Source organism: Alphaproteobacteria bacterium (genome assembly GCA_017308135.1).
Lineage (GTDB): Bacteria > Pseudomonadota > Alphaproteobacteria > CACIAM-22H2 > CACIAM-22H2 > Tagaea.
Genome location: JAFKFM010000012.1, coordinates 57,672 through 113,378, shown reverse-complemented (window position 1 = coordinate 113,378; position 55,707 = coordinate 57,672). Strand labels below are relative to the sequence as shown.

Here is a 55,707-nt window from a genome sequence, read left to right as displayed (position 1 = left end):
GCGACACAACGCGACCAGATGCAGCGCTTCCTCGGGCAGCGCGTTGCCGATCCCGGTGATCGAACCGACGGCGCCGCAATTGACGAAGCCGTGGAACACTTGCGTATCCACGCCGACCAGCAGCATCAGATTTTTGTCGCGGCCGGTGATGTGTTCGGCGGCGTAGGTGAGCGACGCGGCCCCGCCGAATTCCTTGAAGCCGATCAGATGCGGATGCTTGGCGTTGAGTTCAAAGAACAGATCGGCCTTGGTCTCGTAGCCGTAATAGGGGCTGTTATAGATGACCGAGGGCAGGCCCTTGCCGGCTTCCAGCACGTCCATGAAATGCGCGCGTTGCGCGGCGACCGAAGGCCCGCGCGACAACACGCGCGGAATGATCATCAAGCCATGCGCGCCGACCTTCTTGGCATGGGCGGCGAGGGCGGCGGCGCGCGCGGGGTTTTGCGCACCCGTACCCACGACCGTCGGCACGCCGGCGGCGACCAGGCGTTCCACGCCGATCATTCGCGCTTCGTCGGTCAGCAGCGGCCAATCGCCCATCGAGCCGCAATAGACCACCGCACTCATGCCGGCCTTGATCAAGGACTGGCCGGTGCGCACCAGGGCGTCGAAATCGGGTTCGCGCGATTTGGTGCAGGGCGTCATCAACGCCGGAATCGTACCGAGGAACGGATTGGCGGCCATGGAGCTTCCCTTCGTGCTTGTTTCGGCGAATGTAGATTGTATAAAATCTCCGAGTCAATAGCCTTCTTCACGCGACGGGGATAGATTCGCGAATCATGGCCAACGCGTTGACTCACCGGACCTTGTCGTCGGCGATCGCCGACCAGCTGCGCCGGTCGATCCTGGGCGGCGAATACGCGGCCGGCGCGCAATTGCGCCAGGACGCGCTGGCGGCGTCCTTCGGCGTCAGCCGGATTCCGGTGCGCGAGGCGCTGTTCCAGCTCGAGGCCGAAGGCTTGGTGCAGATCGAGCCGCATAAGGGCGCCGTCGTCACCGGCATTTCGATGGCGGAGGTCGACGACGTGTTCGATCTTCGCGTCGCGTTGGAGGCACGGCTGCTCGCCGATTCGATTCCGAATCTAACCGACGCCGATTTCGCGCGGATCGATGCGGCGCGCGAAGCCTTCGATCGGATGGTCGCGTCGGGCGATATCTCGATTTCAGGCGGGTTGAACGCGGAGCTGCATCTCGCGTTCTACGCTGGCGCCAAACTGCCCAAGACCGCCGCGATCGTCGCGGGTTTGCTGCAAACCAGCGATCGCTATACGCGTTTGCAATTGTCGTCGACCAAGGGCCTCGCGAAAGCGGGACGCGAACATCGCGAACTCGCCGCGTTGTGCCGCAAGCGCGACGCGGCCGGCGCCTTGGCGCTGTTGAAGGCGCATATCGAAGCGGTGCGCACCGATCTCGCCGCCGTCCTCAAAAGAACGCCCGGCCTCGTCGCCGAGGGCCGGGCGTCCAATGTCGGCCGTAAACCGCGCGCTTAGGCGAGGTCGTAGCGGTCGGCGTTCATCACCTTCGTCCAGGCTTTGACGAAATCGGCGACAAATTTCTTCTTCGCATCCGCCGCGCCGTAGACTTCGGCAACGGCCCGCAAGCGCGAGTCCGAACCGAAGACCAGATCGGCGCGCGTCCCCGTCCACTTGACCTTGCCGGTCTTGCGTTCGCGCGCTTCGTAAACACCGTCGCCCGCGGGCTTCCACTCGTAAGCCATGTCGAGCAGGTTGACGAAGAAGTCGTTCGTCAGCTTGCCGACCGCGTCGGTGAACACGCCGTGCTTGCTGCCGCCGGCATTGGCGCCGAGCACGCGCAAGCCGCCGACCAGCACCGTCATTTCGGGCGCGGTCAGTTTCAGCAATTGCGCGCGATCGATCAGCGCCACTTCGGCGGGCACGCGCGTTTTGCCCTTCACGAAGTTGCGGAAGCCGTCGATGACGGGTTCCAGCGGTGCGAAGGACGGCACATCGGTCTGTTCTTGCGATGCGTCGGCGCGGCCCGGCGTAAAGGGAACGGTCGTTTCCACGCCCGCATCCTTCGCCGCCTTTTCGACGGCCGCAGTGCCGGCGAGCACGATCAGGTCGGCGATCGAGATTTTCTTGCCGTTCTTGGCGCTTGCGTCGAACTCGGCCTTCACCTTCTCCAACGCCGCCAAAACTTTGGCGAGCTGGGCGGGGTCGTTGACCGGCCAATCCTTCTGCGGCGCCAAGCGCACGCGGGCACCGTTCGCACCGCCGCGCTTGTCCGAGCCGCGGAACGTGGAGGCCGAGGCCCAGGCGGCGGAAACGAGTTCCGACACCGTCAAGCCGCTCGCCAGGATCTTCGCCTTCAGGCCCGCGATATCGGCCGCATCGACCAGTTTATGATTGACCGCCGGGATCGGATCCTGCCAGGGCAGGACTTCCTTCGGCACCAGCTTGCCGAGATAACGCGCGCGCGGGCCCATGTCGCGATGGGTCAGCTTGTACCAAGCGCGGGCGAAAGCATCGGCGAACGCAGCGGGATCGGCCAGGAAACGGCGCGAGATCTTCTCGTAAGCCGGATCGAAGCGCAGCGCCAAATCCGAGGTCAGCATCGCGGGCGCGTGACGCTTGGTCGCGTCATGCGCGTCCGGGATCGTACCCGCACCCGCGTTGTTCTTCGGGCGCCATTGATGCGCACCGGCCGGACTCTTGGTCAGTTCCCAATCGTATTTGAACAGATTGGTGAAGAAGTCGTGGCTCCACTTCACCGGCGTCGAGGTCCAGGTGACTTCCAGACCGCTGGTGATCGCGTCGCCGCCTTTGCCCGTGCCATGCGAACTGGCCCAGCCGAAGCCTTGCGCTTCGATCGTCGCGGCCTCGGGATCGGCGCCGACCTTCGCGGCGTCGCCGGCCCCGTGCGTCTTGCCGAAGGTGTGACCGCCGGCGATCAGCGCGACGGTTTCCTCGTCGTCCATCGCCATGCGCGCGAATGTCTCGCGGATGTCGCGCGCCGAGGCGACCGGATCGGGGTTGCCGTTCGGACCTTCGGGGTTGACGTAGATCAGACCCATCTGCACGGCGGCGAGCGGGTTCTCGAGATCGCGGTCGCCGCTATAGCGCTGGTCGTCGAGCCACTTGGTCTCCGGGCCCCAATAGACCGACTGATCGGGCTCCCACGTATCCGCGCGCCCGCCGGCGAAGCCGAAGGTCTTGAAGCCCATCGATTCCAGCGCGACGTTGCCGGCTAGGATCATCAGATCGGCCCACGAGATCTTGCGGCCGTATTTCTGCTTCACCGGCCACAACAGGCGGCGCGCCTTGTCGAGATTGACGTTGTCGGGCCAGCTATTCAGGGGTGCAAAACGCTGCTGCCCGTCGCCCGCACCGCCGCGCCCGTCGGCGATGCGATAGGTGCCGGCACTGTGCCAAGCCATGCGCACGAACAGGCCGCCATAATGGCCGAAATCCGCTGGCCACCAATCCTTGGAATCGGTCATCACCGCGTGCAGATCCTTGACCACGGCGTCGAGATCGAGGCTTTGGAATTCCTTCGCGTAGTCGAAATCCGGCCCCATCGGATCGGACAATTCCGAGTGCTGATGCAGCATCTGAAGATTCAGCTGCTCGGGCCACCAGGCTTGATTGGTTTTGCCGGTATGTCCGAAGGGGCATTTCCCGGCGGCCGGTTTTTCGGTTTGCGAGCCCATCTGTTTCTCCACTGAATGATTTGTAAAATCGCCGGTCCGATGCCGGACCGTGGCCGAAGCATCGAACGGCATGGCCCTATGCGTCCAACGGGCTTTATCGGTCGTATCAATCGAATTTGGCGATGATATGGCGACGTAAAAATGAAATAAGCGATTACGAACAAACGAAAACGGCCCCCCGCCGCGAAGCGAGGGGCCGTTTGGCCGCAACGATATGCCGGAAGGCTTACTTCACCGACGCGTAGCGCGCGCCCAGATAGTAATTCTTCGGGTCGACGACCTCCGGCACGCGGCCGAAGGTCTTGAACATCTCGTTCATGCCCTTGAGCCAGCTATCGACCGTGCCGTCTTCCGACAATTTAGAAAGTTCGGCGCTCGTATAGTACTGCGCGAACTCCGCCTCGGCCTGGAGATTGGCCTTCGGCGCGCCCAGCATCGCGGCCGTCCAATCGACCGCGCGGCCGACGTTCTGGTGGCGCTGGTCGTTGGCGTCCTTCAGCAGGCGGATCATCGCGTCGACAAGCCCGTTGCTCGCCGGTGCGTCGAGCTCGTTGCGCATGATGAAGCTGCTGGGGAAGCTGTTCTTGGGCAGCGCGTCCTTGTTGGTGAACAGCTCGTTCAACGCGGGCACGCGCGTCTTGATCGTGGCGACGTGGGGATACCAGATGCCGGCCCCTTCGACTTGGCCGGACGCGAACGCCGTTACGATCGTCGCCGGGTCCATGCTGACGCGCTTCACGTCGTCGACCGTCATGCCGGCCGATTGCAACGCGAGGCGCAGCAGCATGTCGCCCGACGTGCCTTCCGGCACGGCCACGGTCTTGCCGCGCAGATCTTGGATGCGCTTGATCGCGGGCTGGGCGATGACGCGGTCGGAGAAGCCCACGACATTCATCGCGACCAGCTTGGCCCGGCCGGTGATCGGCAGCCACAACGCGCCCGGCCCGATATAGCCGAAATCGAGATCGCCGGTGCCCAGCGCCTGGATTTGGATCGGGCCGTTGGTGAAGCCCTTGATGTCGGGCGTCAGGCCGTACTTCTTCCACAGGTCGAGATTGTTGGCGACGGCGGTCAGCGACGCGCCGTGGAAATCGCCGATATAGCCGATGCGCACGCGGATCGCCTGGGCGACGGCGGGGGCGGCAAGGGCGCCGATCGCGACACCGGCCGCGGCCGATTTCAGCAGCGTGCGGCGGCCGATATGGTTCGTCTTGGTCATGGGGTTCCTCCGGTTATGGTTCGGTTTTTCAGTGCTGGTGATAGACCGCGTGCCACACGCGATTGCGCAAATCCTGGAAGCGCGGCGACAGGCGGATGTCTTCGGTGCGCGGATAGGGCAGATCGACATCGACGATCTCGTGGATGCGGCCCGGTCGCGCGGCCATCACCACCACGCGATGGGCGAGGAACACGGCCTCGTCCACATCGTGGGTGATGAACAGAATGGTGCGTTTGTCGCGCGCCCAGGTGGCGAGCAATTGTTCCTGCATGTTGACGCGCGTCAGCGCGTCCAGCGCGCCGAAGGGCTCGTCCATCAGCAGCACGGCGGGATCGACCGCATAGGCGCGCGCGATGGCGCAGCGCTGCTTCATGCCGCCCGACAAGGTTTTGGGCAGCGCATCGGCGAAGGCCGACAAGCCGACGAGGTCGAGGCAGCGCGCCACGATGCGCGCGCGTTCTTGCGCGGGCACGCCCTTGATCTCCAACCCGAAGCCGACGTTCTGCGCGACCGTCAGCCAGGGGAACAGCGCGTATTGCTGGAAGATCACGCCGCGCTCGGGCCCGGGGCCCGCGACGGGCTTGCCGTCGACGCGCACTTCGCCGCCGGTGGGTTCCTGCAAACCCGCCGCCATATTCATCAGCGTGGATTTGCCGCAACCTGACGGGCCGACCAGTGTGACGATCTCGCCGTCCGCGATGTCGAGATCGAGATCGTTGACCGCGCGGAATTCCTGGCCTTGCAGCACGAAGGCGCAGGACACGCGCGCGAATTGGATTTTCGGCGTTGTCATCGGCGCTCCTGCCACACGGTCAAACGCTGGTCGAGCCACAGCAGCACGCGGTCCATCAACAGGCCGGTGATGCCGATCGTGATCAGCGCCACGAAGATCGTTTCGAGATCGTAATAGATTTGCGCCTGCTGCATCCGGTGGCCGAGGCCTTGCTGGGCGGCGATCAGTTCGGCGGCGACCAGCGTGGACCAAGCGGCACCCAGCCCCGTGCGCATGCCCACCAGGATGAAGGGCGTCGAGGCGGGGACGATCACGCGCCGGAACACGGCCGCATCGCCCGCCCCCAGCACGCGCGCGGCGTTGATCAGCACGCGATCGACGTTCACCACGCCCTGATAGGTGGAGATGACGCTGACCAGAAACGCCGCCAGCGTGATGACGAAGACCTTCGGCACTTCGCCGATGCCCAGGAACACGATGGCGAGCGGGATCATCGCCAGCGGCGGAATGGTGCGGAAGAATTGGACGTAAGGCTCCATAAGCCCGCGCGCCCAAGTGTACCAGCCCATCAGGAAGCCGATGGGAATGGCGAGGGCCGTGCCGATCGCGAAGCCCAGCAGCACGCGCTGGACCGAGGCGGCGAGATCGACGAACAACTGGCCGTTGGCGATCAACTGGACCGCGCGCGCCGCGACCGACAGCGGGCCGGGCAGGCCCGCGAGATCGATGAAGCTGAGCAGCGACCACAGCGCCAAGCCCAATACCGCCGCGAGCAGGTTCAGCGCCAGCAGCTTGCGCCGCATCTCGCGTTCGCGCAGCGCATGGCGCCGGGCGAGGCCGTCGTCGGGAATCGCGGTCTCAGTCATGTCGCCTCCACGGCGCGGTAGGTGTCGGGCTGGCGCAGCAAGCGGTCGAAGCCGACGATCGCCGCGCCTTGAATGGCGCCGGCGGGACCCAGCGCGGTGCGCGACAGGCGCACCGGCTGCATCAATTCGTCGGGCACGTTGCGGGCGATCTCGGTCAACAAGCGCTCCAGCGTCGCGTCCGAAAGACCGGCATAGATGCCGCCCAGCACGACGATCGACGGGTTCTGCAGATTGATCGCGACGGCAAGGCACAGCGCCAGATTGGCGATCGTTTGGTCGAACAGCGCGACGGCGACTTTGTCCTTCGCGTTCGCGCGCCGCTCCATCTCCTCGACGATCTGGATTTTCATGTCGCGACAATCGAGCACGTCGCGCAGATACGGCTCGCGCAGCACGCCGACCAGCGTGCCGTCCGTGGCGACGCGATCGGCGAAGCGGTTTTCGCCCATGCGCAGATGGCCAAGCTCGGCGACGCCGTAATGCCCGTGCGGGCTCGGCGTGATGCCGTTCAGCATCGAAGCACCCACGCCGTATTTGGCCTGCACGAACAGCATCGGCTGATCGGCGTCGAGATGCTTGTGGCGGAACTCGGCGAAGGCCATCGCGCGGGTGTTGTTGTGCGCGATGACGGGAATGCCGATCTTGGATTCGATATGGTCGGCAAGCGGCAGATCGCGCCAGCCGAGCTGATAGGAAACGCGGATATGGCGCAGCTTCGTGTCGGTCATGCCGGGCATGACCAGCACCACGGCGGCCGGGCGGCAGCGTTTACGCGCGAGGTCCGCCAGCCGCGTGCGGATCCAATCGGTCAGGCGGCGCAGAATCGCTTGCGGCGCGCCATCCGACAGCGCCAGCGCATCCTCGCGCGCGTCGCGGGCGACAAGGTCGAGCCCGACGACGGCGCTGCGCACGAGGCCGGGTTCCAGCGACAGGCATAAGGTTTCGCACGCGGCGGGGTTGAGGCGCAGCACGGTACGCGGGCGGCCGGGCTCGCGCGGGCGCGCACTGCCCGCCGCTTCGACCCAGCCCAGCGCCTCCAGCTCCGTCACCACCTTGCTCATCGTCGTGGTCGAACGGCCCAGGGCGTCGCACAGCTCGATCTGCGACATGGAACCGCGATCGCGCAGGCACAGCAACGCTTCCATCCGGTGATGGACGCGTAAGCGTTCGACCGGCGTGTCTTTGCGCACGCCGCGCGCGGCCGGCTTGCGGCGCGGCCGGCTTGCGGCGCGGCGGTCGAGTTTGCGGGCAGGGGCGACGGGCATTCCCATTTAATTATTCCTTGGTGGGAATTAAATCGATAAGCTGTGCCCCTGTCAATCGCTAGAGGCGGGCGCCAGGGTCCGGTTTCGAGACCCGGCGCATAGGGAGAGATACGGATGTCGAAAGCGGCGCGGCCGAATATCGTGTTCATCATGGCGGACGATCACGCTTCCAAGGCGATCGGCTGCTACGGCTACGGCATCAACGCGACGCCGAACATGGATCGGCTGGCGCGCGAGGGCTTGCGGGCCAATCACTGCTACGTCACCAATTCGATCTGCACGCCCAGCCGTGCCGCGATTCTGACCGGCACCTATAATCACGTGAACGGCGTGATGACGCTGGCGGATTCGATCGACAACCGCCTGCCCAACGTCGCCAAGCATTTGCGCCAATCGGGCTATCGGACCGCGATTTTCGGCAAATGGCATTTGGGCGAAGGCCGCCCGCACGAGCCGTCGGGCTTCGACGCCTGGGCCGTGGTGCCGGGCCAGGGCGATTATCACGATCCGCTGTTCCACGAGCCGGGCGGCGAGCGGCGCTATCCGGGCTACGTCACCGACATCATCACCGATATGTCGATCGACTGGATGGAAAAGCGCGACGCGTCGCGGCCCTTCTTCCTGATGTGCCATCACAAGGCGCCGCATCGCTCGTGGGAGCCGCATCCCAAGTATCGCGATTCCTACAAGGATCCGATCAAGCTGCCCGACACGTTCGACGACGATTACAAGAATCGCGCGAAGGCGGCCTCGGCGGCGCGCATGCGCATCGCCGACGACATGACCTATCTCGATCTCGGCCTCGTCCAGCCCGATGGCGGGTCGGAGGTCGGCGAATTGCTGCTGGCGTCGATGAATGTGCGCAAGCTGCCCAAGCCCAAGGACGTGCGCGGCCTGCGTCTGATCGACAAGGATACGGGCGAGGTCTTCACGTTCCAGACCCAGCGGGAATACGACGAGTTCAAATTCCAGCGCTATATGCAGCGCTATTTGCGCACGATCGCGTCGGTCGACGAAAGCGTGGGGCGCATCCTCGATTTTCTCGACGCCAACGGCCTTAAGCAGAACACGCTGGTCATCTACACGTCGGACCAAGGCTTCTTCCTGGGCGAGCATGGCTGGTTCGACAAGCGCTTCATGTACGAGGAATCGTTCCAGATGCCGTTCCTCGCGCGCTACCCGGCCGAGATTCCGGCGGGGACCGTGTCGAACGACATTTTCAACAACGTCGATTTCGCGCCGACCTGGCTCGATCTCGCCGGCTTGCCGGTGCCGAGTTACATGCAAGGGCGCAGTATCCGCCCGATCTGGCGCGGCAAGGCGCCAGCGGATTGGCCGCAATACGCGTATCATCGCTATTGGATGCATCGCGATGAGTTCCACAACGCCTACGCCCATTACGGCATCCGCGATCATCGCTACAAACTGATCTACTGGTACAACCAGGGCTACGGTCTCGCCGGCACGCTTCCGGGCGGCGAGACGCCGGAATGGGAATTCTTCGATTGCGAGAAGGATCCGCTGGAGCTGTTCAACGTCCACGCGGACCCGGCCTATAAGGCCGAGATCGCGCGGATGACCAAGCTGCTGGAAGCCAAGATGGCCGAGATCGGCGACGTGCCCGCCCATAAGATGGGCTGACGCGCCGCTCTTTCGCCGCAAAGTCGCCGTGCCAGTGCCGCGGGAAAACATCCGCGAACTTGCGGGAAGGAATGCGGCCGCGCGAAAATTCCATTTCGGGGATTGCGTCTAACGGCCGCAACGATGAGCGCCGCGTCTTTGCGCCGGCCGCCATGCGCGGCTTCCCGGTTGCGCCGTCGGCCGTCGCGTGGTCGGGATGGATCGTCGTCAATCCGAGGCAGAAGGAGAGAGCCATCATGACTCACCCCCAAAGCACGACGAAGATCCCGACGCCCAAGCCGCGCAAGGACGCGGCATTGAAGGAAGCGGAGAAGGAGAAGGCCGCGCGTCACCCCGACGACATCGATCCGGTCGAGGAAGCGCTGGAAGACAGTTTCCCGGCCAGCGATCCGCCGGCCTTCGGCGGCACCACGCGCATCGGCATGCCGCCGAAAAAGAAGCCGGAGAAGAAACCCCAGTAAGGCTTCAATGCGCGAGGGCGGCGATCGCGTCGTCGTTCACGCTCTCGGGGATCTTGCCGTTCGCGACCAATGCGGTCGCGGCGGCGAGATCGGGCGCCATATAGCGGTCCTCGTCCAGCGCGGGGACCGCGTGGCGCAATGTCGCGATCGCGGCTTGCAGCTTCTTGCTGGTCGTCAGCGGCGCGCGCAGCTCGACGCCTTGCGCCGCGCATAACGCCTCGATGCCGAGAATGCCGTAGAGATTCTCGGTCATCGCCAGGAGGCGGCGTGCGCCATGGCACGCCATGGAGACGTGATCCTCCTGATTGGCCGATGTCGGCGTCGAATCGACCGACGCGGGATGCGACATCTGCTTGTTCTCGCTCATCAGTGCCGCCGAGGTCACTTCCGCGATCATCAAGCCGGAATTGAGCCCGGGTTTGCGCGTGAGGAACGCGGGCAAACCGTAGCTCAACGCGGGATCGACCAGCAGGGCGATGCGCCGCTGCGCGATCGCGCCGATTTCGCACACAGCGATGGCGATCTGGTCGGCCGCGAAGGCGACGGGCTCGGCATGGAAATTCCCGCCCGACACAACGCTGTCGTCGGGTAGCACCAGCGGATTGTCGGTCACCGCGTTGGCTTCGATTTCCAGCGTCGCGCCGGCTTGGCGCAGAAGATCGAGACAGGCGCCATCGACCTGCGGCTGACAGCGCAGGCAGTACGGATCCTGCACGCGCTCGTCGCCGTCGAGATGGCTTTGACGGATGATCGAGCCTTCGAGCAGCCCGCGCAACGCCGCCGCCGTGTCGATCTGACCGCGATGGCCGCGCAATGTGTGGATCCCCTCGACGAAGGGCGCGGACGATCCCATCGCGGCGTCGACCGACATGGCGCCCGTTACCAAAGCGGCGGCCAGCGCCCGCTTGGCGCGGAAATACCCGGCCAAGGCGAGCGCGGTCGAGGCTTGCGTGCCGTTGATGAGCGCAAGGCCTTCCTTGGCGACGAGGACAACGGGTTCAAGGCCCGCGCGCTTCAGCGCTTCACCGCCCGGAAGACGCTCGCCCTGATAGAAGGCTTCCGCTTCGCCCATCATGACGGCGGCGAAATGGGCGAGGGGCGCGAGGTCGCCCGAAGCGCCGACCGAGCCTTTTTCGGGAATGAGCGGTGTGACGCCCTTGTCGAGCATCGCTTCGATCAGGCGCACGAGATCGAGCCGCACGCCCGAAGCGCCGCGCCCGAACGAGATCAGCTTCAGCGCCATGATCAAGCGCACGACGTTCTCGGGCATCGGTGCGCCGACGCCACAGCAATGCGACAGGATCAGGTTGCGCTGAAGCGTCGCGGTGTCCGCGACCGCGATCTTGATCGAGGCGAGTTTGCCGAAGCCCGTATTGATCCCATAGACCGGCGCGTTGCCCGACGCGATCGACGCGACGCGCGCGGCGGCCGCTTCGATGCGCGCGTCGCCGCCGCGATCCAGCACGGCGTTTTCGCCCCGCCAATAGATCGAGGCCAGTTGATCGAGCGTGACGTGGCCGGGGCGGAGCGTGACGGTCATGACGGTGTCCTCAGAGTTGCGCTTGCAGCTGGTAGCCGGGCTTGAAAATCTGGCGCACGGCGGTGACGACTTGGCCGGCACGCCGCGTGATGCGATCGATCGCCATCAGCCCATCGCCTTGCGCGCAGCGCAAAATCGCGGCGTCGCGCTTGCCCGCGACGATCGCCGAAAAGGCGATCTCGCCGCCTTCGAAGGGCACGTTGCGCACCAGCCATTCGTTCGCACTGATTTCGGTGAAGTCGATCTTGCGCGCCTTGGGCACGGCGGCGAGATTGATCCAGCGATCCTCGTAGACATAGGGCGCGTCGTCGCCCAGATGCAGCGCAACGAGATGCAGATGTTCCTCGCCTTGCTTCGCCTGAAGCCGCGCGCGGGCGGCGAGCGGGGGTGCTGCGATCTCGCGCGAAACGAGTTCGTGGAAATAGCGCATGCCTTTGCCCTCGATCTCGACGCGCAGCACGGGAATGTCGAGCTTCGCCTTGCGCGACGGATTGAGCGTCACGCGCGTGCCCGCCTTGCGGCGGCGATCGAGCAATCCGTCCTCGGCCAATTGGCGCAAAGCGCGGTTCACCGTGGCGCGCGCACAGCCGAATTCCTCGGCCAGCGCCTCCTCGTGCGGAATCGCGTCGCCGGGACGCCAAATATGCGCGCGGATACGGCGCAGCACTTCCGTTTGCACCGCCTGCCAGGAATTGATTTCGGCCCCTCTCATGCGCACGGGTCCTTGACTCGGATAATATGTATATAGTTATTATCTATAACCGCGCACATGACAAGGGGGTTCGACATGACCGATCCGCGCCATAATTCCCGCGATATTTACCCCCCGACGGGGCCGGAAAAGACCGCCAAATCCTGGCAAACGGAAGCCGCGATGCGGATGCTGATGAACAATCTGCATCCCGACGTGGCGGAAAATCCGCACGAATTGGTCGTCTATGGCGGCATCGGGCGCGCGGCGCGCACCTGGAAGGATTTCGACGCGATCGTCGCCAGCCTTAAAAAGCTGGAAGGCGACGAAACGCTGGTCGTGCAATCGGGCAAGCCCGTCGCGATCGTGCGCACGCATGCCGATGCACCCCGCGTGCTGATTGCCAATTCCAATCTCGTGCCGCGCTGGGCCAATTGGGACCATTTCGGCGAGCTCGATCGCAAGGGCCTGATGATGTACGGCCAGATGACGGCGGGCTCGTGGATCTATATCGGCACGCAAGGCATCGTGCAGGGCACGTATGAAACCTTCGCCGAAGCCGGCCGCCAGCATTACAAGGGCGACCTTAAGGGCAAATGGATTTTGACCGGCGGTCTGGGCGGCATGGGCGGGGCCCAGCCGCTGGCGGCCGTGATGGCGGGGGCTTGCTGCCTCGCCGTCGAATGCGACGAGACCCGCGTCGATGCGCGCATCCGCACGCGCTATTGCGACGAGAAAACGCATAGCCTCGACGAAGCGCTGGCGATGATCGAACGCTGGACGAAAGCGGGGCAGGCGCGCTCGGTCGGCTTGATCGGCAACGCGGCGGAAGTGTTCCCCGAGATTCTGCGCCGGATGAAGGCGGGCGAGAAACTGCCCAACGGCCGGCCCGATATCGTCACCGATCAGACCTCGGCGCATGACCCGCTGCACGGCTATCTGCCGCTCGGCTGGAAGCTCGGCGAATGGCGTGCGCGCCAGGAAACCGATCCGAAGGGTGTCGAGAAAGCCGCGCGCGCCTCGATGAAGGCGCATGTCGCTGCGATGGTCGGGTTCTGGAACGCGGGCGTGCCCACGCTCGATTACGGCAACAACATCCGCCAGGTCGCGCGCGACGAAGGCTTGGAGAACGCCTTCGCGTTCCCCGGCTTTGTGCCCGCTTATATCCGCCCGTTGTTCTGCAAGGGCATCGGGCCGTTCCGCTGGTGTGCGCTGTCAGGCGATCCGGAGGATATCTACAAGACCGACGAAGCGATGAAGCGCTTGTTCCCGGAGAACAAGCATCTGCACAACTGGCTCGACATGGCGCGCGAGCGCATCGCGTTCCAAGGCTTGCCGGCGCGTATCTGCTGGATCGGCTTGGGCGATCGCCATCGCGCCGGTTTGATGTTCAACGAGATGGTCGCGAAGGGCGAACTCAAAGCCCCGATCGTCATCGGCCGCGATCATTTGGATTCGGGCTCGGTCGCGAGCCCGAACCGCGAGACCGAAGCGATGCGCGACGGCTCCGACGCGGTGTCGGATTGGCCGCTGCTGAACGCGCTGGTCAACACCGCGTCGGGCGCCACCTGGGTGAGCCTCCATCACGGCGGCGGAGTCGGCATGGGCTATAGCCAGCATGCCGGCATGGTGATCGTCGCCGACGGCACGCCGGAGGCCGCGAAGCGCTTGGAGCGCGTGTTGTGGAACGATCCGGCGTCGGGCGTGTGGCGCCACGCGGATGCGGGCTACGAGGACGCGATCGCCTGCGCCAAGCAGCACCAGCTGCGCTTGCCGGGCATTCTCGGCAATTAGAACGTGATGACGTAAAGCCCGGCGGTCCCGCGAAGGATCGCCGGGCCATTTTCGACGATCAACGTGTCGCCCGTGCCAAGCGCGTCGGTGGCGCCGGTCGCGCAATGGATCAGCAGAAACCGCGTCGTCTTATCGATCGTGGTTTCGCCGTCGAGATCGAGCCGCGTCATCGACGGCGTGTAGCCCAAGCCCCGCCGCGCCATCGCGTTGAGATCGGTGACCGGACGCCCAAGCAATTCGGCCGAGGCGGGCACGTCGCCGGGAAAGGCAAGGGGCGGCGTGTCTTGCGTCAATTTGATCGGCGCCTGGTCGCCGAGCGTGAGCGCGATGCCGTCGCCCGACAAAATCGCGAGATGGCGGTCGATCGCAGGGAATACGGAAAACGGTCCGCCGGTGGCCACACGCGCCATGCTCAGACGCCATTCGAAAGTCGCGAGGTCGGCGGTGGCGGGATGGATCGCGATCTCGGCGGTTTCGCCAAGGCCGTTCTTCCATTTGACGACGCGATAATCCGAACGCCGGAGAACCCGCATCACTTCGCGGCGATCATATCGACGGGCACGGCGCGGCGGCGCTGGGGCGGTTCCACAAAGGGCGCGGTCGAGCGGCGTTCGACCAAGGTGGGACGCAGCATGACCTTGCAGAACGCTTCGTCCTTGCGTTTGCCTTCCGCCACTTTGCGGAACAGATGGTCGGTGGTGGCCAGCGCCAAATCGCGCACCGGCATCGCGACGGTGGTGATGCCGGGGCCGCACCATTTCAGCATCGGCGCGTCGCTGAAGCCGACGAAGGAAAGATCGCGCGGCACGTCCACGCCGTGGGCGCGCACGCTGTCGTAAGCGCCCACGCAAATCCGCGCCCCCGCCGTGACGACGGCGGTCGGGCGTTGGCGCAAAGACAGCAGCTTGTCCATCGCCGCGGCGCCGAACTCCGCGTCGCAACTGCCCGAGTGCAGCAACTCGTCGATCGGTTCGATCCCGGCATCCTCCAGCGTGCGGCGGAACCCGGCGAGGCGCGCGCGGCCGGTGGAAATGGCGAGCGTCGAGCCGATATAGGCGATGCGCCGATGGCCGAGACCGATCAGATGTTCGGCCGCAAGACGCATGGCTTGCGCATCGTCGATGCCGAACCAATCGGATTCGACCTTGGCGCTTTCGCGCACGAATTGGACGAGCGGCACGCTGCGCATCAAGCGATAGGTTTCGGCCGCGGGCGCGATCGACGGAATCATGATGATGCCGAGCGCGCGCGCCGAGCAAAGATTGCGCAAATGGTGAAGCTCGAGATCCGCGTCGTCGCCGGTAACGGCAAGGACGAGCTGCGCGCCGCGCTCGCGGCAGCAATCGGCGATCGCTTTGGCGGCGGTCGAATAGAAATCGTTCTCGATATCGGGCAGCAGCAATCCGACGATCGACGACGTTCCGCTGCGCATCGTGCGCGCGGCGAGATCGACGACATAGCCGTCGCGCTCCGCGGCTTCGCGCACGCGCGCTTGCGTGGCCTCGCTGATGCGCGACGAACCGGCCAGCGCGCGCGACACCGTCGCCACGGACAGGCCCAGCGCCTGTGCGATGTCTTTCATTTTCGTCGGCCGCGTCATTCGAATCCTCCGTCGTCAGGACAATCGTTTGCACGATTTTTCGCATTCGACAAGCGGGGCGATCATTTCATCGATTATCGACGAATCGGTCTTGCGCTTTGTTGCGTTCGGGCGCCTGATGGCGAACGGGATTCGTGCGTTTGGGCGCTGTTGCACGGATTGCGCAATCGACTGTGCAAATGTTTGCGCAAAATAAATATCTGAAAAATAACAATATTTTTGTCTTATCAAACCCCTTGACCGCAAACGTTTACGCGCGCATCGTCTGCGCGTCACGAAAATGCCGCCCGGTTCGTCCCGTGGACGGCGCTCAAGGGAGGAAATATGCGCACCCACGGTAATACGCGCGGCATTTCGCGCCGTTCGATGCTCGCGACCGGCTCGGCCGCCATTGGCTTGTCGGCGCTGGCCGCCCCCGCCGTCCTGGCGCAGCAGAAATTCGTCTGCCGCATGGGCCATTCCGAAGCGATCGGCTCGCCGCTGACGATGGCTTTCGAAGCCTGGGGCAAGGCGATGAACGAGAAGAGCGGCGGTCGTATCGACGCGCAGCACTTCCCGGCCAGCCAGCTCGGCAGCTACACCCAGATGATCGAGCAGAATCGTCTCGGCACGATCCAGGCCACGACCGGCGGTCCCGATACGGAAGAATCGGTGGCGCCCGAAATCGCCGCGACCGGCGGCGCGCCGGGCTTCATCTATCGCGACGAGGCGCATGTCGACCGCGTGTTGCAGGGCGACATCGGCAAGGAAGTCTCCGCCATCGCGCGCGCCAAGACCGGCGTCGAGTTCCTCGATTACGGCGAGGTCGGCTTCCGTCACGTGCTGTCGAAGCGCCCGGTCGCCACGATGGCCGATCTGCGCGGCCTCAAAATCCGCGTGCCCGAGCTGAAAGTGTGGGTCGATTTCTGGAAGCTGCTGGGTGCGAACCCCACGCCGCTCGCCTATGCCGAGCAGTACAACGCGCTGTCGACCGGTCTGATCGACGCGCTGGAAGCCGACGTGTTCTCGATCAAGGGCTTCAAGTGGGGCGAGCAGGCGAAGAACATGACGCTCACGAACCACTGGTTCCTGCCCAAGGCGACGCGCGTCAACGCGCGCTGGCTCGACTCGCTGCCGGCGGAATTGCAGACGATCGTGCGCGACACCGCGAAGGTCGCCTTCGCCGAGCAGCGCCGCGTCAATCGCGCCAACACGGCCGCGACGCTGGAGGAGCTGAAGGCCTCCGGCATCACCGTGCGCACGGCCGGCGACACGGCCGCGTGGCGCGCGGCGACCGAGCCGCTTTTCGCCGAGTTCGCGTCCAAGAGCCCGGCGACCAAGGCGATGATCGACAAGATCCGCGGCCTCGTCGCTTGAAGTCCGACTGATACACCGGGCGGCGGAAGCGATTCCGCCGCCCGTTCTTTTACTCGGGCGAATTCATCCGCCTTCGGAAGTCCGGTTCCCATGTCCTCCTCCTCCGACAGTCTCGCGACGCCCGCCAACGGCGCGCCCGCGCGTATCAGCCTTGTCGCCGACCGCGTTCTCGAAACGCTCTGCGTCGCGGTGCTCAGCATCACCGTGTTGGTGGCGCTGTTGCAGGTCTTCTTCCGCTATGTGCTCAACGCGTCGCTGAGCTGGCCCGAGGAGTTCGGACGTTTCGCCTTCGCCTGGTTCGTGCTGTTGTCGCTGGGATTGCTGGCGCGGCGCGCCAAGCATATCGCGATCGAAATGGTGCCGCGCGCGCTCTCCGACGACGGGCGGCGTGTCCACGCCGCCTTCGCGCGCGCGATTTCGTCGTGCAGCGCCGTGTTCCTTTTTTTCTGCGGGGCCGATCTGGTCGCCAACGCGAGTTACGTCTCACCCGCGCTTCAATGGTCGTACAAGTATCTCTATCTCGCCGTGCCCGCCGGCGCGGCGGCGACCTTGTTCTTCCTGGTGCTGGAACCGGTCGCGGGTTTCCGCTCCTGGCTCTCGGGTCTCGCGACCACGATCGCCGGTGCCGTGCTCTATTTCCTGCTCGAATCCGCGATCGGCCATACCTTCGTCGGCTCGTTCGGCGTCGTGCTGCCGCTCGTCACCGTGGCGATCGGCTTCATGCTGATCGGCGTGCCGATCTTTGATTCGCTTATTTTCGGTACGTTCGTCGCGTTCATGCCGCAGGGCTCGCTGGCGCTGCTGCCCGTGCCGCAAAGCCTGACGAACTCGATGGACTATCTGCTGCTGTCCATCCCATTCTTCATGCTCGCGGGCGGCATGATGAATGCGAGCGGCATCACCGAACGCCTGGTGGCGCTGGCGGATTCCTTGGTCGGCCATTTCCGCGGCGGCCTTGCCCAGGTCAACGTGCTGACCAACACGCTGATGGGCGGTGTGTCGGGTTCGTCGACCGCCGATGCGGCGGCGTTGGCCAAAACGATGGTGCCCGCGATGGAAAAGCGCGGCTATCCCAAGCCCTTCGGCGTGGCGCTGACGAGTGCGGGCTCGATCCTCGCCAATATGATCCCGCCCAGCCTCGGCCTTATCATTTACGGCGCGATGGCGACGGTGTCGGTGGGGGCCTTGTTCACCGCGACGATCGTGCCGGGCCTGCTGATGGCGCTGACGCTGTCGGTGGTCGTCTATTTCGAATGCCGCCGGCGCGGCATCGGCGATAGCGGCCCGCGTCCGGCCCCGGGTGTGCGCGGCAAGGCGTTCCGCAACGCGCTGCCCGCACTCGTTTTGCCGGTTATCATCGTCGGCGGCATCCGCTACGGCGTGTTCTCGACGACCGAAGCGGGTGCCATCGCGGCGGCCTATTCGATTTTCTGCGGCATGTATATCTATCGCGCGGCCAAGGGCATGACGATCGTTCACGCGATCCGCGAATCCCTGATCGAAACGACGACGATCATGGCGGTGATCGCGGCCTCGGCGCCCTTCGCTTACGCGCTCATCATCGAACAAGTGCCGCAGAAGATGACGGCGATCCTCGGCGGCCTCGCGGGCACGTGGTGGCTGCTGCTGCTGGCGATCAATCTGTTCCTGTTGTTCGTCGGCTTGGCGATGGAAATGATCGCCTCGATGGTGATCCTGATCCCGCTGCTCGTGCCGGTGTTGAAGGCGGCGAATGTCGATCTGATCCATTTTGGCGTCATCATGGTCGCCAATCTGTGCATCGGCGCGCTGACCCCGCCGCTTGCGGTCTTGGTGTTCACGGCCGCACAGGTGACCAACACGCCGATCCATCTTGCCTATCGCGCGTGCTGGCCGTTCATGATCGGTCTGTTGATCTGGCTGACGGTTATCACCTTCGTGCCGTCGCTCAGCCTCGGTCTGGTCGCGCTCGTCGGCAGGTAAGGGCGGCGGCGATGTTCACCCTGGAAAGCGACGCGCTGGCCTTGCCCCCCGGGGCTATCGCGCGCACCGAGCGTTTTTATCTGCGCCATGACGGCAAGCCGGTGCTGGGGCTGACGCAAGGCCGCATGCGGCCTTACGTCTATCCCATGTTCACGCCGTCGGGTTATCTCGCCACGTCGGAAAGCCCGGCCGACCATCCGCATCACAATTCGATCTGGATCGCGTCGGACCACGTGCATGCGTTGGTGCCCACGGCGCCGGGCAAGCACGAGGAATACACCTATAATTTCTACGTCGATGAAACCTTCCAGGGCCGCGCCCCCGGTACGCTGATCGCGGGCGCGCCCAAACTCGTCGACGCCGATGCGACCGGCTGCACCATCGCGATTCCCGTCGAATGGCGCGGGCCGGTGGAGTGGGGGGCCACGCAAGGGCGCATCATCGCGCGCGAGACGCGGCGCATCGCCGTGACGAAAGCGCCCGACGCGTGGGTGCTGGATGTCGATTCCGAACTTGCGGCCGCGAATTGGGATCTCGCTTTAGGCCCCACGCGCCACGCTTACTTCAACGCGCGCGTCGCCGACACGATGGTCGTGGCGCTGGGCGGTAAGGTGCGCGACGACAAGGGCCGTGTCGGCGGCGAAACGATCGGCGTGCTGGGCGCGCGCTGGGTGGCGTTCGAAGGCCCGGTGGGCGGCGGCAAGCAGGCCGGCGTCGCGGTCATTCCCAACCCGGCCGACGAAGCCGACGCGTCGTGGTTCGTCGCCGATTGGGGCGCGGTCAGTGTCGGCACGTTCCGGCAAACGCGCCGCGTTGTCGCGAAGGACAAACCCTTGCGCACGCGCTATCGCACCGTCGTCTATGATGGCGCGATGACCGATACGCAGATCGAAGCCTGGGTTGCCGGGTTCCCGAAACGATGAAAGCCGTGCTGCCCTATGACGCATCGCCGGGCACGAAGCGTCTTCTCGAAAGCCTCGATCCCGCGATCGCGCAAGTGAGCGTATTGGCGGAGAACGACGCTTCCGGCCTTGCGCGCGAACTCGCCGACGCCGATGTGCTGCTGCATGTGCTGGCGCCGGTCACGGCCGCGATCCTCGATGCCGCACCCAAACTGCGCTTGGTGCAGAAGATCGGCATCGGCGTCGATACGATCGACCGCGTTCACGCCGCCAAGCGCGGAATCGCCGTGTGCAACATGCCGGGCACCAATACGGTGGCGGTCGCCGAGTTGACCTTGGCGTTGATGCTCGCGGCGCTGCGTCGGGTGACGGCGCTGGACGAGGATTTGCGCGCCGGTGCCTGGACGCCCGACGCGGCGCATCTCGACGCGGCGGGCGAACTCGACGGCGCTTGCGTGGGTTTGATCGGCTACGGCGCCGTCGCCAAGCGCTTACGCCCGGCGCTCGAAGCGTTGGGGGCCCGCGTCGTCGTCCATGCGCGCCGCGAACCCGACGACGGCGCCAAAACGCTGCCGCTGGACGTTTTATTGAGCGAGGCCGATATGGTCTCGCTGCATGTGCCTGCGACTCCCGAAACGCGCGGCTTTTTGAACGCCGCGCGCATCGCGCGGATGAAAAAGGGTGCGGTGCTGGTCAACACGGCGCGTGGCGCCTTGATCGACGAAGCTGCATTGATTGCTGCGTTGTCGAGCGGCCATCTGGCGGCGGCGGGCTTGGACGTGTTCGCGACCGAACCGATCGCGCGCGACAGCGCTTTGTTGAAGCTGCCGAATGTCGTCGCCACGCCGCATATCGCGTGGATGACGCCGGGCACGTGGCGGCGCAGCCTTGCGGTGGTGGCGGAGAATTGCCGCCGCTTGGCGACGGGCGCGCCGCTGCTCAACCGCGTGGCGCCGCCATGACCGATACCACCGCCATCGAAACGCGTTTGCGCGAAGCGGGCGTGATCCCGGCCGGGGTGCCGGCGGAATTCCGCGCCCTGACCGGCGGTGTCGCGTCCGATATTTGGTGCGTCGAGGCGGGCGACACGAAATTCGCCGTGAAGCGCGCCCTCGCCAAATTGCGCGTCGCCGCCGATTGGCGCGCGCCCGTCAGCCGCAACGCGGCGGAGGCCGATTGGCTGCGCACCGCCGCCGATATCGTGCCGGGCTGCGTGCCGCGCATTCTGTTTCACGATCCCGATGCCGGCCTGTTCGCGATGGATTTCCTCGCACCCGACAAGCATCCGGTGTGGAAAGCCGAATTGCGGGACGGCCGCGTCGACGAAGGTTTCGCGGCGAAAGTGGGCGCGCGTTTGGGCGCCATTCACGCCGCAACTGCCTATGACGACAAGATCGCCGCGCGCTTCGCGCATGACGCGAATTTCCACGCGCTGCGGCTGGAACCCTATCTCGAAGCGATGGCGCCGAAATATCCGGATCTCGCCCCCAAGCTGTTCGCCTTGTCGCGCGACACGCTGGCCCGGCATGTGGCGCTGGTGCATGGCGACGTCAGTCCGAAGAACATCTTGGTGGGGCCGGAGGGGCCGATTTTCCTCGACGCCGAATGCGCCTGGTATGGCGATCCGGCTTTCGATCTCGCCTTCTGCCTCAACCATCTGCTGCTGAAATGCATTTGGAATCCGGCGGCCGCGCCGGGTTACTTGCGCGCCTTCGACGCGCTCTACACGACCTATTTCGGGTCGGTGGGGCCGCGTTTGGCGCGCGGGCTGGAGGCGCGCGTCGCAAGATTGCTGCCGGGGCTGCTGCTGGCGCGGATCGACGGCAAATCGCCGGTCGAGTACATCGTCGCGGCGGCCGACAAGGACCGCGTGCGGTCGATCGCGATCCCGATGATCGAAGCCGCCCCGGCGAGTTTGACGGCGTTGCGCGATCAGTGGCGCAACGGTTTGGGAAGGAATTAGCGCGATGGCGAAGATCGTTTCCGTCAAAGGCCGCCGGGTGTGGGATTCGCGCGCGCGGCCGACGGTCGAAACGGAAATCGCGCTGGCCGACGGTGCGACGGGCCGCGCGATTGCGCCCGCCGGCGCCTCAATGGGCTCGGGCGAAGCGGTCGATCTGCGCGACGGCGGTACGTCGCAAGGCGGGATGGACGTAACGCGCGCGGTCGCGAATGTCGCGGGACCGTTGGCGGAAGCGCTGATCGGCCTCGACGCGACCGATCAAGCGGCGGTCGATCGCGCGATCCGCGCTTGCGACAATTCCCAGCGCTTCGAACGCCTGGGCGGCAACGCGGCGATCGCGACGTCGATGGCGGTGCTGCATGCGGCCGCCGCGTCGGCGCGCGCCCCGCTCGACGAATATCTCGCGGCGGGCGGCCCGGTCAGCATCCCGGTGCCCGAGATTCAGATTTTCGGCGGCGGGGCGCATGCGGGGCGCCGCGTCGATATCCAGGATTTTCTGATCGTCTGCCCGTCGGCGCGGAATTTCGCCGAGGCGCTGGACCGCACGGCGGACGTCTATCACGCCGCGCGCAAGCTGCTGAAGGACGAAGGCCGCTTGCAAGGTGTCGCCGACGAAGGCGGATTTTGGCCGGTCTTCGCGACAAACGACGAAGCGCTCGAAATGCTCGTGCGCGCGATCGAAGCGGCGGGTTATACGCCGGGCGACGAAGTGCATATCGCGCTCGATATCGCCGCGTCGGATTTCGGGCGCAATGGGCGCTACAAGCTTGGCCTCGAAAACCGCGAACTCGACAGCGATGCGATGTGCGACATGCTGCTCGGCTGGCTCGACCGCTATCCCATCCTGTCGATCGAGGATCCGCTGGCCGAGGACGATCACGCCGGCTTCATGCGCTTCATGGCGGCGGCGGGCGATCGCGTGCAGGTCGTGGGCGACGATCTGCTGGTGACCGATCCCGCGCGCGTCGCCACGGCCGCGCGCGACAAGCTCGTGAACTGCGCGCTGATCAAGCCCAACCAGATCGGCACGGTGACCGAGACCAAAGCAGCGCTAGACGCGGCCAAGGCGGGCGGGATTTCGGCGATCGTCTCCGCCCGCTCGGGCGAGACCGAGGATATCAGCATCGCGCCCTTCGCCGTGGGTTGGAACGCGGGCCAGTTCAAAGTCGGTTCGATCGCGCGCGGCGAGCGCACGGCGAAATGGAACGAGATGCTGCGCATCGAAGAACGCCTGGGATCGCGCGCGCCCTATGCGGGGTGGGGCGCGTTTCCGGTGAAGGAAAGGTCCGCACGATGACTCGCAAAATCGTCCGCTATGCCGATCCCGAAACGCGTTACGGCCTGCTGGAGAAGGACGGCACGATTCGTCCGCTCGCAGGCTCGCCGTTCGAAAGCCTGGAGACGGTCGGCAAGCCCACGCATCTCGAGCGCGTGCGCTTGCTGGCACCCGTGAAACCCGCCTGTCTCTACGGCGCCGGTCTCAACTATATCGGCCATGCGCGCGAGATGAAGCTCGATACGCCCGCGTTCCCGATGTTGTTCATGACGCCGCCCTCGGCGATCGTCGGGCCCGACGCGCCCATCGTCTATCCGGTCGAAGCGCAGAATCTGCATTTCGAGGCGGAAGTCGCGGTCGTGATCGGCAAGGCCGGGCGGCGCATCCCGGAAGCCAAGGCGCTCGATCATGTGCTGGGCTATACCTGCGCCAACGACGTCAGCGAGCGCGTGATCCAAGCCAAGGAAATGAAGCAGGGCTGTCTGGTGCTCGGCAAGGCGTTCGACAGCTTCAAACCGATCGGCCCGTCGATCGCGCTGGGGCTCGACGCCGAGAATATCGAGATCATCGGCCGCGTAAATGGCCAGCAGCGCCAGTGCAGCAACACCAACGACCTCGTCTACTCGGTCAAGGCGTTGATCGCGCATTTGAGCAGCGGCATCACGCTGCATCCCGGCGATGTCATCATGACCGGCACGCCCGCCGGCGTTGGGCCGGTCGTGCCCGGCGACGTGGTCGAGATCGAGATTCCGCAGGTCGGCATCCTGCGCAATCCGGTCGTCGCCGAACAAGTTTAAGGAACGCAAGATATGGCCAAAAAAATCCGTTTCGCGCTCGTCGGCCTTGGCATGGCGTCGCGCCCGCATGTGCGCGGCTTGAAGGACCTCGAAGCCGCCGGCGTGCTGGAAGTCGCCGGCGTGTTCGCGCGCGACCAAGCCAAGCGCGAAGCCTTCGCCGCGGCGAATGGCTGGCGCGCCGCACCCACGCTTGAATCGCTTGCGACCGACAAATCGATCGACGCGGTACTGATGCTGACGCCGCCCAACGCGCGCGTCGAACTCGTCGATCTGTTCGCGGCGAACGGCAAGGCGATCCTGATGGAAAAGCCGGTCGAGCGCACGACGGCGGCGGCGGAGAAGATCGTCGCGCGTTGCGAGGCGGCGAAGGTGCCGCTCGGCATCGTGTTCCAGCATCGCTTGAAGCCCGCCGCGCGCGCGATGCGCGAACTGCTCGATTCCGGCCGCTTGGGCAAGATCGGCCTCGTGCGGCTCGACGTGCCATGGTGGCGGCCGCAAAGCTATTACGACGAGCCGGGGCGCGGCACGCTGGCGCGCGACGGCGGCGGCGTGCTGATCTCGCAGGCGATCCACGCGATGGACATGATGCTGGCATTGACGCCGGATGTCGTCGACGTGACGGCGCTCGCGGGCACGACCAGCCTGCACAAGATGGAGACCGAGGATTTCGCCGGGGCGGGATTGCGCTTCGCCGACGGATCGATCGGTACCATCGTCGCGACGACGGCGAATTTCCCCGGCGTCATGGAAAGCTGCGTGTTCAACGGCGACAACGGCTCGGCCACGCTCGATGCCTCGACGTTGACCGTGCAATGGCGCGACGGCAAGACCGAAACCGCCGGCGTGACGGGCGTGGGTACGGGCGGCGGGGCCGATCCGATGGCCTTCGATCACGGGCCGCATCGCGATGTCATCGCCGATTTCACGGCGGCCGTGGCCGAAGGCCGCGAACCGTCGATCAACGGGCGCTCGGCCTTGCGCGTCCATCGTTTGATCGACGCGATCCTCGAATCCTCGCGCAAGGGTGCGCGCGTCGCCGTGGCGAAGGGCTGAGCATGAAGGACGGCAAGATCGCGATCGGCGTTTTGGGCGTCGATCATCGGCATATCTACGGCATGCTGGAGGGGATGCTGGGGGCAGGCTGCGTCGCCGTCGCGTGGTGGACGCAAGGCGAGCCAATGCCGCTGGCTGGCTTCCTGAAGCGCTTCCCCGATTTGCCGCGCGTCGCGGACAAGCGCGCCATTCTGGAAGACAAGTCGATCGACCTGGTGCTGATCGCGTGCGTGCCGTCGGATCGCGCTTCGTTGGCGATCGAAGCGATGCGCCACGGCAAGGACGTGATGCTCGACAAGCCGGGCTGCGTATCGGCGGCCGAACTCGCCGCCTTGCGCGCGGCGCAAGCCGAGACGGGGCGTATCTGGTCGGTCGATTTCTCCGAGCGTTTCGAAGTGCCCGCCGTGACCCTGGCGACCGAATTGGTGGCGCAAGGTGCGATCGGCCGCGTCGTTTCGACGACCGGCCTGGGGCCCCATCGCCATAACCCGCAGACGCGTCCGCCGTGGTTCTATTCGCGCAAAGGGACCGGCGGAATCCTTTGCGACATCGGTTCGCACCAGATCGATCAGTTCCTGTTCTTCACCGGCTCGGACGACGCCGAGATCGTGTCGGCGGTCAGCGCCAATCTCGCCCATCGCGAATTCCCCGATTTCGAGGATTTCGGCGAGATCGTCCTGAAAAGCGCCGATGCGCGCGGCTATATCCGCGTCGATTGGTTCACGCCCGACGCGCTGCCCAATTGGGGCGACGGGCGGCTGTTCTTGACCGGCACCGAAGGCACGATCGAGCTGCGCAAATATGTCGATGTCGGCGGCGCCTCCGGCACCGATCATCTGTTCCTGGTGAACAAGACGCGCTGCGAACGCATCGATGCGTCGGGGGCGGGCACGCCGTATTTCGCCAAGCTCGCGGCGGACGTGCGCAACCGCACGCAAACCGCGATGAAGCAAAGCCACGCCTTCAAGGCGACGGCGCTCGCGATCGAAGCGCAGCGGCTTGCGGAACTGGCCGCCGGCTACAAAAGCTGATCGCGCGTTTTACAGCGCGCTTCGGTAGTTCTCGGCATTTACCGTTGACTTGCCGCGTCGCATCGCCATGTTGTGCCGCAACATGACGATCCCGACGCGGAGTGTTCGACGATGCCTTCCCAACCGCCCGCATCCCTGATCGACGGCTATCTTTCGTTCCGCGAACGCCGTTTGCCCGGCGAGCAGTCGCGCTTCACGCAACTCGCCGAAACGGGCCAGTCGCCCAGCGTGATGATCGTTGGCTGCTGCGATTCGCGCGTGTCGCCCGAAGTGATTTTCGACGCGCGACCCGGCGAGATGTTCGTCGTGCGGAACGTCGCCAATATCGTGCCGCCCTATCAGCCCGACGGCGGATTGCACGGCACCAGTGCCGCGCTCGAATACGGCGTGATCGCGCTGAAGGTCGAACATATCGTCGTGCTGGGCCATGGCGGCTGCGGCGGCATCGCCGCCTATGTCGATGCGGGCCGCAAACCCTTGTCGCCCGGCGATTTCGTCGGCGCGTGGATCGAACAGCTCGACGGGGCGGCCGGGCTCGTGCCCGAATGCGACCGGGAACTGCCTGAGGATTTCGCCCGTTCGCTGGAGGTCGCGAATTTGCGCGCCAGCATCGCGGCGCTGCGCACCCATCCTTGCATCGGCACGCTGGAAAAGCGCGGGCGCCTGCAATTGCATGCCGCGCATTTCGCCATCCGCACCGGCGTTCTGCGCTGGCTGGACCAGGAAACCGGCCAGCTTCAAGCGGTCGCCGGCGACAAGCGGGTCGATGCCGCGCCTTTGCGGTGTACGCCGGGCTGATCGCGGTAGCCGGGTGACATCCAGTCCATGCACGGAATTTTGGTGCATGCTTAACTTTTGCCGCAGAAAATGGGGGTAACGATGGGCGCCGATGAATCCCCCCGAAAGACGCAAATCCGGCCTGTTTGATCGAATCGCCGCACCCGAATGGGCGGCGATCGCCTTCGCGTTGTTCGTCATCGCGGGGATTTGGGTGGTCGCGTATCTGTCGACGCGTCAGGCGCGCGAACAGCTCGCGGAATCGGCGCAAAGCGAAATCCTTGGCGCGCAAAGTCTGATTGCGTCCCAAATTGGCCGGACGATCGACGCGGCCGGCGCGTTGCTGGTCGGCGTCGATCTGTGGCTGGCGGAACAATTCGATTCGACCATCGTCGCCGATCTCGATCTCGTCGCGGATCGGATCCGGCGCAGCCAGAAATCGGCGATCGACATCGATCTCTACGATCTGGCGGGCGAGGAAATCGTCCGGGGTTCCGGATCGCGCCGCGTCCTCGACCCGGCCGAGCGCCGCTCGCTGATGGCGCTGGCCGAGAGTCCCCTCGATCAATTCTCGGTCGGAGTGGAGATCGCCGCGCGCGGGAAAACGCGGCGCATTTCCGTCGTTAAGCGCGCGAATATAAACGTGTTCGGCGCCGCCTATATCGTGGCGTCGATCCCGCCCGAACAGCTCGACCGGCATTTCGACCGGATGCTCGTTACGGCACCCGGCACGGTCGGCGCGATCCGGGGCGACGGGCTGATCGTCTATCGCTATCCCGATCCCGAGAATTTCACCGGCCAGCGTTTCGATCTCGACGTGCTGTTGGGCCCGCGCGACCGGCGTGCTGATTCGGGGCTTTTGAAAAATATCCGCAGTCCCGACGGTACGATCCTAACCGCCGCCTACCAGCGGATCGACGATTTGCCGATCTATTCCTATGCCCGGTTTCGCGAAGCCGATATCGACGAGATGGGGTCCGCGCATGGCCGCCCGGTGCTCGCCTTCGCGGGGCTCGCGACGCTGCTGACGCTGGCGATGGCCGGCGTCGTGATCTGGTTCGAACGCAGCCGCGCGCGCGAAGCCGACCGCCTGCGCCGCGCGCTGATCGACGCGCAGGCGGCGAACGTCGCCAAGCGCGAATTCCTCGCCAATATCAGCCACGAGCTGCGCACGCCGCTCAACGCGATCATCGGCTTCTCGGATTTGATGGCGGCGCAGCCCTTCGGCGCGTTGAACGATCGCTATCGCGGCTATGCCGACGATATTCAAGGGGCGGGGCGGCACCTGCTCAGCATCGTCAATCAACTGCTCGATTTGGCGGCGATCGAAGCGGGACGGCTGCGCCTGCAACCCGAAACGCTCGATCCCGGCGACGTGATCCGCGAAGTGGCCGAGATGATGCGCGCCATCGCGCGCGAGCGGAATGTGCGTGTCGTCGAAGTGCCGCCGGGCGAGGCGTTCACGACGATCGGCGACCGCACGATGCTGCGCCAGATCGTGACCAACCTCGCGGGAAACGCCGTGCGCCATTGCCGTGTCAACGGCGCCGTGCGCCTCGCGTGGTCGCAAGACGGTGCGGGGCAGTACACGATCGCGATCGAAGATGAAGGACTCGGCATTCCCGCCGAGGATATCGCGCATATTTTCGAGCCGTTCTGGCGCAAGGAAAGTTCGAGCCTCACGCGGCGCGGCGGCACGGGACTTGGCTTGATGATCACGCGCCAATTCGTGACGCGCTGGGGCGGGGCGATCGCGGTCGACAGCGAGATCGGCAAAGGCAGCGTGTTCACGGTGACTTTGCCGCTGCGCATTGACGCGTTGGGCGGCAGGTGAGCGCCTGCGGCGCGATGTCGCGTATGTATATTAGTTAGATCGAATATAACGATCGCCATCGCTCCGTTCACCGGGAGGCTCAAATGGCCAATGTCGGATCCGTCGATCGTCTCGTGCGCGCCATCGCTGGCGCCATATTGCTCGTGGCGCCATTCGCGGCCCCGGCGCTGTTCGAATCCTTCGGCGCGTGGCGCTTCGCGGTCGCGGCCGCCGGGGCGGTATTGCTCGCCACGGCGGCGTTGCGTTTCTGCCCGGCTTACGTGCCGCTCGGCATCAACACTTGCGGCGTCGACAAGCGCTGATCGGCGCCCGATAATCGGTTCCTCGAAAGGGAGGACCGATGGCGCGGGCGGCGAAAAATCTACGCGTGGGCATGGTCGCGCACGACAAACGCAAGGCGGAGCTCGCGCGCTGGCTGGCGCGCCATCGCAAGGTGTTCGCGAAGGCCGGCATCGTCGCCACGGGCACGACCGCCAAGCTGCTGCGCAAGCGTTGCCCCGAACTTTCGATCGAAGCCTTGGCGAGCGGCCCGCTGGGCGGCGACCAGCAGATGGGCGCCCTGATCACGGAAGGTGCCCTCGACGCGCTGATCTTTTTCTGGGACCCGTTGACGCCGATGCCCCATGACGTGGACGTGCGCGCGTTGTTGCGGCTCGCGACCCTCTACGATCTGCCGCATGCGTGCAATCTTTCGACCGCGAATCTGATCGCGGCCGGGATCGAACGCGGGACGGTGGGCGCATGAGCGGACGCATCGCGCGCGGCGGCAAGGCGGTCTACGGCGCGCCGCTCGGCATCTTGATGCTCGAAGCCAAGTTCCCGCGTATCCCCGGCGATATGGGCAACGCGACGACCTGGCCGTTCCCCGTTCTCTATCGCGTCGTCACCGGCGCCTCGCCCGAGAAAGTCGTGTTGAAGGGCGCTGAAGGTCTGCTGCCGGATTTCATCGCGGCGGCGCAGGATCTCGTGCGCCTCGGCGCGGAAGCGATCACGACCAATTGCGGTTTCCTGTCGCTGTTCCAGAAGGAACTGAGCGCCGCCGTGAACGTGCCGGTCGCGACGTCCGCCTTGATGCAAGTGCCGTGGGTGCAGGCGACGTTGCCGCCGGGCAAGCGCGTGGGCATCGTCACCGTATCCAAGGCGACGCTGACGCCGCGTCATCTCGAAGCCGCGAACGTGCCGCTCGATACGCCGATCGCGGGCACGGAGAACGGCAAGGAATTCTTCCGCGTTCTGATCAAGGCGGAGAAGACCGATATGGATATCGACGGCGCCGAGCGCGACGTGGTCGAGGCGGGCGTCGAACTTGTCCGCACGCATCCCGAGATCGGCGCGCTGGTGCTCGAATGCACCAATATGCCGCCTTATGCCGCCGCGTTGCAGGCGGCGACCGGTTTGCCGGTCTACGATATCTATACGATGATCGCGTGGTTCCATTCCGGGCTTCGCCCGCGGCGGTTCGAATGAAAACGACGCATCCGGATATCGATCTGTCGGCCGAGGTCGCCGGCGCGCTGGCGGCCGGCAAACCGGTCGTCGCGTTGGAAAGCACGATCGTCGCGCACGGCCTGCCGCGTCCCGACAATCTCGCGGCCGGCCAGGCGCTGGAAGCGGCGGTGCGCGAAGCCGGGGCGGTGCCCGCCACGATCGCCGTGCTGGCGGGCCGCATCTGCGTCGGCCTGACGGCAAAGCAACTCGAAGCCTTGGCGCTGGGCGGGAATATCGCCAAAGCCTCGCGCCGCGATTTGGCCGCCCTGATCGCCAAGAAGGAGAACGGCGCCACGACCGTCGCCGCGACGATGGCGGTGGCCGCGATGGCCGGGATCGCGATTTTCGCGACCGGCGGCATCGGCGGCGTGCATCGCGGGGCGGAGACGAGTTTCGACATTTCCGCCGATCTGCCCGAATTGGCGCGCAGCAAGGTCGCGGTCGTGTCGGCCGGCGCGAAATCGATCCTCGATCTGCCCAAGACGCTGGAGATGCTGGAAATGCTCGGCGTGCCGGTCTGGGGCTATCGCAGCGACGCGTTCCCGGCCTTCTACGCGCCCGATAGCGGCTTGAAGGTCGACGCCAGATTCGACGACGTGGCGGAACTCGCGCGCGCCATCGCGGCGCATCGCCGGGTCGGGGCGGGCGGGATGTTGATCGCCAACCCGATCGCGGCCGATGCGGCGTTGGACGCGGCGGCGATCGAAGCGGGGATCGCGGCGGCGATCCGTGCGGCCGACGCGGCCGGAATCGGCGGCAAGGCGTTGACGCCGTTTTTGCTCGATCACATCAATCGCAACAGCGGGGGCAAAAGCCTCGCCGCCAATCTGGCGCTGGCGGTGGGCAACGCCAAGCTCGGCGGCACGCTGGCCGCTGCGTTGGCTCAGTCGTAGTCAAATTCTTCGCCGCGCGTCGCTTTCTTGGCGCCGTGCTTGGCCTTGGAGGCGAGGCGCCGCTTTTGCGAGCCCTTGGTCGGCTTGGTCGCCTTGCGCGGCCGGGGCCGTTCCATCGCCCGGCGCAGCAGCAGGGCGAGCTTCGCCAAGGCGGTCTTGCGATTGTCGCCCTGATCGCGATGTTCCTGGGATTCGACCAGCAGAATACCCTCGGTCGAGACGCGCCGCCCGGCGATGGCCTTCAGCCGCGCCAGAATTTCCGGCGGCAGGCGGCTGATATTGAGGTCGATCCGCAATTCGACCGCCGACGACACTTTGTTGACGTTCTGCCCGCCGGGGCCCGACGCGCGCACGAAGCGCCAGGTCAGGTCCCGGTCGTCGAGGTCCAGTTCGGGGATCACGCGCGGCATACGCCACACATGCCAATCTTGCGCGTCCGGGGCAAGCGGGTTAACGAGGCGCTATGTCGGGTGTCACCCTCCTCTGCACGGTCTACAACAAGGAACGCTTCCTGCCGGACGTGATCGCCGCCATCTGGCGGCAGGTCCCGGAGATGGAGCGCGAGTTCCTGTTTATCGACGACGGCAGCCGCGACAATTCGGTCGCCATCGTGCGCGAATTGACCCGCGACTGGCCGAACTGCCGGATCGTCGAACGGCGCAACGGCGGCCCCTCGGCCTCGACCAATACCGGCATCGAACTCGCGACCCAGCCTTGGCTGAAACTGGTGGGCTCCGACGACGTGCTCGCCCCCTACGCCACGCGCAAGCTGATCTCGATCGCGGAGAACACGGGCACGGCCGCCGTGTTCGGGCGGATCGGCTTCTATCGCGATCCCGCCGAAATCCTGTTCGACGAAGCGGCGGCGGAAGCCACCCCGGCCACCGTTCCCGCCGACGCGGTGGACGAGGTCATAAGGCGCGGCGTATCGGGCACGTCGCCGACGATTTTCCGCACCGATGTGGTGAAGCGAGCGGGCATGTGCGACCCCGACGTGTTCGTCGAGGATTTCGCGCTGGCCTTGCGCGTGGCGCGTCTGGGCAAGATCGCGCGCTACGAGCATATCGTCACCTGGGGCCCGGCGGCTGACGATACGCGCATCATGGTGGGCCAAGGCCATCAGGCGCATCACGATTACGCGCTCGTCCTTACCCATTTCCTGCGCGCCCATCCCGAAATGGCGCAACGCTACGGCAAGCTCGCCTTCCATCGCGCGGCGGGCCGTGCTTGGCGCTATGCGCGCCGTGCGGCCGGTTTGGGCTGGGCCAGCAAATACACCTGGCTGCATCTCCAATCCTATTTTGGCCCGATGGGCGATCCGGCGGCGGCCATCGAGCGTACGATGGATGTCTACAAGCTCGGCGACGGCCCCAAGGCCAAACCGATCATCCGGGTGGGAGCCTACGCATGAGCCGCCGCCGCCGCGACGATCGGCAAGCCCCGTGGGCGATTTCCGTTTTCGCGGCGCTGCTATTCTTGAATCAGCTCGTCGCGTCCGGCGATTTCGTCGAGGCGGGCATTCAGGTTCTGCCGTCGTCGGTGGCGCTGGAACTCGTCGGGGCGGTCGCCCTTCTCGGCCTGCTGGCGTTGATCGGCGTAAAGCGCGGCGGCTTCCTGTTGTGGATCCTCTCGCTCGCCTTCTTCGCGGCCTTCGTTTTGCGCGGCATCGCGCTGGCGATCCCGTGGTTCTTCGGCCGCGATCTGAACGTGGCGGTCGATATCCGTTTCGTGCCGGTTTTCGCCAAGATCCTGGCGGACTCGACGCCGGGCTGGGAATTCGTGCTGTTGATCGCTGGCGCGGCGTTGCTGTTTGCCCTGGCGTTGACGGTCGTGCGACTCGCTTTCGGCACGGTGTTCCGCGCCCTTGCCGCCGGACGGCCCGGCTTGCTGCTGCCCGGCTTCGCGGCGTTGATCGCGCTATGGGCGACGATGCCGGCCGCACCCTCGGCCCCCGATCCGCGCCCGCTGCTATCGGCCGACGCCGCCTTGGTCGTCCAGCGCAATTTGAACAACGTGCTGCAAGCCGAAGGGATTCGCGGCGAACATCGCGCGCGCATCGAAGCCGCGCAAGGCCAGTTGCCGGCCCATTCGGATTTCGCCGAATTGCGCGGCAAGCATGTCGTGCTGATTTTCGCCGAATCCTATGGGCGCATCACCGCGTCGGACCCCGATTTCGCGCGCGTGGTGGAGCCCGCGCGGAAATCCTTGGCCGCGCGTCTTGAGGCGGCGGGCTATGCCAGCGCGTCGTCGATTTTGATCTCGCCGATCACCGGCGGCGGATCGTGGATGGCGCATGGCACGTTGCTGACCGGCGTGAAGCTCGCGGCGCAGGACGCTTACGAGGTGATGCTGGTTTCGAAGATACGCACGCTCGCGCATCGCTTCGTCGAAGCGGGATGGCGCAGCCTGGTCGTGGCGCCGCGTATCGACCAGCCTTGGCCCGAAGCGCGATTGCTGGGCTTCGAGGCGACGCGGCTGCAGCCGGATCTCGGCTATGCGGGGCCGCGCTACGCTTGGGAATCGCTGCCCGATCAATGGGTGCTCAAGCATTTCGCGCAAAGCGAGCTCGGCGGCACGCCGGTATTCGCCGAGATCATCCTCGCGTCGAGTCATACGCCATTCGAGCGTGTGCCGCCGATCGTCGAGGATTGGGCGTCGCTCGACGACAAGGGCGAAATCTATCGCGGGCTTCCGGTCCGCGAGTTCCCGGTGCGGGCGGGCCGCGTGTTCGACCAGGACGAGGGCTATACGGCCGCGACCGCCTATGTGCTCGAAACGCTCGGCCGCTTCGCCGAGCACGTCGCCGACAAGGATGCGCTGTTCATCGTGCTGGGCGACCATCAGCCGCCGCTGACGACCGCGCGCCGCACCGGCGATTTCGGCGTGCCGATCCATGTGTTCTCGCGCGACGCCGCCGCGATCGAACTCTTCGTGCGGCGTGGCTACGTGCCCGGCATTTCCGTGCCGCTCGACGGCGGCGCGCCGATGGAAAGTTTCCTCGGCGGGTTCCTGACGGATTTTTCGAGCCCGCAATGACCCGCAACGCCGAGCTGCGCGGTTTCGCCGCCGCGAGCGGTTTGCTCGGCCTCGCGGCCGCGCTGGCGATCGCGCCGCCTTCCGGACTCGTTCTCTATGTCGTCGCGGCTTTGTCATTATGGGCCGGCGCGCGCTGGGGTATTGCCGATCATCCGTTTCCGGATTTAGGCGCGGCGAACCGCGTCACCTATGCGCGCGGCGTCGGCGTGGCGCTCGTCGCGAGCCTCATTCCCGCCGCGTTGGACGACACCGGCAGGATCGTCTTGGCCGCCGCCGCCGGATTGCTGATCGCCGCCGACGGGATCGACGGGTGGCTCGCGCGCCGCGACGGCAACGCTTCGGCCTTCGGCGCGCGTTTCGACATGGAAATCGATTCCGCGTTGATGCTCGTCCTGGCGATCATCGCCGCGCGCTTGGATGGCGCGTGGCTGATTCTGCTCGGACTGCCGCGCTATATCTTCGTGCTCGCGTCGTATCTCTGGCCGTTCCTCGCCGCACCCTTGCCCTATAGCGAACGGCGGCGGATCGTCTGCGTGTTGCAGGGTTTCGGTCTCGTCGCCGCGATCTATCCGTGGGACTATGCGACGCAAGCCGCCTTCGCAGCGTTGATCGCGTTGCTGCTGTCCTTCGCCGTCGACGTGATTTGGCTGTGGCGCCAAGCATCGTCGCGGGAAATGGAGAATGGCGTCGCACCGTTGCTGGGTCTCGCGCGTTCCATCGCGATTTATTGGCTCGTCCCCGGGCGTGCCGCGAAGCTCGACGGCTTCTATCGGCGCTGGCTGGAACCGGGGAAGCTCGGCTTCGATATCGGCGCGCATGCGGGCAACCGTGCGGCATCGTGGCGCCGTTTGGGGGCTGCCGTCGTCGCGGTCGAGCCGCAGCCGATCTTCGCCGAATTTCTGCGCCGGCTGTTCGCGGACGACAACGCGGTGAAGCTCGAACGCGTGGCGCTGGGTGCGGCCGACGGCGAACTCATCCTGCGCATCAGCGACCGCCACCCGACCGTCACCAGCGGTGCCGCCGATTTCGTCGCCCAGGCCGCGACGGCGCCGGGCTACGAGAATGTCGCGTGGAACCGCAGCGTCACGGTCCCGATGACGACGCTCGACGCGCTGATCGCGCGCCACGGCCGGCCGGATTTCGTGAAGATCGATGTCGAGGGCGCCGAAGCCCAGGTGCTCGCCGGGCTGTCGCAACCCGTGCCCGCCTTGTCGTTCGAATATGCGTGGGCGACGAAAGGGGCGGCGCTGGCCTGCATCGCGCGCCTGGAGAATTATCGCTTCAACCGGTCGATCGGCGAGAGTTTGGTTTTCGCGGGCGACTGGATCGACGCCGCCGCGATGCGCGCCTTTCTCGACGGGCTCACGCCGAACGATCCGTCCGGCGATATCTACGCGGAATTAACAGAACGTCGCGATGACCGACGATAAGCCGCGTACGCTTCACGCGCGGGGTGGGCAAGGCGGCGGCATCGACGATCCCCTTGAACGTCGCGTCGAGCAGCGCGCCGGGCTTTAAGTCCCAATCGCTGCGCACGCTTTCGACGTGCCAGCCAAGGCGTCGCGCTTCCGTCGCCAACGCTGCGGGTGCGTCGGGCCCCAAGGCTTGGCCTAAACCCTTCCAGCGGCGCTGATGTGCGGCGAAAGCGGCAAAGGTCGCGTTGTCGGCCTCGTGCGCGGGCGTCAATTCATGGCGCCCATCGACGGCGAGGCACATCAATACCGGTTTGCCGCGTGCGGCTTTGAGGAATTTGCGCAGCCAAGCGGTCGAGACGAGGTCGATCAACGCCGTCGAAACATAAGCGTCGGCGCGCGGCAAACGCCCGGCGAGCGAAATGCGCAAGCGCGGCGACTGCGCGCGCGGCAGCAACTGCGCGTCGCCGTCGACCGCAAGGATCGTGCTGCGTTTGGGCAGAAAGGGCCGAAGCCAGCGCCCCATGGCGCCTGTGCCTGCGCCCAGATCGACGATCTTAACGCCGGGCTTCAGCGCGCGGGCGAAAGCGCGCGCGAGTTTCCGCGATCGTGCCGCGTCGTCCGCAGGGCCGCGCAAGTCGAGCCAATCGGCGGAGAAGCCGCTCATGTCAGGGCGGCGCGCAATGCTTGCGCTTGGTTTTGCCAATTCGGGAAACGCAGCTTCGCCGCGTTGGCGGCATAGCGGTTGCGCGACGGGCCGATCAAGTTGGCGAGGGCGCGGGCCAGCGCTTTGGCGTCGCCGCCGCGCACCAAAATGCCCGCCTTGCGCGGGACGACCGACGGGACCGCACCCGCCGCGACACCGGCGACGGGCAGGCGATGGGCCAAAGCCTCGGCGAAGGCCATGCCGTAGCCTTCATGCAGCGAGGGTAGGGCGAAGACATGCGCTTTCGCGTAATAGCCGCCGAGTTCGGCCTCGCCGCATTCGCCCGCGAGCGTCACGCGCTTTCCCAAGCGCAGCGACGCGATCGTGGCTTTGATCTTGCGCGTCTGCGTGGGATCGCGATCCAACCCGCCGACGAAGATCGCGCGCCAATTCCGCGTCGGCAGCCGCGCGAGCGCGCGCAACAGCGTGGGGTGGTCCTTGCGCGGTGTCAGCGTCGCGACGCACAGGATTGTCTTCGTCCCCCGCCGCGCCAAGGGCACGCGGCTCGCTTGCGTTCCCGGCAGCACGATGCGGATTTTGTCGCTATCGACGCCCATGCGGATCAGATCGTCCTTGGTCGCTGGGCTGGTGACGACGATGCGCTTGATCTTTGCCAGCGCCGCCGCTTCGGCATTCAGCATCGCGGCGGCTTGCGTCGGCGCCAAGCCGGTTTCGAGGCCGAGCGGGTGGTGGATCAGCGCCGCGCAATCCGCCATCGGCAGGCGGTCGTAGAACAGCGGCAAGGCGAGGCCGTCGATGAGCAATGTCTCGCCCTTCACGCGCTTGACGCGCGACGGGTCTTCGTCGACCGCGATCGGCGGTTCGCCCCAGGCTTCGACGATGCGCTTGGCGTAGCGATAACCGCCGGTCGCCTGCTCGATCGAGCCGGGAATGACGAGACGGAGCTTCACGCCAGCGCGGCCTCGTAGGCCGCCCAAGCATTGGGAGATTCGCGCAAGGTGATCTTCATCGACGGGAAATCCGTGTTGATGATTTCGCCCTTGGCGATGCGCGCCTTCAGCAATTCGAAGATCAGGCCGCACAGGAATTCGGTCGTCGTGTTGGCGTTCTTCAACGCTTCGACATCGTCGAGATTGCGATAGTCGAGCTCGTCGAGCGCCCCGCGCAGGCATTTCTTCATCAGGCCGATATCGACGATCAGACCGTATTGGTCGAGGCCCGCGCGCCGCAATTCCCATTCGACGACGAAGGTTGCGCCGTGCACGCGCTGGGCGGGCCCGAAAATCTCGCCCTTGAAGGAATGGGCGATCATGATGTGGTCTTGGACGGTCAGGCTGTACATGCGTTTCCTATGGATCGTAAGCGACGAGCGGCAAGGGCGAAGGATGATCGCCCAACGCCGCGGCGTAGCGTGCGGGCAATTCGGCGAACGGAATGGGCGCACCCAAATCCAAGCGGTAGGCGGGATCGGCAAGAAGATGCAATGCCAATTCCAACCGCGCCCGATGGGGCCGCGTGCTACGACGTGCCAGGGCGACATGGCCGACTTGACTGGCCGCCAGCGTCAGGCGCTTGGCGTGGAAGGCCCCACCCAGCGGCGCGGCCACGCTGCCCTCGCCGTACCACGAGAGTTCGACGATCGTCGCTTCGAAACCGGCCGCGTCGATCGCGGCGCGCAAACCGCCGGCGGTGGCGCTGGTGTGGAACACAAGATCGCGATCTTCCGCGCCGTCTTCCACGCGCAGGCCCAGCGCTTTGGCGCGCGCTTGCGCGAGGGGCGCGGGATCGACGCAAACGAGATCGGCGCCGGGGATGCGGCGCACGAGATTGGCAAGGCACAGGCCCACGGCGCCAAGCCCGATCACCGCGACGCGATCGCCGACGCGCACGGGGTGGTCCCACAGCGCGTTGATCGCGGTTTCGAGATGTGCGGCGAGCGGGGCGGCGGTATCGGGCACATCGTCCGGGATCGGCACGGCCATATTTTCGGGCACATCGAATTCGTCTTGATGGGGATGCAGCACGAACACGCGCGTGCCCGAGTTCGGGCCCCAGACGATCCGCCCGACGGCGCAATAGCCGTATTTCACCGGAAAGGGAAACGCGCCATCCTGAAACGGCGCGCGCATGCGTTCGTGTTCGCTTTCGGGTACGCGGCCTTGCCAGACGAGGCGTTCGGTGCCCCGGCTGATGCCGGACACGATCATCCGGACGCGCACGTGACCGGCTGCGAGCGCGCCGAGCGGTGTTTCGCGCAACTCGCCCTTTTCCTGGGCGGCGATCCAGAAGCTACGCGCCAAGGCGGCACTCGAACAGCATGTCCGCCCCCAGCGCCACGCGCCGTGTGGGCGGGCGCAGCGCGTCGGCCAAAGTTTCGATCGGCGGGAGCGCGATCGACGGGCGGCCGGAACCGATGACCATCGGGGCGATGGCAAGCTGCAAACGGTCGACGCATTTCGCTTCGAGGAAACGCGAGACCGTGCGTCCGCCGCCCTCGACCAGCACGCGGCGAAGCCCTCGTGCGGCCAGCAGATCGAGCGCCTTGGCGATGTCGATCGCGCCGTCCTCGCCGCGCGCCACATACGCGATCTGGGCGTCGCCCGCCGGGGTGTTCGCGGTCCCTTCGGCGCGCAACACAAGCGTCGGCGCGCGCCCGTCGCGAAACACGTTGCGCGCTTCGGGTGCCCGCGCATCGGGGTCGAGGATCACGCGCAAGGGCGAGCGGCCTTCGCAACGGCGGACATTGAGTTTCGGGTCGTCCAGCGCGACCGTACCCGCACCGACCAACACGGCGTCGCACAAGGCGCGCATGCGGTGAAGATGGGCGAGGGCCGCATCGCAATTCACGAAATGCGAATGGCCCGACAGCGTGGCGATGCGCCCGTCCAGGCTTTGGCCGAGCAAGGCGACGACCCAAGGCCGCGCGCGGCGCGTATCGGCCGCCAGCAGCGGCATATAAAGATCGAAGACGGCTTGCGCCTCCGGCGACACCACGCCGCCGCATTGCCAGCCGCCATCGTCGGCCAAGGCGAGCGGGCCATGGCGGCCGGGCCCACCATCGCGCGCGGCAAGGACGAGCCGCCACGCGCCATCCGCGTCCAACGGACGCGGCGCGGCACGGATGACGAAATCATGCGGTAGGGGGGTGATACCGGCCATGCTTCGTTATCGAAACCTATCGCGAGGGTTGCCGATAGCCCCAATTGAGTAACGCCACCGCGACCGGGACCCAGGCGAAGCCGGCGACGACGTAGTAAACGAGATCGACCGCCCAATGATCCGGGAGGTAATCGCCAATCGTTACGGCGAAACCGGCATAAAGGATCAGAAAAAAGATCAGCAGGGCGAAAGCGAGACTGGCGCGGGCGGTTGGCATGGCACTATAGACGGTGCCGCACCCCGTCATGTCCAGCAAGAACGACGCGATCGCCCGATACTACGCCCGGCTTGGGGCTTATACGCGCTTGGCGGGGTTTTTCGGCTGGGGCGGTGGGTCCGCGGATTTGGCCGTACGCCGGGCCTTGCGCGGTTCCGACGGCAAAGCCTCGCCGCGCACGACCGAAACATTGGTGGCCGAGGCGACCGGCGAACTCGACGCGCCGCGCATTCTGGATGCCGGTTGCGGCCTTGGCGGGCTTGGCCTCGCCTTGCAGGAAAAATTCGGCGGCAAATTGCACGGCATCACGCTGTCGCCCGACCAAGCCGAACGCGCCACGCTGGCGGCGTGGAAATTGGGGCGCTCGGCGCGCTTCACCGTCGCGAGCTACGACGATCCGTTGCCGGAGGCGCCCTATGATCTGATCGTGGCGGTCGAATCGCTGGCGCATTCGCCCGATCTCAAACGCTCGATCGCCAATCTGGCGCGCGCGCTCGATGGCGGCGGCAGGCTGATCGTCGTCGACGATATCCGGGTTTGCGAACCCGACGATCCCGACGCGCGCGACTTCGTCGACGGCTGGCAAACGCCGAGTTTCCACAGCGAGGCCGAGTGGCGTGCGGCCTTCGATGCGGCGGCGATGCGCGTCGAGCGTTTCGACGATCTATCGCCGCTGATGGTCCATCGCGACCCCGCCGCCCGGCGCATGCTGGAAATCCTGAATTCCACGACGGCGTTCCTGATTCCGCCGCTGCGGCCGTTGCTGGCGTCCCATCGCGGTGGCCTGGCGCTGGAACGGCTGCATGCGCGGGGTGCGGCCCGCTACGTGCTTTTCGCGGCTTCGGTATAGTGCGCCTATGCCGATTCGCGAACGGGGCCCCCAATCGTCCGAAACCGCCGAGACCGTGGCGCTGCAAGCGCTCGGCTTCCTGGCGGCGGACGACGACATTCTGGCGCGATTCATGGCGCTCGCCGGATTGTCCGTGGATGAACTTCGCGCACGCGCGGGCGATTCCGCCTTCCTGGGCGGCGTGCTGGATTTCGTCCTCGAGGATGAAAAACTGCTGCTCGAGTTCTGCGAGAAAGCGCAGTTGAAGCCCGCGACGATCGCGCGTTTGCGCGCCGATCTGCCCGGCGCGCCCGTCTGGGAATGAAGACCGATCTGCCGATCGAAGCGGCGCTGCCCGAATTGCTGGCGGCGTTGTCGGCCAAGCCCAACGCCGTGCTGGAAGCGCCGCCGGGGGCGGGCAAAACCACGCGCGTCCCCCTGGCGCTGCTCGACGCCGATTGGACCAAGGGCGGTAAGATTCTGGTGATGGAGCCGCGAAGGATCGCGGCGCGTGCCGCCGCGCGGCGCATGGCGCAAATGCTGGGCGAGGAGGTCGGCGGCATCGCCGGTTATCGCGTGCGCCTCGACTCGCGCGTCGGGCCCAAGACGCGGATCGAAGTCGTCACCGACGGTTTGTTCGCGCGGCGCATCCAGAACGATCCGTCGCTCGACGGCATATCGGCGCTATTGTTCGACGAGTTCCACGAACGCGGCCTCGAAAGCGATTTGGGCCTCGCCCTTGCGTTGGAGGCGCAGCGCGAACTCCGCCCCGATCTGCGCATTCTGGTGATGTCGGCGACGCTGGACGGTGTGGCGGTCGCCAAATTGCTGGGCGACGCCAACACCGTGCGCTCGCTGGGCCGCGCTTATCCGGTGGCGCTCGAATGGCAGGACCGCCCGGACGACCGCCAGTTGCTTGACACGCTGGCACGCACCGTGCGCCGCGCCTTGTCCGCGCATCCGGGCGACGCGCTGGTGTTCTTGCCGGGCATCGCGGAAATCCGGCGCACGGCCGACCGGCTCGGCGATCTCGGTGGTGAGATCGACGTGCTGCCGCTTTACGGCGATCTGTCGGCCGAGGCGCAGGATCGCGCGATCCGTCCCAGCCCCAAAGGGCGGCGTAAAGTCGTGCTCGCGACCTCGATCGCCGAGACGAGCTTGACCATCGAAGGCACGGCGATCGTCGTCGATAGCGGTTTGAAGCGCGCCCCGCGTTTCGATCCGCGCACGGGCATGTCGCGCTTGGCCACCGTGCGCGTCAGCCAAGCGGCGGCCGAACAGCGCGCCGGGCGCGCGGGCCGCACGGGGCCGGGTGTGTGCTACCGGCTGTGGGGCGAGGCTGAGCATCGCCAGCTCGCGCGCTACGACCGGCCGGAAATCGCCGACGCGGATTTGGCGCCGTTGGCGCTGGAACTCGCGGCGTGGGGCGAAGGCGATCCCTCGCGACTGGCGCTTCTCGATGCGCCGCCTGCCGCGAGCTACGCGCAAGCGCGCGGGCTGCTCGCCGAACTCGGCGCGCTCGACGCGCAAGGCCGCATCACCGCGCATGGGCGCAAGATGGCCGAGCTCGCGGCGCATCCGCGCCTCGCGCATATGATGATCGCGGCCAAGGATCTCGGCATCGCTGCCTTGGCGTCGGAAGTCGCGGCCTTGATCGAGGAGCGCGACGTGATTCGCGGCGTGCGCGAGGCCGATCTGCGCCCGCGCCTGGAACTGCTGCGCCGCGACGCGTCGGGGATCGGCGGGGCGGCGATCGACAAGGGCGCATTGATGCGCGCGCGCGAAGCCGCGAAAGTTTGGCGCAAGCGTTTGGGCGTATCGCCCGACGGCGAAGGCCTGGGCCGGGCGGGCGAAGCGTTGGCCCTGGCCTATCCCGATCGCGTCGCCAAACGGCGGGGCGGGGCGGGGCGCGGCTTCCTGCTCGCGTCGGGCCGGGGGGCCGTGTTCGCCGAGCCCGAGCCTTTGTCGGCCGAAGACTATGTCGCCATCGGCGATCTGGACGCAGGCGAGCGCGAGGCGCGGATTTTCTCCGCGCTGCCGTTGACGCGCAGCGATATCGAAGAACTCTTCGCCGACAGAATTGTCGAAGAACGCATCGTCGAGTGGGATGCGCGCGCCGAAGCGGTCACCGCCGTGCGCCGCCGGCGCTTCGGTGCCGTGCTGCTGGAGGAAAAACCGGCGAGCGATCTGGCGGCCGGCGAAACGCAAAGCGCCATGCTCGCCGGAATTCGCGCGATGGGGCTTGCCTGCTTGCCGTGGACGAAAGGCGCGATCCAATTGCGCGCGCGGATCGGCTTCCTGCATCGCGAACTGGGCGGCGAATGGCCGGACATGTCCGATGCCGGATTGCTCGCCGATCTCGAAACATGGCTGGGGCCCTATCTCGACAAGCGCGTGCGCCGCGCGCATCTGGCCGATCTCGATCTCCACGAAATCCTGATGGCCCGGCTCGATTGGCCTTTGCGCCAAGCGCTGGAACGCGAAGCGCCCACGCATCTCGACGTGCCATCGGGCTCGCGTATCCCGGTCGATTACGAACAGGGCGACATCCCCGTGCTCGCCGTGCGCTTGCAGGAGATGTTCGGCTGCGCCGACACGCCCACGCTCGCCAACGGGCGCGTGAAAGTGCTGCTGCATCTGTTGAGCCCGGCGCGGCGGCCCATGCAGGTGACGCGCGATCTCGCCGGGTTCTGGTCGGGTACGTATAAAGACGTGAAGCGCGATCTGAAGGGCCAATACCCGAAGCATTCCTGGCCCGACGATCCGCTGGCGGCCGCCCCCACGGCGCGCGCCAAACCGCGAGGCACGTGATGCTCGCGGAGATGATCCTCTACCGGCTCACGCGCGTCGAACCCTGGATCGAGAGACTGGGCTATCGCGAGGGCGCGGTGCGGCTCTGGTCGCGGGCGCGTCGCCAGCGCAAAGCCTGGGCATCGCACACGGCGCGCACGCGCGACGAAGTGTTGGCCGGGATCGCTTCGTGCGCGAAGCGCCGCACGGCGCTGATCCTCGGTTCGGGCGTGTTGTCGGACGTGCCCTTGGCCGAGCTGTCGGCCGCGTTCGAGCGGGTGGTGCTCGCCGATATCGTCCATTTGCCGACGACCCGCTGGCGGGCGCGGCGCTTTTCCAACGTGACGCTTGCCACGGTCGATCTGACCGGGGTGGGGCAAGCGCTGGCGGCATCGACCGAACGGCCGTGGCCCGCGCCGGGTAGCGCCTATGGCCATGACGATCCGACGATCGATTACGTCGTGTCGTTGAATCTCGTCTCGCAATTGCCGCTGACCCCGTGCGACCGGGTGGAGGCGGCGTTGGGTCTGGCGGAAGGGGCGGCGGACGATTACGGGCGGGCGGTCGTCGCCGCACATTTCATCCATTTGCGGGGTTTCTGGGGGGCCAGGGTGCTGGCCATCGGCGACCGGCAACGGATCTATCGCGACCGGGAAGGCCGGGTTTTCGAGACGGAAGACGCGCTTTTGGGCGTGCCGATCCCCGTTCCGGATGCCGAATGGGACTGGGACGTGGCCCCGTTGGGCGAGGCGGATCGAAGATATTCGATCCGCAACCGCGTTTTTTGCGTTCGAGAGCTGCGCGATTCCGGGTGATTTGTTAGATTCGACGTGCGCTCGAATCATTTTCCGGGATCTGGCCTATGCGCGTCGCCGTCGTGCAGATGAATTCGCAGGAGAACAAGGACGCCAATCTGCGTCAGGCCGAAAGCCTGATCGAGGCGGCCGTGGCGTCCGAACGCCCCGATCTCGTCGTTCTGCCGGAAGTCTTCACCCTGATGGGCGAAAGCCGCGACGCCAAGCGCTTGGCGTCCGAGGATGAAGGCGTGGGCGATGCGTGGAAGCTGCTCGCGGGCCTCGCCAAGAAGCACGGCATCTATGTGCATGGCGGCTCGATCCTGGAGAAGGCGGCGTCGGATAAGCTGTTCAATACGAGTTTCGTGTTTGACCGCGCGGGCAAGCAGATCGCCAAATATCGCAAGATCCATCTGTTCGACGTGACGACGCCCGACGGCCAGAGCTATCGGGAGTCGGCCACCTTCGACGGCGGGTCGGACGTCGTCACCTACAAGGCCGACGATGTGACCGTCGGCTGCACGATCTGCTACGACATGCGCTTTCCGGAGCTTTATCAAGCGCTGGCGAAAAAGGGCGCCGACGTGATCATGGTGCCCGCCGCCTTCACGCTGCAGACCGGCAAGGACCATTGGGAAGTCCTGCTGCGCGCGCGCGCGATCGAAACCGAAACCTATATCGTCGCCGCGGCGCAAACCGGCACGCATGCCAATGGCACGCGCGCCTGCTGGGGCCATTCGCTGATCGCCGATCCGTGGGGCCTGGTCCTCGCGCGCGCCCAGGAAGGGATCGGCTTCGCGTCGGCAAGGCTCGACATGAATTATCTGCGCACGGTGCGCGGCCGGATTCCGGTCATGCAACACAAGCGTATTTGAGAAGAAGGAAAGCGAAGATGCGTATGATCCGTCTCGCCGCTTTGGTTTTGCCGGTCGCGTTGTTTGCCAGTGCGGTGGCGGCACAGAGCTCGTCGCTGGGCGAAGGCATGCAAGCGCTCGCCCAGGCCCGCTTCGGCGAGGCGGTGCGCGTCTTGGGCCCGCTCGCCCAACAGGGCAACCCGGAAGCGCAATACGCGATCGGCACGATGTACGCCAATGGCGACGGCTTGCCGCAGGATGTGGCGCGCGCCGAACGCTTGTTCCGTGCGGCGGCCGCGCAAGGCCACGACAAGGCGCGCGAGCAGATCGAATTCCTGCGCGCGATGCGCCCGCCGGCCCCGGTGCAGACCGCGTCCGCGGCTTCGTCCGCGTTGATCGTTTCGCCCGCCGCCGCCGCGACGCCGCCCGTCGCGGGCGGGTGGCGCGTGCAACTCGGCACCGTCGCCAACGCGGATCTCGCGCAAAGCGAGTTCAAGCGCCTGTCGCGCCGCTTCGGCGAAGTGTTGGAAGGCGCCCAACTCGTGACCGTGCCGTTCACGATGCCCGACGGGTCGGGCGTCGTGCGCATCCAGGCCGGGCCTTACGCGGAAACGCGCGCGCGCGAATTGTGCACGCGCTTACGCGAACTCAACACGGGTTGTCTGCTGGTCCGTCCGGAAGGCTGATCAGCCTTCGACGGGATTCATCCGCCGGAACATGTCCGGGTCGGTCAGCGCGGCCAGCGAGAAGGTGCGCTGAATCGACGCGTTATCGATGCGCCGCAGTCGCGCATGGGGGATTTTATTGGGGTCGGAAAAGACAAGCTCGACTTCCCAATTGATCGAATCCCGACCCACGGAGATGTAGCGGTCGCCCACTTTGGGCGCATCGGACTTATTGCGGAACATGGACAAGGGGCGGGACTCGTTCGTCGTTGGATTCGCGGAAGTTAACGCGAATCTATGCGGGTGGCGCCTCGCCGTAAAGTCTATTGCGAAGAAAAGGGGGAGGGCTTTCACCCTCCCCCTCGGGCCATCCGGAGCTCCCCCCCGAGAGCCGGATAGCGGCGCTAGCCGAAGCCAGCGCTGTCCCCAACGACAAGGCCTATTCAAGCCCAGTCGCGCGTCGCCCTCATTGATTTGGATCAATCGATTTTCGACGCGGGGGTGGCCGACCAGAACCAGGTCAGCTCGTGCTTGTTGTGAAACAAATGCAGCAGCCGCGAATTGGGGATCGCGGCGAAACGCTGCGCCGTTTCGTGATCGGTCGGGCCCTGGAATTTCAGCGTGCAGATGATGTTCTTCGCCATGCCGGCCGCGCGCCACTTCTCGACCAGATCGAAAAGCCGCGCGGGATAGCAGATGACGTCGGAGAACAGCCAATCGACCGGTCCCACACTCGCGGGGTCGAGCGCGAAGGCGCTGTCCTTTTTGTAGGACACACCTTTCATCTTCGCGATTTCGGGGTCGAGCGGCGCCTTGTCGATCGCCAGCACGTCCGCGCCGAGCTTGGCGAGAACCCAGGTCCAGCCGCCGGGCGAAGCACCCAGATCGATGCAACTTTGGCCCGGACCCGGCATCGCGCCGTTGAGGGTTAGCGACTCCCAAAGTTTGAGATAGGCGCGGTTGGGCGGACCTTCCTTATCCTCGACAAAATGGCATTCGCCGTCGGGGAAGGGCGAGGAACAGCGCTGCGCGGCCAGCATTTTGTCGGGGGCGATCAGCGCGAAGGCACCGAGCGGGGCCGCCGGTTTGGGCGTGCCGAAAACCAGCTTCTTGGCCGAGACTTTGGGAAGATTCTCGACGATCAGCGCCGCGCGACGATGATGCGCGTAATCGTGCAGCGCCCAGTTCCGTTGCAGCGCGCGCAAGGATTTCGCCGCTTGGCCGATCGAGGGTACGGGCAGTTCCCGCACGTCGTACCAGATATTCTGCGCCCAGGCGCTGGGCCTTGCATCGCCTTCGTAGACGAGCAAGCGGCCGTATTCGGCGTCGGGCGTGCCCAACTCCTCGCGCAACGGCGCGTCGTAGCCGTCGGCGGCAAGATACGCGGTGCGGGTCACTTCGCCCCGGTCATTTCAAATGCGCCAATCGGATACCGGGATCGACCGCGAAATACGCGATTTCCTTGATCAGCTTGTTGACGATCGCGAAGGCGAAGCTTTCGAAATCGTCGATCGCGATGACGAAGGCGCCGGGGCCGCCGATCACTTGATCGCGATAGAACTCGTCGAGCGGCGGCTGCGGAAAGGCACGCTGGGCGACGCCGCCCGGGGTTGGTCTGTCGTTCATGATGACGAGGCCGTTGATCACGATGCCCTTGGCCACCGCCTCGTCGCGCGCGACGAAAGCGGGGCGGCCGGAATTGTTGATGCCGTCGCCGGAAACGTCGATCACCCGGCGCCGCCCCTTATAGCGCTGTCCGAACAATTTCGACGAGTGATCGATGGCGCCGGAAATCGACGTCCAGCCCCAATAGCTGCGCGGGGCCGCCAGAATATGATCGGCGAAATCCTCGCCCGATTCCGCGTCGGATACCCGCATCCACGGCACGACCGTGAGCTGGGCCTCCGCGCCCGCCCACTCGACATAGGCGACCGCGATCCGGCGCAAGCCGTTCGACTGGATCGCCTTGATGACGTTGGGATGGGTGAAGGCCTGGGCGTAGCCCCGGCGTTGAAGGTCGAATTCCTGATCGTCGACCGAACGCGACACGTCGACCGCGAGGACGAGTTCGAGATCGACGTCGTCGGAATCCTGCGCGTCCGGCTCGCCCGGAAGAACCGTGAGCGCCGTCAATGCCGCAAGGCCCGAAATCAACGACCGCCGATCGAGACGCATAGCCGCCTCCTTCGCACGACACAAGGCTAACCCTATCGCGATTCCCGGCTCGCATGCCAGACTGCCTCGGTTCACGATGGCATCCTTCGTTCGTTACGCGCCGCTTTTACTGCTCGCCCTGATTTTGGCCGTCCCGATCGCCGGGCCGGGCGCGTTGCGCTGGCCGATTTACGCCACGCTGCTGACCTGGCTGGCGGGCGTGTTGCCGCGCACGGGACGGTCCGAACGCGGATTTCTGACCGCGGTGGCCGCCAGTATCGTTTGCCTTTCGGTCGTGGCGGTGCAGCCTGGGGCGATCTTGATCCAGGCCGCCGATCGCGGCGCGCAATTCGTGGGCATGATGGTGGCGCTGGGCCTGCTGCGCGATGCGGCGCGAAACTCCAGCATCGTCCGGGATTGCGGGATTTGGCTGATCGCCCAGAAACCCGCTTGGCGCTTCCTGGCGATCGCGGCGGGCGGCCACGGTTTCGGCGTCGCGTTGAATATGGGCGCCGTTTTGCTGCTCGGCACGCTGATCAAGCGCTCGAACACGCTGGAAGCCGCCGGCGGCGATGCGCGCGTCGTCGCGATCCGCGAGGAGCGGATGAACGTCGCCCTGATCCAGGGCTTTTTTTCGATGATGCTGTGGTCGCCGATGGCGATCTCGGTCGCGTTCTCGCTCGCCCTCGTGCCCGGCGTCACCTGGTTCGATATCGGGCCGCCGGCTTTAGGGCTGACCGCGTTGTTCTTGGCCCTGGCTTGGCTCATCGACCGGATCAAATTTCCGCCCGGGCGCAGCCTCGCCCCGCCGCGCACGCAGGCCCCGCCGCCGGTGACGATGGCATTGCCGATGGCGGGGCTGATCGTGGGGCTGGTCGGGCTGGTGCTGGGCGTCAAAGCCTATCTGCATTACGGCATGATCGACGCGATCACGACCGTGGCGGCGCTGTTCGGCCTCGGTTGGCTCTATGCGGGCTATCACGGCCGCACGCAGCGCCCGTTCAGGGCGGTAATTCAGCATCTGCGCCGCCACGCGGTGGAAGTCGTGCCCGAAATGCGCCCCGAAACGATCGTCCTTGCCTCGGCCAGTTTCCTCGGCGTCGCATTGGCGTTTCTGACCCGGCAATGGGGATTGTCGGGCCTGCTCGACGCGCTGCACGCCCCTGGCTGGGCGCTGTCGGTCGCGATCGTCCTGTTCATCGTCGCGGGCGGTCAATTCGGAATCGTCGCGATGGTCACGACCGCGATCGCGGGCGGCGCCGTTTTGGGCATGAGCGCTTCGCCGCTCACGCCCGTGGCGCTCGTCCTCACCTTGCAGGTCGGTTGGACGTTGTCGGCCGTGCTGTCGGCCTATTCGGGCGGGACGATGCTGCTCGCGCGTATCGCCGAGGTTTCGCCCGCCGTCACGCGGCGTTGGAATTTGCCGTGGGCGATGCTTTGTTTCGGATTTTATACCGTTCTCGTCTATCTGTTCTATTGAACCGCGCGCGCGGGATACCAATATAAGTAACGTTCCGCATTTGCGCCGAAGACCTTCGGCGAATTATTCTGCGGGTGCATAATTGGATTGGCGGGGTGGTCTGGATTCGACAAGGCGGTCCCGGGAAGGAACACATTTCCGATGTCGCACGATACGCCCCTTGTCGCCACGATCGCCGTCGGTCTCGGCCTCGCCTTTCTCCTCGGTCTTCTCGCCCAAAAACTCCGTTTGCCGCCGATCGTCGGCTATCTGACCGCCGGCATCATGGCCGGCCCGTTTACGCCCGGCTACGTCGCCGATCCGAAAATCGCCACCGAACTCGCCGAAATGGGCGTGATCCTGCTGATGTTCGGCGTCGGCTTGCATTTCTCGTTGAAGGATCTTCTGTCCGTCAAAGGCATCGCGGTGCCCGGCGCCCTCGGCCAAATCGCCTGCGCCGTGCTGCTCGGCATGGGCCTGTCCTGGGCGATGGGCTGGGGCATCGCGGGCGGGCTCGTTTTCGGCCTGGCGCTGTCGGTCGCTTCGACCGTCGTGCTGCTGCGCGCCTTGCAGGAACGCCGATTGGTCGAAACCGAACGCGGGCGCATCGCGGTCGGCTGGTTGATCGTCGAAGATCTCGTGATGATTTTGACGCTCGTCCTGTTGCCGGTCGTCGCGGGCCTCAGCAAGGGCGGCGTGGAAAATCTGACCGCTCCGCTGCCGAGTTGGATCCTGTCGCTGGGCCTGCCGACTTTCGCGGGCGTGGTGCTGTTGACGGCGGTGAAGGTCGGGCTGTTCGTCGCGACGATGCTGATCGTCGGGCGTCGTCTCATTCCCTGGCTGTTGCATTACGTCGCGCATACGGGCTCGCGCGAATTGTTCCGCTTGTCGGTGCTGGCGATCGCCATCGGCGTGGCGTTCGGTGCGGCCAAGCTGTTCGACGTATCCTTCGCGCTGGGCGCCTTCTTCGCGGGCATGATCCTGGCGGAATCGCCGCTGTCGCATCAAGCCGCGCGCGAAACCCTGCCGTTGCGCGACGCCTTCGCGGTGTTGTTCTTCGTTTCGGTCGGCATGTTGTTCGACCCGGGCACGCTGCTGCGCGATCCCTTGCCGTTGCTCGCCACGATCGCGATCATCATTTTGGGCAAGTCGCTTGCGGCCTATTGGATCGTGCGCGCCTTCGGCCATAGTCACGCCAAGGCGCTGACGATTTCGGCAAGCCTCGCGCAGATCGGCGAATTCTCGTTCATCCTGGCCGTGCTGGGCGTGGAACTCGGCGTGCTGCCGGAGGAGGGCCGCGATCTGATCGTCGCGGGCGCCATCCTGTCGATTCTGGCCAACCCGTTCATCTTCCAGGCGCTCGACCGCCATCTCGGCCCCGATCCGGACGGCGAGAAGGCGGCGGCCGCGGCCGTCGCCCCGGTCGAGCCGCCGCCGCAAGCGGTGTCGAAGCCGCCGGTGCTGCTGGTCGGCCATGGCCGCGTCGGCGCCAAGATCAGCCAGGCGCTGCTCGAACATGGCCACGCGTTGACCGTGATCGACGACAACGCCGAAGCGCTCGACATGCTGTCTGAAACCAAGGCGACGCGCCTTGGCGGCGGGTTCGCGAATTTCGCCGAGGAAGCGGGCGAAAAGCTGCAGGAGTTCGGCTGGATCCTGATCGCGATCCCCGATCCGTTCGAAGCGGGCTCGATGGTCGAGACCGCGCGCCGTCTGGCGCCGAATTCGCGCATCGTCGCGCGCGCGCATTCGGAAGAAGCGGTCGCGCATTTGCGCGGTCTTGGCGCCGACGAGGTGTTGATGGCCGAGCACGAAGTGGCGCTGGCCATGATCCGCGTCGTCGACGGCAGCGTGATCGCCTAGGCGAGAAGTTTCAGCATCTCGGTATAGCGCGCGTCGCTCGCGGCGATCAGAAACGGGCCGACATGGCGGCGCGCGTCGTAGGGTGCCCGCTCGGGCGCGAAACCGACGGCGCAGCCCATTTCCGCCGACGCCAGCGCGCCCGCCGCGTGGTCCCACGGCAAGGTGCGCGAGAAACACGCGAAGCCGTAGCGCCCGCGCGCGAGGTTCAGATACGCCGCCCCGCCGCAGCGCTCCTCGATCAGCGTATAGCGGCCGTCTTCGCGCGCCTTGATCCGTGCGTTCTTGGCGTAAATGGCGCCGGTCATCGGGGCGTCGGGCGAGACGCGCACTCGCTTGCCGTTGAACTCGGCGCCCAAGCCTTCACGCGCGGTCAATGTATCGCCGTCCATCGGCGAATGGATCCAACCGGCGACCGGGCGACCGCGCAGGACCAGGGCCACGATCGTACAGAAAGGCGGCTGGCCCTTGGCGAAATTATAGGTGCCGTCGACCGGATCGATGATCCACACCGGATCGTCGCCAGCCAGCGCGTCCAGCACGCCGCGATCCTTGGCGACGGCTTCCTCGCCCACGACCTTGCTGCCGGGCAAAGCGGCGGCCAAAGCGGGGGTCAGCAGCGCCTCGGCCTCGAGGTCGGCGGCGGTGACGTAGTCGTCCGGGCCTTTCAGGTCGATCTCGTGCGCGGCCAGCGCTTGGAAACGCGGCAGAATGGCGCGTTTGCCGATCTCGGCGATCGTTTGGGAAATGCGGGCGACTAACTTAGCGTCGATGACATTGGCTGACATAGATTTTGACATTTTCTTAAATGTATCATGACCTTGCGACACTAATCAAACCAAGAGATAGCAGTTGGCGCATCAAGGTAAGTCTGCATCAGATAACTATCTTTGATTCCTATATAGTTCTCAAATTGAAGATAAATTCTATTGTCTTAATTTTAGATAATAGATTATTCTATTGTAGTAATCTAATCTTTATGGGGGCGAGCATGCGTAGATTGTCGCAGTATTTGGCCCTTTTAACAGTCACCTTGTTTTCCATTCTTAGTAGTGTGTCGGAATCTGCTGCCCAATCGCCAGCGCAGGGGGCCAGAATCATCCGGTTGGATGATGGGCTGGGTACCGGGACATGCATCGGACAACAAGACCAAGTTACTGTCACATTGCGTCGTGTCATCCTTGAAAAGCAGTCGCGCTGGCTTGGGTTAATTGAAGATCGAGAGCTTGGCGTTTCTTTAGTTGCCAAAGTGGAAGGGTCGAGTTCCGACGATAAGCGGGTCGCTTCTTTTGCTAAAGCAATGAAGCAACCGGTCAATCAGTTTGGGTCTGGTCAAATACAGTTAGCGCAAGAGGAAAATCTTCTCAGTCGATTTGCGCTAACGAACGGCACAAACAACTTTTCTACAATAACTCTTCAGGTTGGAATTTTTCGTACGCAAGGGAAAAGTGTTGCTGCGCAAGTTCTCACCGGCGCGATTGACGCAACGAAATCTCTTGCATTACCAGTGAATCCATTTGTATCCGCTTACGCTGTTGCAACAGCTTATGTAAATAGCGTCTTCAGCCCACTGCTTTCTCAAGCAGCTAGCGAAGGTGAAGCTCTGTCCGCTCAGATTGTAATGAATATTTCCGAAGGGACATGTTCATCAGATTTTGAACGAACAGGAACAAAGGCGATTTTATTAGCTGCTCCAAATCCATCGCTCGCGGGGTATGTTGATATAGGAAATATCGATAATTACTGCTTTTCTTCCACATTGCGCCCTTCGTTTGGACTGAAAGCGTCAGTCAAGACTTCAGGTCAAGACTGTCAATCTGGTGCGAACTACTTCGATGTCCAAAACTCTCACTTGGCATTTGTCGTGAATGCGATTCGGCCGGCAAAAAGTGTCCCAGCACTCCGCTCAAGCGTGGTCCCCAAGTCTTTTGACGTTCCGGTTCCATCTCCAATTAGTTCGTCAGCGATTAGAGATACGGCAACTGTTCTAGGAGGCCGCGGCGTCGATTTTCGCGCGGCAACTGAGCTGTCAAAAGCGTTTGCGTCGAAAAGCCCCGACCGAGAGGTTGCCCAAGTGTTTGGGGTCACACCAACTTATGTGGAGAGTTATAGAGAGAGTATTTTGAGGTGTGAAAGTAATGGAATTAATATGTTCAAATGCCTATCGGGAATTTTGGAATAACGGCATGGGCGTCAATTCGGAGTAATCCAAAGTATTTTGATCTCAATGGAGGCTTTGGGTTTCTGCAAAGTATGGCAGCCTGTTGTGATGTTGCTAAGCTTAAGTTATTGGGCCTCGAGGTCGGCGGCGGTGACGTAGTCGTCCGGGCCTTTCAGGTCGATCTCGTGCGCGGCCAGCGCTTGGAAACGCGGCAGAATGGCGCGTTTGCCGATCTCGGCGATCGTTTGGGAAATGCGGGCGACGAAGGCTGTATCGACGGGGGACATGCCCCTTTCTATAGCGCGAAACCCGGTCAGCGCACGAGTTTCAGCAGCGCCGTACCCGTCAGCGTCGAGGCGATCGAGGCGGCGCGCGCCAGATCGAGTTTTTCCTTCATCACCGTCACGGCGATGATCGCGGCGAACACGATCCCGGTCTCCCGCAAGGCCGACACCAGCGCCAGCGGCGCGTTGGCCATCGCCCACATCACGACCCAGGCGGAGACGAAGCTGAGCGCGCCCGCCGCCGAACCCATGCGCAGCGCGCGCAACGGCGGCCAAGGGGTGCGCACCCCGCGCAAGATGGTCGCGCTGATCACGGTCAGCGACGCGGTCAGCAGCATCATCCACGCCATATAGCCGTCGACATTGCCCGCGACGCGCACGCCGATGCCGTCGACCAGCGTGTAGCAGCCGATGATGCAGCCGGCGAACAGCGCCCACAGGATCGGCGCCTTGTTACGCATGATCTCGCCCTTGCGGCGCGCCAGCGCCAGGCTGGCGATGCCCGCCGAAATCAGCAGGATCGCGATCTTGGCGCCCAGCGACAGCGTTTCGCCCAGCGCCGTCACCGATACGGCGGCGACGATCAACGGCGCAGTACCCCGCGCCAGCGGATAGACTTGGCTGAAATCGCCGCTGCGATAGGCGTGCTGCAACACGATCAGATAGGCGGTGCTGAGAATGCCGCTGCCGAGAATGAACGGCCAGGCCTCGACGGCGAGCGGCGGCGCGTTCGCCAGCAGGATCAGCGACAGCACGATCTGCGTCGCCGACATGGCGACGAGCCCCGCCAGCCGATCGCCGTCGGCCTTGATCAAAGCGTTCCACGTCGCGTGGATCAGCGCGGAAGCGAGGACGGCGGCGAAGACCGTGACGCTCATTTCGTCTCGACGATTTCGTTGAGCGCCGCGAGCCCGCCGAATTTCGGCGCCTCGGCCTCCCAAATCGGCTTCATCGCGTCGCGCCACGGGGCTTCGTCCACTTTGTGGACCTTCATGCCCTTTTGCGACATGCGCGTCACGGCGGCGGCTTCCTGTTCCTTGTGCAGGCCGTTGATGAAGGCGGCCATCTCGCCGGCGATTTCGCCCAAAGCCGTGCGCTGTTCGGCCGGCAGGCGATCCCAATAGCGGCGCGAGAACACGATGGCGCCGACCGACCAGATATGGCCGGTCTCGGTCAGATGGGGGGCGACTTCGTAAAGCCGCAGCGTTTCGATCGGGCCCTTGGTCAGATCCATCAGATCGGCAACACCGGTCGCCAGCGCGTTATAGGTTTCTGTGATCGGGATCGGCGTCGGATTGGCGCCGAGATTGCGCCAGATCGCGATATGCAGCGGGCTTTGCAGCACGCGCATTGTTTTACCGTCGACGTCGCCCACGCTCGTCACCGGCTGGCGCGACAGCAAATGCCGCGCGCCGTAGGAGAAGAACGACGCGACCTCGAAACCTTGCGCGCGATAGAGCGCTTTGTAGCGTTCGCCGATCGGGCCTTGCATCACCTTGTCGACATGGTCCCAATCGCGGAACACGAAGGGCATGTCGAAGATCTGGCCTTCGGGCACCCATTGCGACAAGGCGGCGAGGGTCGAATCCGCCGCCTGGATCGAGCCCAGGCGCATGCCTTCGGCATTCTCCCGCTCGCCGCCCAACTGGCCCGACGGGAAGATTTGCAGATCGACCGTGCCGGCGGTGCGTTCCTTCGCAAGCTCCGCGAAGCGGCGCCACATCTGCGTATTGGGCGCCCCTTCGGGCTGGACCACGCCGACGCGAACGGCGTTGGCGCGCGTTTGCGCGATCGCCGGGGCGGCGAGAAGGGTGAGAGCGGCGCCGAAGGCGGCCTGGCGGCGGGTCAGTTTCGTCATCTTCGTCTCCCTACAGGCCCAGCCATAGCAGACCCATCGTGATCGCGGGAATGTAAGTGACGAGGAGCAGGGCTGCCAGCAACGCAATCAAAAACGGTATCAGCGCCATGAAGACCGCCATCACCGGCAGACGCGTGATCGTCGCGACGATGAAGGCGAGGATGCCGAAAGGCGGCTTCAGCCCGCCGATCATCAGATTGCAGATGACGATCAGCGCGAAATGCACGGGCTCGACGCCGAAGCGCGTCGTCAGCGGCAGGAAGAGGGGCGCGAAAATCAGCATCGCCGCGCCGATATCCATCACCATGCCGGCAAGAAGTAAAACCCCGTTTAGAAAAAGTAACATCACCCATTTCTGGACGAGCCACGTCTCGCCGAATTCCACGATCGCCTGCGGGACATGTTCGGTCGTCAGCACGAAGCCGAAGGGCGTCGCCGCACCGATCAGCAAACCGATCATCGCGGAATCGAGCGCGGTCTGGCGCAAACTCCGCCACAATTCGGCGGGCGACAGGCCGCGCTTGAGCCACAGCCCGGCGATGAAGGCGAAAGCCACGGCCATCGCCCCCGTCTCGGTCGGCGTGGCGATGCCCAAACGCAGCGTGGCGACGATGAACACCGCCAGCAAAATGACCGGGATCGCGGCGGCCATCGCGTGGCCGCGTTCGGCCCAGCTGGCGCGCGGCGCGTTGGCTT

56 protein-coding genes (2 of these 56 running past the window's edge) are annotated in these 55,707 nt (G+C 65.3%); 31 read left to right on the top strand and 25 right to left on the bottom strand.

Annotation, left to right across the window (positions count from 1 at the left end; genetic code table 11):
- Nucleotides 1-684, bottom strand: the 5' portion of a protein-coding gene (locus tag J0H39_21950; GenBank protein ID MBN9499428.1) for a dihydrodipicolinate synthase family protein. Its footprint begins 258 nt before the window's first position; 684 of the gene's 942 nt are visible here — the first part of the coding sequence; it begins with the start codon at nt 682-684; the stop codon falls past the left edge of the window.
- A 95-nt stretch (nt 685-779) separates the two neighbouring features.
- Between J0H39_21950 and J0H39_21945 the strand changes: the two genes are divergently transcribed.
- The gene (locus J0H39_21945; GenBank protein ID MBN9499427.1) at nt 780-1,490 is read left to right on the top strand and encodes a GntR family transcriptional regulator; all 711 of its coding nucleotides are present in this window, start codon (nt 780-782) and stop codon (nt 1,488-1,490) included.
- Here the strand turns inward: J0H39_21945 and katG are convergent.
- The 5 genes from katG to J0H39_21920 all read right to left on the bottom strand — a co-directional run bounded on the left by katG (nt 1,487) and on the right by J0H39_21920 (nt 7,759).
- The gene (gene katG / locus J0H39_21940; GenBank protein ID MBN9499426.1) at nt 1,487-3,670 is read right to left on the bottom strand and encodes a catalase/peroxidase HPI; all 2,184 of its coding nucleotides are present in this window, start codon (nt 3,668-3,670) and stop codon (nt 1,487-1,489) included. The two genes, J0H39_21945 and katG, sit on opposite strands and share 4 nt — an antisense overlap.
- A gap of 226 nt (nt 3,671-3,896) precedes the next feature.
- Nucleotides 3,897-4,889: an aliphatic sulfonate ABC transporter substrate-binding protein gene (locus J0H39_21935; GenBank protein MBN9499425.1), complete on the bottom strand. Its 993-nt coding sequence runs from the start codon at nt 4,887-4,889 to the stop codon at nt 3,897-3,899.
- A 28-nt stretch (nt 4,890-4,917) separates the two neighbouring features.
- Entirely contained in the window at nt 4,918-5,682 is a 765-nt protein-coding gene (locus tag J0H39_21930; protein MBN9499424.1) for an ABC transporter ATP-binding protein, read from the bottom strand.
- Nucleotides 5,679-6,488, bottom strand: a complete 810-nt coding sequence (locus J0H39_21925; GenBank protein MBN9499423.1) for an ABC transporter permease — start codon at nt 6,486-6,488, stop codon at nt 5,679-5,681. Before J0H39_21925 ends, J0H39_21930 begins: the two co-directional genes overlap by 4 nt.
- Nucleotides 6,485-7,759, bottom strand: coding sequence for an ROK family transcriptional regulator (locus J0H39_21920; protein MBN9499422.1), 1,275 nt, complete (start codon nt 7,757-7,759; stop codon nt 6,485-6,487). Before J0H39_21920 ends, J0H39_21925 begins: the two co-directional genes overlap by 4 nt.
- Before the next feature lie 108 nt (nt 7,760-7,867).
- Here J0H39_21920 and J0H39_21915 point away from each other — a divergent pair, with 108 nt between their 5' ends.
- Both J0H39_21915 and J0H39_21910 read left to right on the top strand, forming a co-directional pair.
- Nucleotides 7,868-9,394, top strand: a complete 1,527-nt coding sequence (locus tag J0H39_21915; protein MBN9499421.1) for a sulfatase — start codon at nt 7,868-7,870, stop codon at nt 9,392-9,394.
- Nucleotides 9,395-9,465: 71 nt separating this feature from the next.
- Nucleotides 9,466-9,855 (top strand): hypothetical protein, encoded by a 390-nt coding sequence (locus J0H39_21910; GenBank protein MBN9499420.1) that lies wholly within the window; start codon nt 9,466-9,468, stop codon nt 9,853-9,855.
- Between the two features lie 4 nt (nt 9,856-9,859).
- Here the strand turns inward: J0H39_21910 and hutH are convergent, their stop codons facing one another.
- Together hutH and J0H39_21900 are read right to left on the bottom strand one after the other, a co-directional pair.
- Entirely contained in the window at nt 9,860-11,395 is a 1,536-nt protein-coding gene (hutH, locus tag J0H39_21905) for a histidine ammonia-lyase (GenBank protein ID MBN9499419.1), read from the bottom strand.
- Nucleotides 11,396-11,405: 10 nt separating this feature from the next.
- Nucleotides 11,406-12,107 carry a UTRA domain-containing protein gene (locus J0H39_21900; protein MBN9499418.1) on the bottom strand — a complete coding sequence of 234 codons (702 nt, stop codon included), beginning with the start codon at nt 12,105-12,107 and terminating at the stop codon, nt 11,406-11,408.
- Nucleotides 12,108-12,182: 75 nt separating this feature from the next.
- Between J0H39_21900 and J0H39_21895 the strand changes: the two genes are divergently transcribed.
- On the top strand, nt 12,183-13,880 hold the full coding sequence (locus J0H39_21895) for a urocanate hydratase (protein MBN9499417.1): 1,698 nt from the start codon (nt 12,183-12,185) through the stop codon (nt 13,878-13,880).
- Here the strand turns inward: J0H39_21895 and J0H39_21890 are convergent.
- Together J0H39_21890 and J0H39_21885 are read right to left on the bottom strand one after the other, a co-directional pair.
- A complete protein-coding gene (locus tag J0H39_21890) occupies nt 13,877-14,416 on the bottom strand; it encodes a HutD family protein (GenBank protein MBN9499416.1) in 540 nt (179 codons plus the stop codon). The genes J0H39_21895 and J0H39_21890 overlap by 4 nt on opposite strands.
- Complete coding sequence (locus tag J0H39_21885) at nt 14,413-15,480, bottom strand: LacI family DNA-binding transcriptional regulator (GenBank protein ID MBN9499415.1); 1,068 nt, start codon at nt 15,478-15,480, stop codon at nt 14,413-14,415. Before J0H39_21885 ends, J0H39_21890 begins: the two co-directional genes overlap by 4 nt.
- 324 nt (nt 15,481-15,804) lie before the next feature.
- Between J0H39_21885 and J0H39_21880 the strand changes: the two genes are divergently transcribed.
- From J0H39_21880 to J0H39_21810, 15 genes are all read left to right on the top strand, one after another.
- Nucleotides 15,805-16,836, top strand: a complete 1,032-nt coding sequence (locus tag J0H39_21880; GenBank protein ID MBN9499414.1) for a TRAP transporter substrate-binding protein — start codon at nt 15,805-15,807, stop codon at nt 16,834-16,836.
- A gap of 90 nt (nt 16,837-16,926) precedes the next feature.
- Nucleotides 16,927-18,798, top strand: coding sequence for a TRAP transporter large permease subunit (locus J0H39_21875; protein MBN9499413.1), 1,872 nt, complete (start codon nt 16,927-16,929; stop codon nt 18,796-18,798).
- Between the two features lie 11 nt (nt 18,799-18,809).
- Entirely contained in the window at nt 18,810-19,721 is a 912-nt protein-coding gene (locus J0H39_21870) for a PmoA family protein (protein ID MBN9499412.1), read from the top strand.
- A complete protein-coding gene (locus tag J0H39_21865; protein MBN9499411.1) occupies nt 19,718-20,662 on the top strand; it encodes a hydroxyacid dehydrogenase in 945 nt (314 codons plus the stop codon). The genes J0H39_21870 and J0H39_21865 overlap by 4 nt, the downstream gene beginning before the upstream one ends.
- Nucleotides 20,659-21,663, top strand: coding sequence for a phosphotransferase (locus J0H39_21860; protein MBN9499410.1), 1,005 nt, complete (start codon nt 20,659-20,661; stop codon nt 21,661-21,663). The genes J0H39_21865 and J0H39_21860 overlap by 4 nt, the downstream gene beginning before the upstream one ends.
- Nucleotides 21,664-21,667: 4 nt before the next feature.
- Nucleotides 21,668-22,960 (top strand): phosphopyruvate hydratase, encoded by a 1,293-nt coding sequence (eno, locus tag J0H39_21855; GenBank protein MBN9499409.1) that lies wholly within the window; start codon nt 21,668-21,670, stop codon nt 22,958-22,960.
- Nucleotides 22,957-23,736: a fumarylacetoacetate hydrolase family protein gene (locus J0H39_21850; protein MBN9499408.1), complete on the top strand. Its 780-nt coding sequence runs from the start codon at nt 22,957-22,959 to the stop codon at nt 23,734-23,736. Before eno ends, J0H39_21850 begins: the two co-directional genes overlap by 4 nt.
- Before the next feature lie 12 nt (nt 23,737-23,748).
- The gene (locus J0H39_21845) at nt 23,749-24,789 is read left to right on the top strand and encodes a Gfo/Idh/MocA family oxidoreductase (protein MBN9499407.1); all 1,041 of its coding nucleotides are present in this window, start codon (nt 23,749-23,751) and stop codon (nt 24,787-24,789) included.
- A gap of 2 nt (nt 24,790-24,791) precedes the next feature.
- Entirely contained in the window at nt 24,792-25,820 is a 1,029-nt protein-coding gene (locus J0H39_21840; GenBank protein MBN9499406.1) for a Gfo/Idh/MocA family oxidoreductase, read from the top strand.
- A gap of 111 nt (nt 25,821-25,931) precedes the next feature.
- Nucleotides 25,932-26,618, top strand: a complete 687-nt coding sequence (locus tag J0H39_21835; GenBank protein MBN9499405.1) for a carbonic anhydrase — start codon at nt 25,932-25,934, stop codon at nt 26,616-26,618.
- Between the two features lie 91 nt (nt 26,619-26,709).
- Nucleotides 26,710-28,431 carry a hypothetical protein gene (locus J0H39_21830; GenBank protein MBN9499404.1) on the top strand — a complete coding sequence of 574 codons (1,722 nt, stop codon included), beginning with the start codon at nt 26,710-26,712 and terminating at the stop codon, nt 28,429-28,431.
- A gap of 83 nt (nt 28,432-28,514) precedes the next feature.
- Complete coding sequence (locus J0H39_21825) at nt 28,515-28,733, top strand: DUF2892 domain-containing protein (protein MBN9499403.1); 219 nt, start codon at nt 28,515-28,517, stop codon at nt 28,731-28,733.
- 38 nt (nt 28,734-28,771) lie between these two features.
- Nucleotides 28,772-29,176, top strand: coding sequence for a methylglyoxal synthase (locus J0H39_21820; GenBank protein ID MBN9499402.1), 405 nt, complete (start codon nt 28,772-28,774; stop codon nt 29,174-29,176).
- Nucleotides 29,173-29,898, top strand: coding sequence for an aspartate/glutamate racemase family protein (locus tag J0H39_21815; protein MBN9499401.1), 726 nt, complete (start codon nt 29,173-29,175; stop codon nt 29,896-29,898). The genes J0H39_21820 and J0H39_21815 overlap by 4 nt, the downstream gene beginning before the upstream one ends.
- On the top strand, nt 29,895-30,812 hold the full coding sequence (locus J0H39_21810) for a pseudouridine-5'-phosphate glycosidase (GenBank protein ID MBN9499400.1): 918 nt from the start codon (nt 29,895-29,897) through the stop codon (nt 30,810-30,812). The genes J0H39_21815 and J0H39_21810 overlap by 4 nt, the downstream gene beginning before the upstream one ends.
- Here the strand turns inward: J0H39_21810 and arfB are convergent.
- On the bottom strand, nt 30,803-31,222 hold the full coding sequence (gene arfB, locus J0H39_21805; GenBank protein MBN9499399.1) for an aminoacyl-tRNA hydrolase: 420 nt from the start codon (nt 31,220-31,222) through the stop codon (nt 30,803-30,805). The two genes, J0H39_21810 and arfB, sit on opposite strands and share 10 nt — an antisense overlap.
- Nucleotides 31,223-31,275: 53 nt before the next feature.
- Here arfB and J0H39_21800 point away from each other — a divergent pair, with 53 nt between their 5' ends.
- The 3 genes from J0H39_21800 to J0H39_21790 are packed head-to-tail and all read left to right on the top strand — an operon-like array spanning nt 31,276 to nt 35,278.
- Nucleotides 31,276-32,223, top strand: a complete 948-nt coding sequence (locus J0H39_21800) for a glycosyltransferase family 2 protein (protein ID MBN9499398.1) — start codon at nt 31,276-31,278, stop codon at nt 32,221-32,223.
- Entirely contained in the window at nt 32,220-33,848 is a 1,629-nt protein-coding gene (locus J0H39_21795) for a hypothetical protein (GenBank protein MBN9499397.1), read from the top strand. Before J0H39_21800 ends, J0H39_21795 begins: the two co-directional genes overlap by 4 nt.
- Nucleotides 33,845-35,278, top strand: a complete 1,434-nt coding sequence (locus J0H39_21790; GenBank protein ID MBN9499396.1) for an FkbM family methyltransferase — start codon at nt 33,845-33,847, stop codon at nt 35,276-35,278. The genes J0H39_21795 and J0H39_21790 overlap by 4 nt, the downstream gene beginning before the upstream one ends.
- Here the strand turns inward: J0H39_21790 and J0H39_21785 are convergent.
- The 6 genes from J0H39_21785 to J0H39_21760 are packed head-to-tail and all read right to left on the bottom strand — an operon-like array spanning nt 35,211 to nt 39,342.
- Nucleotides 35,211-35,927 carry a class I SAM-dependent methyltransferase gene (locus tag J0H39_21785; GenBank protein ID MBN9499395.1) on the bottom strand — a complete coding sequence of 239 codons (717 nt, stop codon included), beginning with the start codon at nt 35,925-35,927 and terminating at the stop codon, nt 35,211-35,213. The genes J0H39_21790 and J0H39_21785 overlap by 68 nt on opposite strands.
- Nucleotides 35,924-36,877, bottom strand: coding sequence for a glycosyltransferase family 4 protein (locus tag J0H39_21780; protein MBN9499394.1), 954 nt, complete (start codon nt 36,875-36,877; stop codon nt 35,924-35,926). The genes J0H39_21785 and J0H39_21780 overlap by 4 nt, the downstream gene beginning before the upstream one ends.
- Nucleotides 36,874-37,269 carry a 6-carboxytetrahydropterin synthase gene (locus J0H39_21775; protein ID MBN9499393.1) on the bottom strand — a complete coding sequence of 132 codons (396 nt, stop codon included), beginning with the start codon at nt 37,267-37,269 and terminating at the stop codon, nt 36,874-36,876. The genes J0H39_21780 and J0H39_21775 overlap by 4 nt, the downstream gene beginning before the upstream one ends.
- Nucleotides 37,270-37,276: 7 nt before the next feature.
- Entirely contained in the window at nt 37,277-38,227 is a 951-nt protein-coding gene (locus J0H39_21770) for a zinc-binding alcohol dehydrogenase (protein ID MBN9499392.1), read from the bottom strand.
- Nucleotides 38,217-39,086 (bottom strand): RibD family protein, encoded by an 870-nt coding sequence (locus J0H39_21765; protein MBN9499391.1) that lies wholly within the window; start codon nt 39,084-39,086, stop codon nt 38,217-38,219. Before J0H39_21765 ends, J0H39_21770 begins: the two co-directional genes overlap by 11 nt.
- Nucleotides 39,087-39,102: 16 nt before the next feature.
- On the bottom strand, nt 39,103-39,342 hold the full coding sequence (locus tag J0H39_21760) for a DUF2842 domain-containing protein (GenBank protein ID MBN9499390.1): 240 nt from the start codon (nt 39,340-39,342) through the stop codon (nt 39,103-39,105).
- On the opposite strand from J0H39_21760, the gene J0H39_21755 reads away from it, so the two are divergent.
- From J0H39_21755 to J0H39_21730, 6 genes are read left to right on the top strand one after another with little or no spacing between them, the layout of a single operon-like run.
- Nucleotides 39,332-40,153: a methyltransferase domain-containing protein gene (locus J0H39_21755; GenBank protein MBN9499389.1), complete on the top strand. Its 822-nt coding sequence runs from the start codon at nt 39,332-39,334 to the stop codon at nt 40,151-40,153. The two genes, J0H39_21760 and J0H39_21755, sit on opposite strands and share 11 nt — an antisense overlap.
- A gap of 7 nt (nt 40,154-40,160) precedes the next feature.
- Nucleotides 40,161-40,457, top strand: a complete 297-nt coding sequence (locus J0H39_21750) for a DUF3572 domain-containing protein (GenBank protein MBN9499388.1) — start codon at nt 40,161-40,163, stop codon at nt 40,455-40,457.
- Entirely contained in the window at nt 40,454-42,943 is a 2,490-nt protein-coding gene (gene hrpB, locus J0H39_21745; protein MBN9499387.1) for an ATP-dependent helicase HrpB, read from the top strand. Before J0H39_21750 ends, hrpB begins: the two co-directional genes overlap by 4 nt.
- Nucleotides 42,943-43,737: a hypothetical protein gene (locus tag J0H39_21740; GenBank protein MBN9499386.1), complete on the top strand. Its 795-nt coding sequence runs from the start codon at nt 42,943-42,945 to the stop codon at nt 43,735-43,737. The genes hrpB and J0H39_21740 overlap by 1 nt, the downstream gene beginning before the upstream one ends.
- Nucleotides 43,738-43,784: 47 nt before the next feature.
- Entirely contained in the window at nt 43,785-44,591 is an 807-nt protein-coding gene (locus J0H39_21735; protein ID MBN9499385.1) for a carbon-nitrogen hydrolase family protein, read from the top strand.
- Between the two features lie 17 nt (nt 44,592-44,608).
- Nucleotides 44,609-45,256, top strand: coding sequence for an SEL1-like repeat protein (locus J0H39_21730; protein ID MBN9499384.1), 648 nt, complete (start codon nt 44,609-44,611; stop codon nt 45,254-45,256).
- Here the strand turns inward: J0H39_21730 and J0H39_21725 are convergent, their stop codons facing one another.
- From J0H39_21725 to J0H39_21715, 3 genes are all read right to left on the bottom strand, one after another.
- Entirely contained in the window at nt 45,257-45,448 is a 192-nt protein-coding gene (locus J0H39_21725; GenBank protein MBN9499383.1) for a hypothetical protein, read from the bottom strand. It lies immediately after the preceding gene.
- A 266-nt stretch (nt 45,449-45,714) separates the two neighbouring features.
- Complete coding sequence (locus J0H39_21720) at nt 45,715-46,632, bottom strand: hypothetical protein (GenBank protein MBN9499382.1); 918 nt, start codon at nt 46,630-46,632, stop codon at nt 45,715-45,717.
- Nucleotides 46,633-46,642: 10 nt separating this feature from the next.
- Entirely contained in the window at nt 46,643-47,410 is a 768-nt protein-coding gene (locus J0H39_21715) for a DUF1194 domain-containing protein (protein ID MBN9499381.1), read from the bottom strand.
- Nucleotides 47,411-47,486: 76 nt separating this feature from the next.
- Between J0H39_21715 and J0H39_21710 the strand changes: the two genes are divergently transcribed.
- On the top strand, nt 47,487-48,869 hold the full coding sequence (locus J0H39_21710; GenBank protein ID MBN9499380.1) for a hypothetical protein: 1,383 nt from the start codon (nt 47,487-47,489) through the stop codon (nt 48,867-48,869).
- 141 nt (nt 48,870-49,010) lie between these two features.
- Nucleotides 49,011-50,711 carry a Kef family K(+) transporter gene (locus tag J0H39_21705; protein MBN9499379.1) on the top strand — a complete coding sequence of 567 codons (1,701 nt, stop codon included), beginning with the start codon at nt 49,011-49,013 and terminating at the stop codon, nt 50,709-50,711.
- Here the strand turns inward: J0H39_21705 and J0H39_21700 are convergent.
- On the bottom strand, nt 50,708-51,496 hold the full coding sequence (locus J0H39_21700; GenBank protein MBN9499378.1) for an inositol monophosphatase: 789 nt from the start codon (nt 51,494-51,496) through the stop codon (nt 50,708-50,710). The genes J0H39_21705 and J0H39_21700 overlap by 4 nt on opposite strands.
- A gap of 203 nt (nt 51,497-51,699) precedes the next feature.
- Between J0H39_21700 and J0H39_21695 the strand changes: the two genes are divergently transcribed.
- The gene (locus J0H39_21695) at nt 51,700-52,890 is read left to right on the top strand and encodes a hypothetical protein (GenBank protein ID MBN9499377.1); all 1,191 of its coding nucleotides are present in this window, start codon (nt 51,700-51,702) and stop codon (nt 52,888-52,890) included.
- 104 nt (nt 52,891-52,994) lie between these two features.
- Here J0H39_21695 and J0H39_21690 read toward each other — a convergent pair whose 3' ends face one another.
- The 4 genes in view from J0H39_21690 to J0H39_21675 are tightly spaced (at most 26 nt apart) and all read right to left on the bottom strand, a layout consistent with a single transcriptional unit that may run on beyond the window.
- Nucleotides 52,995-53,156, bottom strand: a complete 162-nt coding sequence (locus J0H39_21690; protein MBN9499376.1) for a hypothetical protein — start codon at nt 53,154-53,156, stop codon at nt 52,995-52,997.
- A 26-nt stretch (nt 53,157-53,182) separates the two neighbouring features.
- Nucleotides 53,183-54,031: an EamA family transporter gene (locus J0H39_21685; GenBank protein MBN9499375.1), complete on the bottom strand. Its 849-nt coding sequence runs from the start codon at nt 54,029-54,031 to the stop codon at nt 53,183-53,185.
- Nucleotides 54,028-55,011, bottom strand: a complete 984-nt coding sequence (locus tag J0H39_21680) for a TRAP transporter substrate-binding protein (GenBank protein ID MBN9499374.1) — start codon at nt 55,009-55,011, stop codon at nt 54,028-54,030. The genes J0H39_21685 and J0H39_21680 overlap by 4 nt, the downstream gene beginning before the upstream one ends.
- A 10-nt stretch (nt 55,012-55,021) precedes the next feature.
- Nucleotides 55,022-55,707, bottom strand: partial view of a TRAP transporter large permease subunit gene (locus J0H39_21675; protein MBN9499373.1) — the 3' end only. The gene runs 1,141 nt beyond the window's last position; only the last 686 of its 1,827 coding nucleotides appear in the window; its start codon lies beyond the right edge, outside the window — the gene reads right to left on this strand; the stop codon is at nt 55,022-55,024.

Coding starts and splice junctions, on each gene's coding strand:
- J0H39_21945 (MBN9499427.1), top strand. CDS start 780: ATGGCCAACGCGTTGACTCACCGGACCTTGTCGTCGGCGATCGCCGAC.
- katG (MBN9499426.1), bottom strand. CDS start 3,670: ATGGGCTCGCAAACCGAAAAACCGGCCGCCGGGAAATGCCCCTTCGGA.
- J0H39_21935 (MBN9499425.1), bottom strand. CDS start 4,889: ATGACCAAGACGAACCATATCGGCCGCCGCACGCTGCTGAAATCGGCC.
- J0H39_21930 (MBN9499424.1), bottom strand. CDS start 5,682: ATGACAACGCCGAAAATCCAATTCGCGCGCGTGTCCTGCGCCTTCGTG.
- J0H39_21925 (MBN9499423.1), bottom strand. CDS start 6,488: ATGACTGAGACCGCGATTCCCGACGACGGCCTCGCCCGGCGCCATGCG.
- J0H39_21920 (MBN9499422.1), bottom strand. CDS start 7,759: ATGGGAATGCCCGTCGCCCCTGCCCGCAAACTCGACCGCCGCGCCGCA.
- J0H39_21915 (MBN9499421.1), top strand. CDS start 7,868: ATGTCGAAAGCGGCGCGGCCGAATATCGTGTTCATCATGGCGGACGAT.
- J0H39_21910 (MBN9499420.1), top strand. CDS start 9,466: ATGCGGCCGCGCGAAAATTCCATTTCGGGGATTGCGTCTAACGGCCGC.
- hutH (MBN9499419.1), bottom strand. CDS start 11,395: ATGACCGTCACGCTCCGCCCCGGCCACGTCACGCTCGATCAACTGGCC.
- J0H39_21900 (MBN9499418.1), bottom strand. CDS start 12,107: ATGAGAGGGGCCGAAATCAATTCCTGGCAGGCGGTGCAAACGGAAGTG.
- J0H39_21895 (MBN9499417.1), top strand. CDS start 12,183: ATGACCGATCCGCGCCATAATTCCCGCGATATTTACCCCCCGACGGGG.
- J0H39_21885 (MBN9499415.1), bottom strand. CDS start 15,480: ATGACGCGGCCGACGAAAATGAAAGACATCGCACAGGCGCTGGGCCTG.
- J0H39_21880 (MBN9499414.1), top strand. CDS start 15,805: ATGCGCACCCACGGTAATACGCGCGGCATTTCGCGCCGTTCGATGCTC.
- J0H39_21875 (MBN9499413.1), top strand. CDS start 16,927: ATGTCCTCCTCCTCCGACAGTCTCGCGACGCCCGCCAACGGCGCGCCC.
- J0H39_21870 (MBN9499412.1), top strand. CDS start 18,810: ATGTTCACCCTGGAAAGCGACGCGCTGGCCTTGCCCCCCGGGGCTATC.
- J0H39_21865 (MBN9499411.1), top strand. CDS start 19,718: ATGAAAGCCGTGCTGCCCTATGACGCATCGCCGGGCACGAAGCGTCTT.
- J0H39_21860 (MBN9499410.1), top strand. CDS start 20,659: ATGACCGATACCACCGCCATCGAAACGCGTTTGCGCGAAGCGGGCGTG.
- eno (MBN9499409.1), top strand. CDS start 21,668: ATGGCGAAGATCGTTTCCGTCAAAGGCCGCCGGGTGTGGGATTCGCGC.
- J0H39_21850 (MBN9499408.1), top strand. CDS start 22,957: ATGACTCGCAAAATCGTCCGCTATGCCGATCCCGAAACGCGTTACGGC.
- J0H39_21845 (MBN9499407.1), top strand. CDS start 23,749: ATGGCCAAAAAAATCCGTTTCGCGCTCGTCGGCCTTGGCATGGCGTCG.
- J0H39_21840 (MBN9499406.1), top strand. CDS start 24,792: ATGAAGGACGGCAAGATCGCGATCGGCGTTTTGGGCGTCGATCATCGG.
- J0H39_21835 (MBN9499405.1), top strand. CDS start 25,932: ATGCCTTCCCAACCGCCCGCATCCCTGATCGACGGCTATCTTTCGTTC.
- J0H39_21830 (MBN9499404.1), top strand. CDS start 26,710: ATGAATCCCCCCGAAAGACGCAAATCCGGCCTGTTTGATCGAATCGCC.
- J0H39_21825 (MBN9499403.1), top strand. CDS start 28,515: ATGGCCAATGTCGGATCCGTCGATCGTCTCGTGCGCGCCATCGCTGGC.
- J0H39_21820 (MBN9499402.1), top strand. CDS start 28,772: ATGGCGCGGGCGGCGAAAAATCTACGCGTGGGCATGGTCGCGCACGAC.
- J0H39_21815 (MBN9499401.1), top strand. CDS start 29,173: ATGAGCGGACGCATCGCGCGCGGCGGCAAGGCGGTCTACGGCGCGCCG.
- J0H39_21810 (MBN9499400.1), top strand. CDS start 29,895: ATGAAAACGACGCATCCGGATATCGATCTGTCGGCCGAGGTCGCCGGC.
- arfB (MBN9499399.1), bottom strand. CDS start 31,222: ATGCCGCGCGTGATCCCCGAACTGGACCTCGACGACCGGGACCTGACC.
- J0H39_21800 (MBN9499398.1), top strand. CDS start 31,276: ATGTCGGGTGTCACCCTCCTCTGCACGGTCTACAACAAGGAACGCTTC.
- J0H39_21795 (MBN9499397.1), top strand. CDS start 32,220: ATGAGCCGCCGCCGCCGCGACGATCGGCAAGCCCCGTGGGCGATTTCC.
- J0H39_21790 (MBN9499396.1), top strand. CDS start 33,845: ATGACCCGCAACGCCGAGCTGCGCGGTTTCGCCGCCGCGAGCGGTTTG.
- J0H39_21785 (MBN9499395.1), bottom strand. CDS start 35,927: ATGAGCGGCTTCTCCGCCGATTGGCTCGACTTGCGCGGCCCTGCGGAC.
- J0H39_21775 (MBN9499393.1), bottom strand. CDS start 37,269: ATGTACAGCCTGACCGTCCAAGACCACATCATGATCGCCCATTCCTTC.
- J0H39_21765 (MBN9499391.1), bottom strand. CDS start 39,086: ATGGCCGGTATCACCCCCCTACCGCATGATTTCGTCATCCGTGCCGCG.
- J0H39_21755 (MBN9499389.1), top strand. CDS start 39,332: ATGTCCAGCAAGAACGACGCGATCGCCCGATACTACGCCCGGCTTGGG.
- J0H39_21750 (MBN9499388.1), top strand. CDS start 40,161: ATGCCGATTCGCGAACGGGGCCCCCAATCGTCCGAAACCGCCGAGACC.
- hrpB (MBN9499387.1), top strand. CDS start 40,454: ATGAAGACCGATCTGCCGATCGAAGCGGCGCTGCCCGAATTGCTGGCG.
- J0H39_21740 (MBN9499386.1), top strand. CDS start 42,943: ATGCTCGCGGAGATGATCCTCTACCGGCTCACGCGCGTCGAACCCTGG.
- J0H39_21735 (MBN9499385.1), top strand. CDS start 43,785: ATGCGCGTCGCCGTCGTGCAGATGAATTCGCAGGAGAACAAGGACGCC.
- J0H39_21730 (MBN9499384.1), top strand. CDS start 44,609: ATGCGTATGATCCGTCTCGCCGCTTTGGTTTTGCCGGTCGCGTTGTTT.
- J0H39_21715 (MBN9499381.1), bottom strand. CDS start 47,410: ATGCGTCTCGATCGGCGGTCGTTGATTTCGGGCCTTGCGGCATTGACG.
- J0H39_21710 (MBN9499380.1), top strand. CDS start 47,487: ATGGCATCCTTCGTTCGTTACGCGCCGCTTTTACTGCTCGCCCTGATT.
- J0H39_21705 (MBN9499379.1), top strand. CDS start 49,011: ATGTCGCACGATACGCCCCTTGTCGCCACGATCGCCGTCGGTCTCGGC.
- J0H39_21700 (MBN9499378.1), bottom strand. CDS start 51,496: ATGTCAGCCAATGTCATCGACGCTAAGTTAGTCGCCCGCATTTCCCAA.
- J0H39_21695 (MBN9499377.1), top strand. CDS start 51,700: ATGCGTAGATTGTCGCAGTATTTGGCCCTTTTAACAGTCACCTTGTTT.
- J0H39_21690 (MBN9499376.1), bottom strand. CDS start 53,156: ATGTCCCCCGTCGATACAGCCTTCGTCGCCCGCATTTCCCAAACGATC.
- J0H39_21685 (MBN9499375.1), bottom strand. CDS start 54,031: ATGAGCGTCACGGTCTTCGCCGCCGTCCTCGCTTCCGCGCTGATCCAC.
- J0H39_21680 (MBN9499374.1), bottom strand. CDS start 55,011: ATGACGAAACTGACCCGCCGCCAGGCCGCCTTCGGCGCCGCTCTCACC.